This is a genomic window from Anaerolinea thermophila (assembly GCF_020723905.1).
In the GTDB taxonomy this organism is placed as follows: Bacteria; Chloroflexota; Anaerolineae; order Anaerolineales; family Anaerolineaceae; genus Anaerolinea; species Anaerolinea thermophila_A.
Map to the genome: position 1 here is coordinate 1 of NZ_DYHZ01000006.1, position 57671 is coordinate 57671.

Sequence of the window (57671 nt, forward strand, 5' to 3'; positions counted from 1 at the left end):
CCATCGTCCCTACGTTCAGATGCGGCTTCGTCCGTTCAAATTTCTGCTTCGCCATGTTTCTCCATCTCCTTCAAAAATTCCATTGCAACATGTACATACGGCTGAAAGAGCCCCCAATGGGATTCGAACCCATGACCTTGCCCTTACCAAGGGCACGCTCTACCACCTGAGCTATGAGGGCTTGCCGATATGCACCCTTTCGGGTAAGTTTTTTTCGGCTTTTCAGCCGAAGTGGGCAGTGAAGGATTCGAACCTCCGAAGGGGTGTCCCCAACTGATTTACAGTCAGTCGCCTTTGGCCACTTGGCTAACTGCCCAGATTACCTGAACCCGTTGCGGGCTCGAAAGCGAGACGATCACTGGACCGTCTCACTTGCCAACCTGCAACTGGAGCCGACGACGGGAATCGAACCCGTAACCTACCACTTACAAGGCGGTTGCTCTGCCGATTGAGCTACGTCGGCGCTGGATTGTTAATGATCCGTAAAGCGAGCAGATTATACCAGAGGAACCGCGGAAAGACAAGATGTTTACTGGAGTGTTGTTTTTTCTTCCTGCGTACTCTGCCTGCGGGAGTGGAGTTTATCAAAACTCCGAAGAACCGTCAAGGAAAATGCCTGAAGTTCTCCACCGGCATTTTTTACCGGAATTCCAACCCTCGCCCTTTTCTAGGTTATAATAATTTCGAGATCCTGGAGGTTTCATGGAGATTTTCTGGTACGGACATTCTTGTTTTCGACTGGTTGAACGCGGAATGGCTTCTATTGTAACCGATCCGTTTGATCACCGTGTTGTTGGCTATGAACCACTGAAATTACGCGCTGATGTAGTAACCATCAGCCACGATTCACCCTCACATAATTACGTGGATGGGGTTAAAGGCACTTCTCACGTGATTACCGGGCCCGGCGAATATGAAATTGGCGGTGTTTTTATTACGGGGGTACAAACCAACCACCGAAACGGAAAAGAGGATACTCCCCGCAATACCCTTTATGTATTTGACTATAATGGAATTAATGTGGCTCACTTAGGCGACCTGAACCATGTGCCTTCGCAGACGGAGGTTGAAAGTCTGGGTACAGTACATATTGCCCTGGTTCCCGTAGGAGATGGATCCAGTCTAAACGCCTCCAGGGCCGCCGAAGTCATCAGTCTGCTGGAACCCAATATTGTCATTCCTATGCATTATCACACGCCAGCGTGCAACCTGAAACTGGATTCCTTGAATAAGTTTCTCAAGGAAATGGGGCTTTCGGAAATTGAGACCTTACCCTCTCTCAAGATTTCCGGTACAGCCGGCTTACCGGAAGAAACGCGTGTGATCGTTCTGGATTATCAACACTGATCCATCTGAAGGAGTGTTCCCATGGCATACAAACTGATCATGACCTGGGATATTATCCCCGAACGAGAACAGGAATATTTTGAGTTTGTCGTTCGCGAATTTATTCCCGGTGTCCAGAGGTTAGGATTCGAATTGACGGATGCCTGGGCAACCATTTACGGAGCACGCCCTCAGATTCTGGTTGGAGCAATGTTGCCCACACTGGCTAAAGTCAATAAAGTGTTGCAATCTGAAGAATGGAAACGCTTGAACTCACAATTGCTGGATTTTGTTCAAAACTATGAACAAAAGGTTGTAGAGGCTCATGGTGGTTTCCAGTTTTAGACATGTTTACGCAAGTTTCCCAGCGTTTGCTGGAATGGTATAAAGATCACGCCAGAAATCTTCCCTGGAGGAAAGAGAACCCCGATCCTTATGCTGTACTGGTCTCTGAGATCATGCTTCAGCAAACAAGAGTGGAGACGGTCATCCCATACTATGAACGCTGGATGAACCGTTTTCCCAACCTGGAAACGCTTGCTCAAGCCCCGCTTGAGGAAGTTCTCCGCTACTGGGAAGGGCTGGGGTATTATTCTCGAGCGAGAAACTTACACCGCACCGCTCAGATACTGGTGCAATCCTATCAAGGAATTTTCCCCCAAGAGTTATCTGATTTACAAAAACTTCCAGGAATTGGTATTTACACTGCCGCGGCAATTGCTTCGATTGCTTTTGGGCAAAAGATTGCAGCGGTAGATGGAAACATCCGTCGTGTGCTTTCTCGCTTATTTCAAATTACAGAACCTGTTTCTCTCCCTGAAACTCGAGATAAAATCCAAAACCTTGCCCAACAATGCCTTCCTCCCGATAAGACAGGAGATTACAACCAGGCACTTATGGATTTAGGGGCAACGGTGTGTCTACCCCGTTTTCCTAAATGTGATCTCTGTCCACTGGTTCAGTTGTGTCTGGCATACCAAAATAGAAAACAAAATGAAATCCCCGTAAAAACAGGCAAAAAATCCATTCCCTCTGTGGTGGTCACTGCCGCGATCATTGAAGATAGAGATCGGGTGCTGATTGCCCAACGTCCTGAAAACGGCTTACTGGGAGGGCTCTGGGAGTTTCCCGGAGGAAAAGTCGAAAACGGGGAAACTTTATCCGAATGCCTGAAGCGGGAAATTTTCGAAGAGCTGGGAGTCCTGATCGAAGTTGGACAACTGTTCGGCGTTTACCATCACGCCTATACGCATTTCAAAGTTGTTCTTCATGCCTTTGAAGCACAGATACAAGATTCTCAGCCCCCTCGACCCATTCAGGCTGAGGAGATTCGATGGGTATCCATACCTTCTCTCCAGGAATACCCGATGGGAAAAATTGACCGCTTAATCGCTCGTGAACTTGTGGAGCGAAAATATGGAAACAGAAAGTTTGTGGGTTGAAGAACGATTGCGCATGGTGAAAGAACAAATCGAACAGCGGGGAATTCGCGATCAGCGGGTTCTCCAAGCCATGCGTGAAGTGCCACGTCACCTTTTCGTGCCTGAAGAAGAGCAACCTTACGCCTATGAAGACTGCCCTTTACCCATTGGCTTTGGGCAAACAATCTCACAACCTTATATGGTTGCCATCATGACTGCTCTTCTGGAACTGAAAGGGGATGAAAAAGTTCTGGAAGTGGGCACAGGATCTGGTTATCAGGCTGCCATTCTCAGTCGAATCGTTCGGGAAGTCCACACCATTGAACGCCACCCGGTTTTGGCGCAACGAGCAGAGGAACGCCTCCGCACACTGGGTTATTCCAATGTAAAAGTATATACAGGAGACGGTTCTCTGGGATTACCCGATAAAGCCCCCTTCCAGGGAATTGTTGTCACTGCGGCTGCACCTAAGGTACCTGCCCCTCTTCTGCAACAACTTGCGTTGAATGCATACCTGGTCATTCCTGTAGGGGGACCTGCCGGACAGGAGTTAATGCGCTTGCAAAAGACCTCTCAAGGGGTTGAGCAGGAAGAACTTTTCCCGGTTGCGTTTGTGCCATTGCGCGGCAAGGAAGGCTGGAAAGACAGTCAGTGGTTTCCACGATAGGAACAAAACGAAGGGGCTGCCATTTTCCAGCAACCCCTTTGATTTTTCACAAAGACCGTGAGACTGTCACATAAATCATGGGACGACGTCGCGTTTCACTGTACAAATACTCTCGAACGGTTTCTTCTACAACCCGACGCACATTACCATTGGCACGAGATGCGGACTGAATGATCTTCCGTCGCATTTCTCCCATCAATTCGTTTGCATCTCTGGGTAAAAGGAAGCCCTTCGTTACGATTTCAGGATCATATACAACCGCATTGAACTCTTTGGACATAGTCAAATGAACAAGGACCACCCCATCGCGAGACAGAGCTTCCCGTTCACGCATCAATTCAGGGTCCACATCTCCAACACCAGCACTGTCTACAAAGACATGAGACACAGGAACCTGCTCTTCACTGAGGCGCATCTCGCCGTTTTCAAATTCCAGAACCATTCCATTTTGAATAACCTGAATATTTTCCTCAGGCACACCCACTTCTCGAGCCAGTCTGGCATGTTGCACCAGTTGGCGTAATTCACCATGAATCGGCACAAAATATTTGGGACGGGTTAATTGCAACAGCAATTTCATTTCTTCCTGGCTGGCATGTCCGGAAACATGGACCGGAGCAATGGCTTCATAAATTACGGAAGCACCACGCGCAATCAGGCGATTAACGACGCGATAGACATTTTCCTCATTTCCAGGAATGGGATGGGAGGATAAAACCACAGTATCGCCTTTTTGAATATCAAACAGACGATTGGTACCAAGCGAAAGCCTTCCTAAAATGGAAGTGGGTTCACCCTGTGAACCGGTACACATGATTGTCACCTGGTGAGGAGGTAATGCCAGGATCTGGTCTATCGATACGACAAGATCATCGGGGAAATTCAAATACCCCAATTTGCGCGCCATTTTCATGTTATCGAGCATGCTTGCGCCTACAAAGGCTATTTTTCGTCCATGACGCAGAGCGGCATTAGCCGCCTGTTGCATACGGGAAATTAACGATGCAAAGGAAGCAATAATGATTCGCCCTTTTGCTTCGCTAAAAACCTGGTCGAAGGCGGCGTCAATTGTTTTTTCAGAAGGCGTCCAACCTGGCCGTTCCGAATTCGTTGAATCCGCCAGTAAAGCAAGCACGCCCCTCTTGGAAAATTCCGCCAACTTTGCGTAGTCTGTAGATTTTCCATCCACCGGGGTATGGTCAAATTTATAGTCCCCGGAGTGCACAATTAATCCAGCAGGCGTCTGGATACCCAGCCCTACCCCATCTGGAATCGAATGGCAAACGTGGTAAAACTCAACCTGAAAAGGTCCAATCTGGACCACTTCGCCGGCTTGTACCGTGCGCAGGTCTGCTTTGCTCCCATGTCCATTTCTTCCCAGTTTGACTTCCAGAAGCCCGCGAGTGAGCGGAGTAGCATAAATGGGGGCATTTACCTGGTCGAGAAGATGATGAATGGCTCCAATATGGTCTTCATGACCATGAGTGATCACAATCCCCTTGACTTTTTCATGGTTTTGAGCGAGATAGGTCATGTCGGGAATGATGTAATCAATCCCCAACATATCATTCTCAGGGAACATAAGCCCTGCATCAACTACCAGTATCTCATCATCATACTCATAAACCATCAAATTGCGGCCTACTTCCCCCAGACCGCCCAGAGGAATTACACGAAGTATTCCATTGCTCATAAAAATATTTAACCTCAATGATCTTAATAAAATCGCCCCGGCTTATTTCAGCCAGGGCGTAAACGTCCTGAAATGTCCAAAACCTGCGTTTCAGAGCACCGGTTGCCCGGCTTACTAACAGGTATATTATACCACAAAATCAACCCCAAAAATATTAAGCCATGACCGTAGCACGACCATACAATCTTTCGCGAATGGCGAAAATCTTTCTGCGCAGACGATCATCGCGCTCGATCATGTCAGCAACTTTTTCGCAAGCGTACATAACAGTGGTATGATCCCGTCCACCCAGGGCTTCACCAATTTGCGGTAAAGAAGCGTTCGCTTCCTCTCTCATCAGGTACATAGCCACCTGTCGGGGCAGAGCCACATCACGGGAACGGCTTCTGCCAAGCAGTTCGTCCATCGAAATGCCAAATTCGCTGGCAACCACTTCCAGTACTTGAGAAGATTCCAGATGAGTGCGATTGGGCAGCATATCCGCGAGGGCAGTATGCACCAACTGGGGAGATAAAGGCATTCCCGATAAATCCGAAAATGCCAGTACCCGAGTCAAGGCACCTTCTAATTCTCGAATGTTGGACTGGACTAAGCGAGCAATACTTTCAAGGATCGGGTACGGCACTTCTTTGTTATTCCGTTCCGCCTTTGAACGCAAAATGGCAATCCTTGTTTCCAAATCGGGAGGTTGAATATCAACGGTTAATCCCCATTCGAAACGGGAACGAAGACGTTCTTCGAGGGTGACCAGGGCTTTAGGAGAACGATCGGAAGAAATCACAATCTGTTTATCCTGCCCATGAAGGGTATTGAAGGTATGGAAAAATTCTTCCTGAGTGGACTCTTTTCCCGCAATAAACTGGATGTCATCAATGAGGAGCACATCCATCTTTCGGTAACGCTCACGGAAAGCCTGAGTGGTATGAGAACGAATGGCGTTGATCAAATCGTTGGTAAACTCTTCCGACGACACATAGAGGACTTGCAAACCTCTTGCCTGGGCAGCATTTCCAATGGCATGTAACAGGTGAGTTTTCCCTAATCCAACACCACCATATAGAAAGAGCGGGTTATAGGCTTTGGCAGGACTTTCAGCAACCGCCATACAGGCAGCGTGTGCCATCCGGTTGCTGGTCCCAACAATAAAATTATCAAAGGTGTAGCGAGGGTTGATGGTATTGGGACCATTTCTTGGAGCCACCTGCTGGAAACTCTCAACAAAATTTTCTTCTTCGGGTAGATCCATCTCATCACGATGCCAAACCACGAACCTGACCACTGGAGTTGTGCCAGTCAACCCTTCCAGAATTTTTTGTACAGAACCAGTCAAGCGACTTTCCAGCCAGTCTCGAGCATATGCATTAGGCACGCCGATGATAAATTCTCCCCCTTCAGATGAAATCAACTGTGCATCTTTTACCCACGTATCAAAGGATGCTTTGTTCATTTCCATTTGCAATTGTCCGAGGGTTGCTTGCCATGCTTGCTGTGGGTTCATGCGACACACCTCCAAAGTTTTTTCGGTCAAAGACAATAGGGGCAGATAAACCCGCTGCATTTCTCAAACGCAGCGGGAAAGATCCCTGCATATTCGCCTGTATCCGTTTGGGACGAAACCACCAACCCCTTATCGTCAGTAAAAATTTTATCAAATGGACGGGATTGGAGCAAGTCGAAAAGCCTACGGGCGCTTAAAAAAATACCGAATTTTAAGTTTATGGTTCTTAAAAAAACCTCTTCAAATTTTTTAAGACTTTTTGCTGCCGCTCTTGCCACCTCCCCAATATATACAATTTTGGAAACGGTAACACCACCACATATGGGGTTTACTATCTCATTTTCACTTATGCAGACTAAATATCGGCGTAGAAATTTTTACGTCCTCTTACAAAAGCCCATTCAATCAGTCAGAATCAAAAGCCTCTTTTTGCAATGAAAACTATACGCTATCCAGCATCAGACGGGCTGCCTTGCGACCAATCTCAACCGCAAAATTGGTGCCGCGATCCCAGGGATAAACCTGACTCATACTGGCAAAGAACAGTCCTTTAATGGGAGTTTGTATTGCGGGAATATTTCTGGAATGGTTCAACTCAGGAACAGGTTGAGCATAGGATGTTTTCCATAGCCAGACTTTCTTAATCCAATCAGGTTTGAATTCAGGATTAAATTTGGGAAAAACCTCGATAAAGCGGTTCAGCAACTCATCCTGGCTCAGGCGAAAGTATTCATGATCGGTATCCAGATAATCTCCACAATACACAATATGATCTCCGCCAAAGTATTTAGGATCGAGGTAATTGGTATGTTCCACTAACGCCAGGAAGGGGTAGCCAGCCGATTTAGGAATATTGAACCAGTAATACCCCTGACGAGACAACTGATGTTTGAGGGAAAGAACCAGCACCACCGCCCCCATGCTCTTCAATTCCAGTAATCCCTTCAGGTACTGTTCTGGTAACTCGGGAGCCATACGGGCAAACTGGGACGGTGAAGATGTAACCAGACATTGATCGTATTCCTCTTCTCCGGACCTGGAAAAGATCTTAATGGCACGCCCCTCTCCTGTTGAAATGCTGGACACAGGAGAATTCAGGCGGATATCCACACCCTGACTGCGTAAATAATCAGCCAGACGATCAGCAAAATGTTGAAATCCACCCCTAAATGTGCCAAGTCGAGTCGTCCGCGCCTTTAATCGCGCCCACATCCAAGCCATATTTACTTCTGTATAATGTGGACCGAACTTTCCTTCAAGCAAAGGTTGAAATAGGGTTTGATATAATTCATTCCCATACCATTTTTTCATCCATTCATGGGCTTTTACTTTTTCTAAGGATTTCCATTGTGCCAGATAACGCAGATAAACCGTAACAAGCCCAAAACGAATCATTCCCCAGGGAAATTGAAAACCCGGAAATCGAAGGGCAGCCAGAGGGCTGTCGAGAGGATAAAATGCTCCCTGGTGATAAGCAACGGTCTTGGGACGATTAAAAATGACCTGATCCTGCCATCCTAATTCTTTAATTAATCCCAACATTGCTCGGTCACTTTGAAACCAGTGGTGGTAAAACTTTTCAACAGACCATTCCCAGTGAGGTTCTTTAAATCCGGAAGCCAGACCTCCAACAGTCTCAGCACCCTCATAGATAACGACTTGATGCCCTACTTTTACCAGATCAAAAGCAGCGGACATGCCTCCGAGCCCGGCTCCAATTATGGCAATTCTCATACCTCTCCTGTTTCAATAGATTTCTGATTGGATTGAATATCTTTTCCCCATCGCAATGGTTGCTTAAGGTAATAGTACAACCCTAATAATGTGATCGGGAACCATAAAGCGCCATGAAGTACAAGGGTATACCCTGCGGCTATTTCAGGGGTTACCCCGTAAGCGACGAGAACTGCAATTCCGGGTGTATCAAAAGTCCCAATGTAGCCGGGAGCACTGGGTAAGGTAGTTGCCAGATTGACAACACCGTTCATCAACATCAAAGCAAAAAAGGAAACCTCAAAAGGAAATGCATGCATGACAAACCAGTATTTAGCCGTTTCTAATAGCCAGATAATGACCGTAGTGAAAAAAATCATCAGGGCTTCAACAGGCGACCGTAAGGCTTCCAGACCAGAAAGAAATTTGACCGCAATCGCTAAAATTTTTTCTCTTAACTTTTCCGGAAACCAGCGACTGACGAAGGTCAAAATACTTTCGGTTTGTCGGGGGAACATGGCACACAACAAGAAAAATACTAAAGCGCTGAAAAAAACGGCCGAACCTCCAATCGCAATCGTCCGAATATCGAGATTTCCTCCCAAACCCGCATTATGGGTCAATCGGGTCAATTCGGCGATATTGACGAACACAAATGCAAGCATAACCACGCCATCATAGATTCTTTCAATCAGAATAGTTGCCAGAGAAGCAGAAATGGGGATTCCAGAACGTTGTTTGAGAATCACCGCACGGAGGACTTCACCAGCCCGGGCTGGATATATATTATTTCCCATGTACCCGATGGCTACAATGGGAAACATGGTCGTGGTTGAAATCTTTTTTAAGGGTCGAAGAAGATAATGCCAGCGCCATGCCCGAACCCAAACACCAAGAAAATAAACAGCAACTCCGGGAATTAACCACCAGTAATAAGCGCTTTTTATGGTAATCCAAAGTTCAGATAACTTTAAATTTGCGAGGGCTAAATACAAAAAAAAGGCGCTGATAACAACGCCAACCCAGAATTGCCATCGTTTCATCAGACGCTCACCAGGGAGATAATCATAGAAAGGATAATAATCAGAGATAAACCCAAGAAGATGATCTGATTTCTTCTCCGGGCGGCCTGTTCACGTTGTTTCTTTAACTTCTCGTAATTTGGTTTCATGTAAATCCTCCGTACGAAGATTTATTTTAAGCACTTATTGGTAAAGGGTCAAACGGCTTAAACAGATTTTCTTTCTTTCTAATAAATTTTATAGAAACTTTAATGTACGAATTAGAAATATTGTTCTATAATAATTACTGGTGACGCTAGATGATCAATGTTGCAGAGGTTTTTGTTGGGACAAGAGCACTTGGACCCGGATTAAGAACTGTTATCTGGGTTCAGGGTTGTCCTTTTCATTGTAAGGGTTGTTACTCCCCTGAATGGATTCCCAATATACCTGCTAAATTATACACACCTCAGGACCTTGCTACGCTCGTGCTTTCAAGACCTGATATTGAAGGAATAACATTATCTGGTGGTGAACCATTTATCCAGAGTGAAGAACTGGTGGAATTCTTAACCCTTATAAAAAAGCAATCAAACAAAAATGTTATTTGTTTTTCTGGTTTTCGGTTTTCATTTCTTTTACAGCATCCTTCTCCTTCAGTACAAGGCATGCTGCGGCTTATTGATGTATTGATTGATGGACCTTATGTACAGGAGAAAGAAACCAGTAAAGGATTGAGAGGGTCAACCAACCAACATATATACCACTTTACTTCAACTCTTCTCTTTCATGATTTTATCAATCAAGAAAGAGTTAATGAAATCCACATCTCAGGGAGTGAGTTACTCGCTATCGGTATTCCGAGTCCAGAAATCAAAGCTCTTTTCGGGTTCAACAACAAATGTGGTTCACAGCCAAAGGAGCATCTCTATGAGCGGGCATAAAAGAACAACCGTGACCATCAGTCAAGAAGAATACAGGAAACTTTATGAAGCAGAAATGCTCCTGAAAGGTTTAGATCTACAGTCATCTGGCAAATCCGGACGTCCATCGGTGGAAGCAATCACTTTTCTAAACACCCAGATGGATTACTCTATTCAACGACAGGAACAATTTCTCCGTCTAGGAGAAGCCTTGAGAAATGAAGTTTCAAGTTTAGAAAACAGTACGGCTGAAAACATACGAGACCTTGAATATCATCTTCTTCAGGAAATCCAGCAAAATAACGAAAACGTCTTTGAAACCATGGGAAAATTTGAAGAAGATTTGAAGCGCCTGGAAAATCACTTTGTTAAGGCAAACGAAGACACCCTGAAAATTCTCTGGCAATTTCAACATCAATCCAACGAATTTCTTTACAGGGAAGAAGAGAAAGGCGAATACGTACGTGGATGGCTGGATGATTGCATCCAGGTATTCAACTTTATTCTTGAAAATTATCCAGAAAGTGTTCCGTATATCGAAAATCTTCAAAATGTTCAAACACAGTTGGATTTCGCCATTCAAAATTTCCATCTGGGCTTTTATGATTCAGCACTCAATCTTTCCCAAACCATTTACTTTAATTTATCATCCCTAAGATTAAAACTGGAAAACGAAGGGGTTGAAAAAAGACGTATTCTTGCCGAGATTATCGATGAATTATCCAAATTGCAAAATAACTTAAGGAGAAATCGAAAAATTAAACCCGTTGATTTACAGGGGAATCTGATCGACTCCTATATTTCTGTTGATGAATGGTCTGGCAATACACTATCTCAACTTGAAAGTTATGTTTCGCAATTAATCCAGGAATTTAACAAATATGGAATCCAACAAAGCCTTGAAATTTTGAGAGATTTCAAAGAAAACCAACTTCAATCCCTAAAAAATCAGTTGATCGAAGTTATTCATCAGGCACGTCTTAATGCTTTAAATGCCCACTTAAATTATTTAATCGCTCATGATGTACTGCTTGCGCTGGTTGAGCAGGGATATAAACCAATCGAAGGGGAATACGAATCTGAAGAGATTAAAGACACATATATTGCAAAAGCCGTCGATCCATTGGGGAATCTCGTGGAAATTCAGGTTCAAACAACATCTCCAGAAAAAATTGAACATGATTTACACATCATATCAACCCATAAACAGAATCATTCATTACATGAATTAAGGCAACGAGCAAAAGAAATTCAGAAAAGTCTGAACAAAATCGGCTGGGTAGTTCAGGACCCTATAGAACTACCTAATTCCATTACCAGAACCGTTAAAAGACCATCACAGGTTCGTCTTCCATTAATTAGAGGTGATCACGCATGAAAAGGTTACTGTCTAAAATTAAGGACAAACTTGAACAACGGTTCTTAATTTTGTATGGGTTTGGATTATCCGATTCTTTTCTCACAGAGAATTTCCAGGAATTACAACTGGATCTGGCTTTATTGCACACTCTTAAAGGGTTGGGATATAAAAGAATTTTATACCTGAGCCCGCAAAATCCTCTTCACTTCCTGGATGAAGAATCCAAAATTTTATCCCGTCATATAATCTGGGAAAAACGTCAGGATGTACTGGAGAACAGACATTTATCAGAAATTCAACAGGGTCCTTTTGGAAATATCCATTTTTTCCAGCAAATTGTTAACGAACCTTCAGGCAAAACTGACCCAATTGGTGATATCCATGCGCTCCGATTGGTAGATTATCTGGTACAGGAAATCAATCCGTACAAAACCGCAATTATCATTGATCAGGCTGATATTTTTCTCTCGTATTTTGAAGATCAAAGATCTATGGCAAGTATTATTGGGAAATGGTTGCGTTTGCCCTCCTATAATTCGAGCCAGATTTTTTTTGTAATCTCTTCTCCAGATTTTTCCGATTTAATCAGCCGTATCCAGCAACTTCCTCTTCCTGAACTGACCCTCCTGGCCCATTTTGAAACCCAGGATCCATCTCACCCCTTTATTCTGGTTGAGGGTCCGGAACAAGATGAATGTCATCTTCTTTTACAATATTTCAAAGATCAGAATTCTGTTGATATTCCAGACGAAGAGTTTCGTACACTCAGTGATTGGATGACCGTTGAAAACCAGCCATTAAAGATATGGATGGCTCGTTTATCTCAAATATCATCCTTTTCAATTGAAACAGGCAAACAAAAAGGATGGTTTCAAGCCTTTCACCACGATTCCAGAACAATTGAAGAAAAACTCAACGAATTAATCGGTTTAACCGAAATCAAAACAAGGATTACTGAATTATCAGGTTGGATCCAGGAGAAAAAGAAAACCGGCTCTCCAATAAACCATAACTTTCACATGGTTTTCATTGGTCATCCCGGCACTGGAAAGACCACCATGGCGCGAATCATTGGGGAAATTTTTAAGGATTTAGGCATTTTACAAAAAGGTCACCTGGTTGAAGCAAAAGCAAGTGATCTCATCGCAGAATATGTGGGCGGTACCGCAATCAAAACAAACTCTGTGATTGACAAAGCACAGGGTGGCGTGTTGTTCATTGATGAGGCCTATTCCCTTAGTGCAAAAGATCGAGGTGGATTTGGTCAGGAAGCCATAGAGACCTTATTAATTCGAATGGAAAATGAAAGAAATCGCTTTATTGTGATCCTTGCGGGATATCCTCAAGAAATGAATGATTTTATAGAATCAAATCCAGGGTTGAGCCGAAGGTTTCCAGTTGAAAATCGGTTTTATTTCCCGGATTTTTCTGAAGAAGAACTTTTCATTATTTTACGGAATATGCTAAATGAAAAACAACTAAACCTGACCAGTGAGATGGAAAACCTTCTCAAAGAAGTTATTCATCAAATGGTCATGCAAAAAAACGAACGTTTTGGAAACGCTGGAGAAATGCGCAATTTGTCTGAATCCATCGAAAGAAAGTGCCTTGCAAGATATCACTTTCAGAATTTATCGAGTGAATACTGGATTGCAAAGGAAGATATCAGCGATGAGTACATACGTTATTTAAATGTGTCCAACGAAAATAAACAGTCCGAATTTTTTGAGGCGCTGGAAAAATTAAAAGGTCTTTGGCAAGTTAAAAATTATGTAAGGCAGTTATTTTATAGAGTCCAATTTGAAAAATTGCAAGCCTTATCAAAAGGATCAATAAAACCAGAAGTAAGAATACCTCATCTGGTATTTGTCGGAAATCCCGGAACCGGAAAAACCACCGTTGCCAGATTGATCTCCAGGTTTTTTCATCAAATTGGATTTTTACATAAAGGACACCTGATCGAAGTCACAGCCGCTGATCTAATTGCTGGATATGTTGGACAAACGCCTGAGAAGACCAGTAAGGTTATAAAGTCCTCCCTTGGTGGTGTTTTGTTTATTGATGAAGCATACAGTCTTATTCGGGGATCCAATCGAGATCATTATGGATTGGAAGTGATCGATCTGCTGGTAAAAAACATAGACAGGTATGAAGGTCAACTTTGTATCATCCTGGCTGGTTATCCAGAAGAAATGAGTGATTTTCTCAGAAGCAATCCGGGATTGAAATCTCGTTTTGATGATCCGATTTTCTTTGAAGACCTATCAAATGATCATTTTATTGAAATCCTCAGAGAACTGGCAGAACATGACGGGTTAATCCTACCAGAAGAAGTCATCCGGTACGCCATTCAAGAGATTGAAGCCCGAAAAAAGATACAAGGGAAATCCTTTGGTAATGCGCGCGAAGTAATAAAAGTTTATGAAAAGATGAAAGACCATCTAGCACTACGGGTAATTCCAGAGATTCAGGGTAAAAATAATAACCTGGCTCAAATCCCCGGTTGGAATATATTCCAGGTTGAGGATATTTTAGAATCATCAGAATTTATCCACTTCTCTGAAAATCAAAAATTGTATAGAAATTCGTGAGCCATTAAGAATTGAGAATTAATAAAGAGTGGTCAACACCTTTCTCATATCTGATATTCTGAACTGATACCAATCTCTCTTCTGGATTTCTCTTTTAAAATCAGCAGATTCTCTCAACTCTTCAAAGGATTGAATTGCATCCGACATGAAAATTAAACTATTATTTTTTTCTTCCGGTATTCTCGAATAAATCAATCCAATCATCCACCTCCCAACAGCCCACTGATGATTAAAAGGAGTAAAAGAAGCGCAGGCTTTCTTCAGAAAATCAATGGCTCTTCTGAAATCTCCCATTTGATAAATGGCAACGCCTATTTTTACCCAGATTTCGCCGGTCTCCCCGGGATCCAGATTAGCCCGCCCGAGAGAAGAAAGCCAACGAGAAATTTCATAGGCTTCGGGATACTTTCTTTGTTGAATTTTCTCTTTTAACCTCCCAATGATATGATTGGCTTCGTCACTGATTTTTGAAGGCTCAAATAAATTCAGCCAGTATTCGGCTTCTTCAACTGTGGCTGCCATATCCAGATTGATTTTTTCCAATCTCTCTGAATACCAGAGGTTACCTTTTACATCCCCTATTTGGATTCGGTGAAACTGACAATCCTGAAAAGTTTTCCGTGCCAGAAACCAGTGAGAATAGGCATGAGAATTTTCCTGCAACTCCCACTCAATCATACCCAGCAACCAGTATGTCACCCCCTGTTGATGGGTGCCCGGTCTGAACAATTCAGTTGCTCTTAAGATTTCAGCATAAGCACTCCGCAGGTCTTGTTTTTCAAAAAAGTACCTGGATATGCCCAGATAAATTTCAGCCGCTTGCAACGGTCTTGGAGTGTTTTGAGCCGTTTTTCTTAATTCTCTCAAAAAATCTTCTCGTTCATTGTAGGATAATTTGGGTTCATTCAACTGGAAAAAATTTAATAAATCTGCATTGGATAAATTTGAATGGCTAAACTGATTAAGCCATCCATAAACTTCGTCAAAACCCAAGATCATGGATTATCCTCCTAAAGTTCATCAAAAAAGAGTAGATTTTGACCATCTTGCTGTTTTTCTGACCGATTCCGTGAGTTTATCCAGTTTTCTATCATTTCAGCAGTACGCAAAATCAGCAATTTGCGAATACTTTCTGAAGGCTCTTCTCCCCAGTTAACGTCTTTCAAGGCTTCTGTGAGAGCGATAATCATCTCAGCATGCGCTTCAGCTCTTCCCATCTCCAAGAACACCTGGCGTTTGGCTTCACCATATGCCCTTTGCACCTGAGCATTCCCCAGCCAGTCAGCCGCCCAATAATCAGTTCTCTGCTCATCTACGACAGGGTCAATTTCAAAATGCCCGATATCTACCCAAATTAACTCTGCACCGTTATTCCTCAACGCCGTCCTGGTTGGTCCATATAAGAGAGAATATCGTATCTCTCTCCGAGGGTCAATTCCCGACTCCCTTGGAGCGGTCAGATAATCAATATCATGTTCACTGATAAAGTCTGTGATCCCCCCTACCACCGCACGGCCTACCACGGTCCTCCAGTTATCCGGACCAGCATCAGTTACCGGTAGATTGTAAGCCGAGTTCCACAAAGCCTTTTCGTCAAACGGGTAAGGTTCATCAACCGTTCGCCGTTTTGGACGTCCAAATTGCAACTCAGGAAACAACCGGTATCGGAACTGAATGTCTTTTATTGTCACACGAATTCCATCACGGGTCACTGCAGGAATATCAGAACGGGAATCCTGTTGTTCATCCAGATTGACAATCTGACCAATTGTCTCGAACGGGCGCAGGTAATAACTCTCTCGAATGGATATTCTGGAAGGTCGCCTCAATTCTTTAAACATAACGGCATTTCCCGGCTGGATAACGACATGCCCAGGTCCGCCGATAGCGTCGATTAAATTCACTTCGTTCTTTTCCAGTTTCTTTTCCCCGCCATCAATGATAATACGGGGAACAAACAAAGCAAATAAAGAGGAAATGACGTAACGGATCCCCTGACGCAATCTTGGAAGCGCGTAGATATCCCTCACATAAGAGCCCGCCGCTAATGTCACAAAAATGATCACAGAAACGGGGGCAAGGAAATACCGCGCAGTATGAGGGTTAAAGGCAATGCGGAAAAATTCGATCGGAGGAAACCGCCAGAAATTCTTAATTTCCTCAGATAAATCAGGCTCGAAAAGCCACCCCGCCAAAAACAGGAATATTGAAATGAGAGCAAACAGAAAAAGAATCCTGCTCAATCCCGCTATGCGGTGCTGTACTTGAAAATTACCCGTGGTACGAGGCTGATTCATTTTCTTCCCTCTAATCCCCCTTCTCCAATTCTGCCCTGTAAAAGACGAAGGATTTCCACGGTGTGGGGTGGAAGCAACTGACGAGTTTTAGGATCAGAAGCAGAACTCTCCAGAGCGCGAAGCAGACGCACAGCAACGACTTCGTCAGTTAAATCTTTAGAGTCAAAAATTTCTTTCAGGTGCGTCGCCAGATCAACCTGTGCCTTTGCACGCGCCCTTCCCATGACCCGCATCGCCTCTAACTCCAGGCTTGCCGCGCGAATGGCCGTGTCTCTCTGCCAGGGAGCCCGCCACGACTCCAGACGGTGATGATAAATGGCTTCATTGACCGGATTAATATCTCCAAAGTTACTGCTAATTACCTTGATTCCCCGATCTCGAAGGAGTTTGGGAGTCATCAGAGGAAACACTTCACTGACGATGATTTCTGAAACATGATATACCCTTCTTCTCTGAAAGGGTTCGCCATTTTTCAGGAAGACCATCCGGTATGAAAGCAAGCCGTTATTTCTGACTGTCTGGCGAAGCCGTGCCCGGTATATTGACACACCAGGTGATCTGCCATGTAACTGATATAGCTCATCAAATCGCACCTGAGAAAGGATTTCCCGAAACACGCTTGCAGCAAATCGCGCCGGCAATTCTGTCCATGTCAATAATCGGTCTTCAGAACGAGCCTGAGCAAATACTGCCGCAAAAACCCGATCACGGTCAAATTCAGGCTGGTTCGAAACAGGCGGCAAAGGGGTATAGGGCTTAAAATCTCGATCGCTTAAACCATGGCTAACATGATGAATTTCTCTTCGATCGTTGCGTTCCAGTTCATCTTCAATGGCGACCAACCGGAGGTAATCACGATTCACCTGTTCAAAGCGGACCACCCGTAAATGATCGGCATCCTGTTCTTTGCCTTCATAAGTGACTTCAACTACATCCGGCGGTTGCCCAATTGTAAAAATGCAATTCACATTGGCATACACTTCTATTCCGTCCCGCGTATATGCCGTAACCCCGCGAATCACTCGAAACTGCCGTCGAAGGTCCACAGTGCCGCGAATGCGCTCACGCTTCCGCATAAACACAATCCCGGGACCAAACACGCGTGGGGACTGGGGACGATCTGCCAGACCCAACAACATCTGAACCTGATGGAAAAAATCCTCAAAAGCCCTTCCAATCCCCGGCGGGGGAACCGTTTCTTCCAGCACCACCGCAGAATTAAAGTCCACAACAATCACCCCCGGACCGTTGCGAACATCCTCGCGAGTGCTGATGACTTTTCCGTCCTTCACAAACACCGCGGGACCATGTAAACGCAGGATATACAACATCAGGCGCCAGATGGTGCGCCAGATCTCTTTAGCATTTTGTACCGGCAGGATTGCCTGGGCAGAGATCATCCAGACATAAATAAACCCAATGAGGACAAAACCCGCCAGATTGTATAACACAATGAAAAATGCAATGCGACGTTCAGGATCATTCAGTTTACCAAAGTCCCCAAGTACCTCTAAAAAAAATTTCAACTCTTTTTCAAAACTGATGATAAAAAGGAAAATTAAAAAAACCACCAATCCAATGATGAGCAAAACCCTGTTCTTTCTGTTCGGTTCGCCAAGATACATGGGGATACCTTTTTCAATTCAGAGATAAAAATCCCACTTGGTTAAATCAGTATAGCCCTGATAAATTCCCTTTGTCAAGCAAGGCTGATACCAACTTCTCTGGGATATGGCTTTCAAGCACCTGTTCTTTGAAATGACAGTGAAAATAAAAAACTGGCACCCGTAAGCGAGTGCCAGTTCAATTCAGCGTTTTTTACCCCTGTTTCAAGCCTTTCCAGAATCCTTCAATTACCTCAACGGTGTCGGCAAGGCGTTCAAAATGGGGTAAACCTCTGGAAGGAACCAGACGAACCGCCTGCCAGAAAGGATTCTTCAGCAACACATCGGGTAAGCGTTCAAAAGACGTGTACGGGTCCTGATCATAAAGCACCAGAACCGGAACTTTGAGACGTTCATAGACCAGGGTACGCACCTGCGGAGTAAACAGTTTTCCCGTGATAAAGTAGAGAGGCGCATGCTCAGCACCGGGTTGATGAGCACTGGCGTAGGCATATTCAACAAACCCCGAAGGAATATGTCCAACAAAGGATTGTTTCAGGAATAATTCAATGCTGGTACGAGTAGCCAGTAAATCAAACAATGGACGTGCCCACAAAGGAAGAGTTAACAGCGCATGAGCAATATGCCCAACAGGGAACCCGCTGAGGGCTAAGTCCTTCCGCAGGAAACTTTTCCCTAACCCGGTTGGGGAAATCAACGTCAGAGAAGTAAACCATTCGGGGTGCGAAAGCGCCGCCCGACTGGCAAATTCTCCACTGAGAGATAAAGCAATGACATCCGCCGGCTGTTTTACCTGAGAAGAAAGAAATTCCACCAGAGTTTCTTCATATAACAGGGGGCTGTAGATTCGATCAGAACGTTCGGAAAAGCCAAAACCGGGAAGATCTATCGCATAAACAGGGCGCTGTCCACGGAAATACAGAAACAACGGGGAAACTTCGTAAGAACTTGCGGCGGCATTCACACTGTGAATAAGCACGACAGGACGTCCCGATCCTGATAAATCAACATAGTAATTTACCCTGCCAGCAGACTTGGAGAAGAAAGACTCTCGATTTGCGGGGATGGCTTCAGGCAAAGGGACACGGTGATTAATGCCAAAATGGCTGTACAGGATCCATCCACCCGCAGCCACTGCTGCCCATTTAGCGAAAGATAACCCTGATTTCATATCCCCTGACTTTTGATTTCGGACCGCCATTCTTCACCTCTCAGCAAACTTTTCTGAATTATAACGTGAAACGGGTGAGATTTTCTGATGAAATCCCTCGACATTCCTGCCGAACCAATTCGATACCGGCTGGATCAACAAGGTGGGGCAACTTCCCATGCTCTGGATGTTATTCCTCTATTCTGCAGGTTTCAAATGGAATTCCCCACTGCTTCAGGGTGTCATATGCCGGCAATCTTCTATAGGCACGCTCGATTGCCCAGGTTAGAATATCGGTATCACGGGCAGCAGCAGTACAGAGCCGTTCCGGATTGGGAAAAACGAAAACCCGCGCTAAATCCAGACGATCCGCGTCCCAGCAAGTCTGAACCGTAATATCTTCATGAATCAATCCATCCGAATGGTAACGAATGGCACGAACCAGTAAATCCATCCCTTCATCGTCGAGAGAAAAGAACTTCCCTCTTAAATTCTGAATCCACCTTGCACTTTCCGAACCATGAAGATGATCTGTGCTCTCATTCGTCCTGCAAACATCATGAAATAGCGCAAATAGCGCCACAACATCAGGGCGTGCACCCGTCCGACGCGTTAACCGCATCCCGTTTTCATAAACCCTTGCCCAGTGACAGGGACCATGAATGGAGTAAACCCCAAGACGGAACTCTTGTAATGCTATCTTAACGAGTTCTGGAGAGATGACCGGCTCAAAACCAGACACGAAATTACCCAACTGGTCTTCCATGAAAATGAGTATACAGGAAAAAAAGAACTGATGTTACACTATAGCCACTCAGGGTTATAAAATTTCCTCAACGCTGGAGAGGATGTGTGAGCAAACTGCCCGGTTTTCCAATTCTCAAATTGATTATCCTGATCTCATTGACTTTCTGGATATCTTACAGAGTTTACGCTTCTCCACTTCCCCAGCAGGAAACACCCTATTCTCCGCCCAACCAAACAGGAGAAGCACCTACCGAATCCTATCCATATCCTGCCACCTCTCCAACCCCGACTGGAGGGTCCAACGTCACTTCCACTTCCATTACCCCTACACCTGCTTCAACATCCTCCACACCACTTCTCCCATCCATTACCCCCACTGTCAGGACCGCAACCCCTCAACAAACGTTCATCCATCGATTTGCGACTGAAATGGCAGAACTGGCGCAAGCGCGTATTATTCCAGAGGTAACGGATGTGCTTCCAACGCGCAGTCCGCCAATTACCCCTTCTTTGAAGAATAACCTTCCAGAAACCTCCCCAAAGGAAAACATCAATTTTGCCCGTTTTGGTCTGGGGATCCTGATCTCTCTGGTTTTCACCCTCGGAGCAATGCTGTTATTTCGTCTTCTTCAAAGCGGTGAATTCCGAATTAAGGAATGATGAAAATTTTCAGCATGGCTCTTGCTATGAGGTGATGAGGGCTTTATAATCAGCCCAAAGAGGATTTAAGGAAAAAAAGCACGTCCTGGAGAAAGATGGATTCATTTCGCACCGAATTATTGCCTGAAGAACAGCCGGCTGAACCAAAGAAAAATCTGGTTTTAAATTTTTTCTGGGAAGTAATTCAGACCGTTGTCATGGCAATGGTCCTGTACTTTCTGGTAGACATGATGATTGGCAGGGTACAGGTTGAAAATATCAGCATGGAACCCACCCTGCAACCCGGAGAGCGACTCATTGTCAATAAATTAGCCTATCGTCTCGGACCTATCAAACGGGGAGATGTTATTGTGTTTCACTATCCCCGCAATCCCAACAGCGATTACATCAAACGGGTCATTGGCTTGCCGGGGGAAACGGTTCGCATTGCGGATGGAACGGTTTATATCAACAATGAACCGATCAAAGAAGAGTACATCTCCGCACCGCCCACCTATTTTGGAGAATGGACGGTACCCGAGGGGCAGGTTTTTGTCCTGGGGGACAATCGCAATCAATCTTTTGACTCCCATTCCTGGGGTTTTGTCCCCCAGGAGTTGATTGTAGGAAAAGCCATCCTGATTTACTGGCCCCCAAATGCCATTCGGGTGTTAAATCAGACCCCCGTCGTCATTGCCGCTGGACAACCATAAGGAGTAACCCATGAAAGAAATTCTCACCCTGCTGGATGAATTTGAAAAAGCACTTCCCCCGCTGATTCTGCCTGAAGAATTGAAACAGGAGAGCCCTTTTTCCAGGTGGATTGACCATACCCTATTGAAACCAGAAGCCACCCCTGCTCAGATTGAGAAATTGTGCGAGGAAGCCAGACACTATCAATTCGCCTCGGTGTGTGTAAATCCAGTTTTTGTTTCTCAGGTTTCAAAAGCGCTTGCCGGATCACCGGTCAAAGTTTGCACAGTGATCGGTTTTCCTCTTGGTGCCACACCCACCCGGGTAAAAGTGTTTGAGACCCGCACCTGTCTGGAAATGGGAGCGCAGGAAATTGATATGGTCTTGCCCATCGGGCTTCTCCGCGCAGGAGATTTTGAGACCGTTCTGGAAGACATTTACAGTGTGGTGGAAGCCGCTCACGCTCAGGATGCTCTGGTGAAGGTAATTCTCGAAACCGCTCTTCTCAACCAGCGAGAAAAAATTGCAGGTTGTCTGCTCAGTCAGAAAGCCAGAGCCGACTTTGTGAAAACCAGCACCGGATTTGGTCCGGGAGGTGCAACTGTTGAAGATATTGAACTGATGCGCAGAGTGGTTGGTCCAGACATGGGGGTTAAAGCCTCCGGAGGCGTGCGCAATTTAGCCATTGCCCGAGCCATGTTGAATGCCGGCGCTAATCGTCTGGGAACCAGTTCTGGCGTTATAATTATGAAGGAACTGGAAGAGGAAACTGCGAAGAAATGAGACGCTCTATGGAACGTTACACGGTGCCATGCACGCAATGCCAGGCTGGACAAATGCATCAGCACTTCATCACCTACTTCACCTGGTTAGGGGATGAATTGATTACGGTGCCTGATTTCCCCGCCTGGATCTGTGACGTGTGTGGTCATCGCGAATATGATCCCGCAGCACTCAATCAGTTGAGTTTGATTCTCAGTCCCAATGCCGGGCGTCCTGTCTCCCGTTCACGGGGAATTCCTCACCACCGTTCGGATAAAAAGGGACAACGTGCAAGTCGCCCATAACTCTCTCAGAAGAGGCTTTTGAAAAACCCATCCTCCCGGATGGGTTTTCTTTTCAGAGGGAAAATTGCATTAAAATAGGTCTCAGTCTGGGAAAACCAGAAAATCCTTTCTCCACGAGGAAGCCATGCGTAGAAAATTTGTAGCCGGAAACTGGAAAATGAATAAAACGGCGGAAGAAGCCCGTCTTCTTCTGAATGAGTTAATTCCCGCTATTCAGCCCCTTTCTCAGGTTGAGCGGGCTGTGTGTCCCCCCTTCCCGTACCTGATGATGGTACGCCACATGGTGGAAGGAACCGGAATCGGGGTTGGGGCGCAAAACATGCACTGGGAAGCCGCAGGGGCATTTACCGGGGAAGTTTCTCCAAACATGGTTGCCGAATTTTGCCAGTATGTCATTCTGGGACACTCTGAACGCCGCACTTATTTTGGAGAAACCAACGAGACTGTGAACCGCAAAGTCAAATCCGCTCTTGCTTCAGGATTAACCCCCATTGTCTGTGTGGGGGAAACCCTGGCAGAAAACGAAGCCAGCAAAACCGCCGAAGTCGTGTGGACGCAAATTACCGAGGGCTTGAAAGACCTTTCTCCCGAAGATGGATTGAAACTGGTCATCGCCTATGAACCGGTCTGGGCAATTGGCACCGGACGCGCCGCCACCGCAGAAGTGGCTCAATCCGTTCACGCCAATGTGGTCCGTCCTGCCCTTGCCCATCTGTTCGGACAGGCGGTTGCCGACCAGATTCGCATTCAATACGGCGGCTCGGTGACAGCAAAGAACGCACCAGAATTGTTCGCCATGCCCGATATTGACGGGGCTCTGGTGGGCGGCGCCAGTTTGAAACCTGCAGAATTTGCAGCAATCGTCCAGGCTGCTGCAGAAGTTTCTGGATAGTTACCCAGAGTATTCATTCATGGGAGAGTTCTCTTTTTGGGGCGGTCTGGCATGGTTGTTTGCCTTGACCGTCCCCTTGCTTTACCTGCAACGTCAGTTGCACCGCGAGATTCAACTGACCTTCTTTCTGATCACCCGTCATCCCACTATCACGATGGGGATTTTTGCGCTGCTGTTTTTACCGGGTGTATTTCTCCATGAAATCAGCCACCTCATCATGGCGTGGATTTTAAGGGTGCCTACAGGGAGGCTCTCGCTTTTGCCACGTTTTTTACCCGATGGAAAAGTGCAACTGGGCTTTGTAGAAACAGATCCTTCGGATATTTTCCGGGACGCGCTGATTGGCGCGGCGCCCTTAATCACTGGTGGTATCCTGGTTGCCTATCTTGGAGCAACCCGTCTGGGCATGCTTCCCCTGTTTGAAGCCATTCGCACATACAACACCGATCTGTTCTGGGCATACCTGATAACTCTGCCCGAGTTACCGGATTTCTGGCTCTGGTTTTATTTGACCTTCACCATCAGCACCACCATGTTTCCATCCGAATCAGACCGGAGGGCATGGCTCCCTGTGCTGGGGATAGCCTGTGGTATGGGTGGACTCGCGTGGCTTTCTGGAGTCGGGGGATGGCTCTCGAGCACACTGGCACCCCTGTTCTCTCAAGCCATCCAGGCGGGGATCATTATTTCCGCCATCAGCCTGGCGCTTCACCTGTTACTGTGGTTCCCCTTTCGATTCCTGCGGGCGATTTTTCAGGGAAACATGAAAATTATTCAATAACGGCAAAATATAGCGCATTTCCAAAGGCAAGAATCAACCGGCGATTTGGGGTAACCACAAAGGCGGTAGGATCCTGCGCCGGGAATGCCACCTGAGGAGGATCGGCATTTCGATATTGCCTCTGGAAGTTCAACTTGCGCTGACTGAACTGATAGACAGCATCTTCCCGGGTATCCAGGATATAGATAAAGGGCTCAGGCAACTGGGTTGCCTGCAAGCGAACAAACTGAGCATCCTCAAAACGTTCCACTTCTCCGGCTCTGCCAGGACGGTCATCACCATATTCGGCAACATTATTACACTCCACCTGAAAGCCAGCGTGGGAGCAAATAGACATGTGTCCATCCTGATGAAGCAGATAAAGATGTTCCACATCCGCAACCAGGTCCACCACATCATTCAGGGGCGGGGTGTTTTCCCCAAAGTACAGTCTGGGCTCATCCACGGGGCTGAAACCAACAGTCTGGTCCGCCTGATAGACATAGACCATATTGGAGATAGGATCCAGCACATATAAAGTGCGATGATTGACTGTAATTTTTTCGATTTTTCCCCAGCCCATTCCCGGGGCTTGTAAAACCATCAGATCCATGGTGGTTGCCCCCGGGGTACAGAACACCAGATTGCCACCTGTATCCATTCCCATCACCGTGGCATTTGACCCTTTTAACTGGGGAGCAGGCGCAATATCGACCAGTGAGGTGATGATTCTGCCTCCTGCCATCCCGGGACCACAGACAAAACTCAAATCCAGTTCGTAATCGCTACCCGAACGCAATAACCGAAACACCCGCCCGCTGGTTTGGTCCAACACATAGACATCATTCAGATAAGCCACCATGCGAGTGATATGCACTTCAGGAGGTAAACCATCCCGAAGTGCCGGACGGAAAGTCAACCGCTTCACCCCGTCTAACTGATCAAGCCCACTTTGCACGCTCTGGCGGATCTTCTGTCCCTCTTCCGAATTTTTTAGAGAACCAGATTTACCCAGCCAGTTAAGGGCTTCCAGATAATCCTGACGTTTGAGCACAGGATCTGACTGACTTTCTGCCCGGGTGAGATACTGGCTGGCGGTAGCCAGGTAAGCGCGATTTTGTTCGTTTCGCCCCCGTTCCAGATAAACTGTTGTGCCGATGGCTGCCATGAGCAAAGGCACAAGCAGGGCAATTGCCAGCATCACCCCCGGTGAAAGGTTCACCTCTACCCCAACTGACCGGGGGAGAAGACGTTGAATTCCCTTTTTAAGGGAACCAATCACTTTTGACCAGCCCTGCCCCAAACGACGCAAAAATTGAGCAAGGCTCTTCAGAAATGGTTGCCATTCAGGTTCAGAGAATACAGGTTGCTGACGCGGCTTCTTCGGAGGAATCGCCTGAGCCTGTTCCGACGGGCTTTGTTCTGGAGGATTATCTTTTAATGGGGCAGGTTTATCGAGAAGTGCATCCGCTTTCTCAGCCGGAACGCGTTCCTCCCCGGGCTGAGAAGAGGCCTCCAGACGCCCCATCCAGCGTTTGCCGCTCAATGAAATGGCTTGAGGTACAACCTGGGGCTCAACTTTCGGCTGTTTTTCTTCAATCTTCTCAGCAACAGGCGGCTCTGGGTTGGCCGGCGCACGCTTCGCAACAGCAGGGACATGCCAGTGCAGGTCCCCTTTTCCAGATGAAATCCGGACCAGACCGCAGGAAAAATTTACCAGATTGCCCTGCAAACGCTGCCGAATCCCCTCCTCCCCTGACTGATTCAGTCCTGCCAGGGCTTCCGGCTGCCAGTACAATTCGGGAACAAGAACCAACAAATCCCTCTCGTTAATCTCTTCCCGAAAGAACCGCACGGTGGGGATTTTTGCCTGTCCAAGAGGGCGCCCGACACTGTCGTACCAGTGCTGAACCCCTTCCTTTTGAACAAGGAGCGCATGAGCCGTGCCACTCACCATAAAATACAAACTTTCTCCACGCACAACCCCCGCCAGCAGACTTCCGGTCAGTGGACTGGTCGTGGAAGGTTGTTTGAGGTTGCGGGAGAGAAGAAAATCGTTCAGGCGTTCTACCAGAGACTTTAACCCGGAGGTGACCGTCCCTTCGGAACGATAATAAGTTTCGCTCAACCGTGCCAGAAGTTCACGCTGCTGATGGCTGGGAAAAGGAATGGTCGAAAACAACACCAGGCGATCGTTTGCGCGTAAACGGGCAGGCTTGACCGGCATGGCCGCATAGAAACCGGGTAATTCCGTTTGCCAGACTCCGGCAGTTAATTGTAAGGGCAGAAAATGCAGGTCAAACAAGGCTCACACTCCGTGACGATGATTATACATAAGAATGTCTGGATTTTGTTACAAAAGCGTGACATTCAAATTACAGTTTTCAAGATTCTCTTGACAGTCTTCCCGCCTTCCTTTACCTTAAAAGTGCGTGAGATTCTATCTTTTTCGAGAAACGGTGCAAGGAATTTGCCATGTTGAACCCAGACAGTGAAAGAAAATCCTCCCCTTCCAGGCGCCGGGGGCAATCTTTTGTGGAACTGGCGCTGGTACTTCCCATCCTCCTGGTGATGTTGCTGGGGCTGGTTGAGGTGGCAGTGTTCGTCGGACGTTATCTGGATGTTCTGGACTTAACCCGCGAAGCCGCCCGTTTTGCCTCTGTAAAAGACCCCTTCTTTATTGACATGCCGGGACACTGGGATTGCTCGGGCAATCAATTTTTCTTTTACTTCCACACTGCCTGCATTTTCTCTCCCCCCAGTGATCAGGAAACAGAAGGGGGGGTGTGCTGGAACCGCCGCTTTGATCACGATAATGACCCCAGCACTCCCATTCACGACCCCTTCTGTAATGGACTTAACCCCTACATTACCCTCGACCTGACAACCGATGATGTGGTCATCAGTGTGTACACCGTGAACGAAGATAACACCGTCAGCCAATCTCATCCGGGACCCCATCCCGACCCGCGTTTTTCGGGAGATTCGGTTATCGACGAGAACGGCAACATCACTTACTTCTGGGCACTCTCCAACCACGACTGGGATACCGCCCACAACGACAACTGGAAAAAGGACTGTGAGGGAAATGTGGTTCGCGAGCGCCCGCATTACACTACCGCCAGCATCCAGCAAATGATCCATGCCAGCAGTGTACTGAACGAGCAGGGTACGCCGGTACCGGCACCGGGAACAAAAGGGTATGTGGCGGTTGAACTGTACTACTGCTATAAACAAGCCCTGAACGTGCCGTTATTCAACGTGATCGTCCCCAACCCGGCAATGATTCACGCCTATACCATCATGCCCATCCCCGCCGCACAGCCGACGGCAACGCCCATTTCTAACCCGTGAGGAGGTTTGCATGGCTCGTGAACGTGGACAGGTTTTAGTCATCTTCGCCGTTTCGCTGGTGGCATTACTGCTTTTTGTAGGACTGGCAGTGGATGCCGGCGTGCTGTACGTGACCTACGGACAATTAAAACGCGCCTCCGATGCCGCCGCAGTCGGTGCAGCAAACAACTTCAAACGCGGGCAAACTGAACTGGAAATGAAAGCCGCCGCCATGGAAATCTACCGTCTGCACAATGTAGACACTTCGGTGCTGGACTTAAACGTGCAGATTTGCGACGATGATGCCGACGGCTTTACCGATGGCACCTACAAATCCGGAAATGACGTCCTCTTTGATGCCAGCCTGCTGGACAGCGATGAACAAAAGGTTGCCAACTTCTTCGAAAAAATCTGCCCTCGCACCGACCCCACGGTAGGCGCCGGACAGCAAGCCGCCTCTCCCCGGAAACTGGTGTACGTTTCAGCCACTCAAAAGGCAAATTTTTACTTCCTCTCCCTGCTGGGGATTACTCATGCCAACCTGCGCACCTACTCGGTAGGCGAAGCGGCTTCGGTGGATCTGGTGATTGTGATTGATACGTCCGAATCCATGGTAGCCGAATGCCAGACTTTCGACGCCAACGGAATTTGCGCCTTCTTCAAGTCTCCCGGCTTTAACAACAATACTCTGGATGATTACGACCCCTACGCACCGGGAAACTGTAATACCATTCCAACGACCTATGCGGGAATCACCGTACAGAATTCCTGCTACCCGCTGGTACAGGCTCAGGTTTCTGCTATTTACCTGGTCCGAACCCTGTATGAAGGCTACGATAATGTAGGTCTGGTGACCTACGACTCGGTGGCAGTGGACCGCATGGGTGGGCTGGTCAACATGATCAACCGTACCGCTATTGAAAATGCCATTGCCAACGTCAAGGTGCACGACGACGCTCCCTACGGACGACTCTGGCCCACCTGGCGCGTGCCCGGACGGTTCAATCCCATCAACCCGGAAGACCGCGATGGAGATGGACAGGACCGCGACACCGCCGCCAGGGTTGGCTACACCTGTTTATTGGATGATGACCGCTGGGATGAATCCATTGACCCGTATGGATGGGGTGGAGTGCCCTGCGACGACGATAACCTGTTTGACGCTTTCAACTGGGTGGATGAAAACACTGACGGCGATAACAACCCCGACTCGAACCCGACATTTTCCAATGCGGATGACACTTACGCCAGGAACTGGCTGGCGACGCGCGATCCGGATGGCGCCGGACCCCTCACCGCCACGCTCTCAGTGACCTCAACCTGCAATGGCTGTGGCATCCGCACGGCTTCAAATCTTCTGCGTCAGTACGGACGTCCCGGCTCAGTGTGGGTAATGGTTTATCTGACCGACGGCGTTGCCAACATGAGCGATACCCCCCGCACAGACAGCAGTATCCCATCGGGTTATCCCAATGGTTTCTGCCAGGGATCGCTCAATCCAGGCAATCCGGGCTTCTGGCCCCCCATGTGCGTGGATCGCAATATCTCCCCGCGGTACTGCATTGACACCAACGCCAGCACCTGCCCGCCTGGATCGGTACATGTGAATATCCCCGATCCACGGTATTCTGGCGCAGACTACGCCCGCGATATGGCAGACGCGGCCGCCCTGACCATCGTTCAGAGCAGTAACCCTCTGGATACGCGCTATAACCCCAACGAGCCAATTGGCAACGACATTGCCATTTACACTATCGGGCTGGGGGCGGTGACCCCGGATAATCCACCTTCCTGGATGGATACCGGTGAAAAGATTTTGCGTTACATGGCAGCAGTGGGCGATGACGGAGACCGAGTCACTGATCCCTGTGCCAGTGTTGGTCCAAAACGGTCCTGCGGCAACTACTACTACGCCCCTACCGGTGATGCCTTGCGCGCTATCTTCGACGATATCGCCAGCCGCATTTACACGAGAATTTCTCACTAAAAGAAAGTGAGGTGGGTTATGAGAATTCGAAAAACCATCCAGGCATTTTTCACTTCCACGCGCCAGCGATTGCGCCCTTCTGCACCCGCGCAGGGCTTGCTGGAGTTTGCCCTGGCTCTGCCGGTCCTGCTCCTGCTGGTGTTCGGCGTCATTGAGTTTGGGCGCATCATGCAGGCATGGCTGGCACTGGAAAACGGTGCCCGCTTTGGCATTCGCTTTGCCATCACCGGCGATTACGATCCAGACTACTGTGATGACGCCATTGCCGCGCTGACTCAGCCCGGGGCAGTTTTTGCCAGTGTGGGACGCACACAACTGGAAGCCCTGGACCATGCAGATGGACGCATTGACTGCATGATCCCCGACAAAATTAACGGCAACCCAGTCCCTCGCTGGGATGAATACACCAGCGCGCTCCAGGACTGGGCGCGCCTGCCGTCCATTCGCGATGCGGCTCTGGCAGGAGCAACGGGAATTGCCTGGGAGGATGATCCAGCGGTTTCCGGCGATTACCTGGCTTACCTGACCTTCCCTCAAAGCACCTTCAGCCAGAACTACCGCGGTAACCCGGCAGCCCCCGGATACCTGAATGTGATGATCTGCTCGAGCCGCGATCAGGGTTTTTTCATGGAAGGACCGCCGCAAGACCCGCATTACTACAACAATGTAATCAGCAATGATCATCTTTATCCCATGGTATGTGTGGATAATCGCGGCGGAACCAAGCGGTATATTGATGACGCTGGCGGGCCCGGAGATCGGGTACGCGTCATCCTGACCTACCGTCACACCCTCATCACCCCCTTCCTGAGTTCGTGGTGGCCCACCCTGCGATTGACCTCCACCCGTGAAGGTCTGGTAGAGAAATTCCGCACCTCCCGCGTGACGGGCTTGACGGGCGGCATTGCCATGGCGCCAACCCGCACCCCCACCCCCACCAACCCGCCAACCTTCACCCCCACCCCCACCCCCATGCATTGCGACAACACCGGCACCATTCTGCTGGAACGCTTCAACAACGTTAATGGCAGTACCATTGCCGACCTGACCGGCAGCGCCAACTATCCGGCTCTCCCGGATGAACGCACCTATCCTACCTCCTTCCGGATAACGCCCAACACCGGCGACAACTACGGCACGCGCTTCCGCGGCTATATCTGTCCACCTTACTCCGGTGAGTACACTTTCTACATCGCCAGCGATGACACCAGCCGCTTACTGCTCAGCCCGGATATGGACGCCTCGCGCGCCGTGCAGATTGCCTACCTGAACACCTACACCTCGCAGGATAACTGGACGGTCAACGATACCCGCCGTTCGGCGCGTATCTGGCTGCAAGGCGGTACTTTCTACTACATCGAAGCCCTGCACAAGGAAGGGACAGGCAGCGATCATCTCTCGGTGGCGTGGTCTGGTCCGGGAATTGGCACCGACCCCACCCTGATTGACGGGCAATATCTGGCACCTGCCGAGCCGGACGTAGTTGCGCCTACCCTGTGTGACGGCACAAAAGGGGTCCTAAGGGAGGACTGGGTTGGCGTCAGTGGCACCAGCGTAAGCAACCTGACCTCTTTAGCAGACTACCCCGCATATCCGACCGACTACGGGTACCTGAGCACCTTCAACTACTCCCGAAACGCAGACAACTACGGCTCCCGTCTGCAGGCTTACCTGTGCGCGCCCTATACGGGAGAGTACACCTTCTGGCTGGCAAGCGACGACAACGGCGTGTTGAACATGAGTCCAGATGAAAACCCCGCCAATAAAGTCACCATTGCCAGAGTGCCGGGGTGGACAAACCAGCGTCAGTACGACAAGTATTCCGAGCAGCAATCCATCACCCTCAACCTGACCGCCGGACAGAAGTACTACATGGAAGCCATCTTCAAAGAGGGCGGCGGCGGCGACCATGTTTCCGTAGCCTGGCGGGGACCGTACATCCCGGTCCAGGAACTGATCCCGCAGAAATACCTCTTGCCGCTCACACCTCAACCCACGCGGACGCCAACAGCTACCCCGACGCCTTCCTGTGACGTGCTGACCTTCAACAGCCCCGATCAACTGTATCTGCATGACGAAAGCAGCCTCTACTATATGAACGCGTTCATGCAGAATAACAGTGCCATTTACCCGGTGATCATTGACCGTATTTCCGGATCGTGGATTGAAAACTGGCACACCATTCCCAGCGAAACCCGTCCGGCAAAGAAACTCACCCTTTATGAATGGAAAAGTGCATCCAGCACAACCACCATTTACACCATCCCATCCGGTGGGCTGGCGCTTGCCAGCGTTCCAACCAACTGGGATCACACCTTCACCACGCCGCACACCATTCCCATCAGCACCAGCGGCAACCTGCGCCTGCGGGTAGATACCAAATGGAAGAAAGCCTCCTTCGTCAAACCGCAACAGCCAACCAACGAGTTCAATTACTACCACGGCGACGACTTCCGCTGGACAGTGTACTACCGGGTGGGTAATCTCTCCTGTCAAGCCACTTTGACGGGAGTGGCAGGTCCAACCGTCACTGCGCAGACCGTGACCGGCACCGGCAGACGGTTCTCTGTGCGGGCAAATGTGTCGGTTGCCAGCGGACGTTCGGTCAATCGCGTGTACTTCACCGTGTTCAACTCAGCCGGGCAGATGGTGCATTATTTCAACACCAACGCCACACCATACTGTCTGTTTGGCAGGAGCGGAAGCAACTGTATTCTGATGGATCCATACGTGGATAAGTGGAATGGCGGTACAACCAACACCACCAGCGACGATATCCTCATCACCAACGATACCTACACCGTCCATATCATCGCTGAAGACAGCGGAGTGACCATCAATGGAACCAAAGTGGGCGTTTACTCCACCCGCATCATCTATACCCTCAATCTGCAGGGCGCAACACCCACGGTGACCTTCACGCCCACCCGCACGAACACACCGCGTCCAACCAACACACCCACCAATACGGCGACCCGCACCAACACACCCACGGTAACCAACACCAGTCCGCCCACATTCACACCCACCCGCACCAACACGCCCAGACCGACAGACACACCTACACCGGGCCCAACCAACACGCCCACCCGCACCAGAACGCCTACCCCATCGCCGACCAAGTGTCTGACCCCACCTGATCTGGGTGGCTGCGGATAGCACCAGAAGCACCATGGCTCACCTGTGCGCCTGGAACGGCGCACAGGTGTTTTTAAAAGAGTGGCATAATAAAGAAGGATGAAACTTTCAGCACGGTTCTGGACTCTCCTGGGGTTCACCATCAGCAGTCTGGTTTTCCTGAGTCTGAGCGGATTGCTCTACCTCCGACCGCCTGATTTATCCCTGCAAAGTCTGGTATGGGCACTAATCGGGCTTGGTTTTTCGCTGGTAATGATGGGCATTCTGGGTTTTGAACTGCTCAGGCGCAGAACGGTTTTGCAGACCTCCTCTTCCCTTTCCGCCTGGCGGGTTTTGCTGCTCGTTTATGTCCTGACGCCCCTGGTTCTGGTGTTTCCGGTCTGGCTGGTGGCGCTTGGTCTGGGAGTTACCCGCTTTCCTGCCGCATTCCTGGATATCCGGAAGTTGTTCTCCCTCCCCACCCCATGGGTGTGGCTTATTCAAGGCAGTCTACTTTTTCTCTTCATGCTTCCCGCCCTTGTTCCCTTTCGGGCACAGGGAATCGATATCCGAAAGCCTTTCCCTTCTGCCCGGATCGCCATCCTTCTGGGATGGATGATGGCGCTGATGACGCTGTTTTGTTATCACCTTGCCATCCGTGTGATCGGCTTTGAGCCAGCGTTGCTCCCCACCCCGGAAGGAATTCAGGCATGGGCGGCAGGCATTCTCGGGGTGATCATCCTGCCCATCTCCGAGCAACTCTTCTTTCGGAAATATCTGTATGGGGCTCTTGTGGAACGGTTTTCCCCTTCACGGGCTCTGTGGATGACGGCGGTGATTTTTGCACTGGTGCAGGGACGCCCGGCGTTGTTCCTGCCGGCTTTCCTTTTTTCTGCATTGCTCCAGTGGCTGATAAATGCCACGGGTGATCTTCGCATGGCAATTCTTGCACATGCCTTTACCAACCTTCTTGCACTGGCAATAAACTGGGCTCTTCTCTTATGAACACCGGGTGGAAAGCGCTACGCGGGTTTATCCTGATCTATCTTCTGCTTTATATCCTGTGGATTTTCTTCCCGGCAGGCGAGCCACAAGAACGGGCGCTGGGGGGGGGATTAGCGCTGTGGTTCACGGGAACTGTAGCAGCGTTGATCGCGCTGGAAACACGGACTCAGATCCCCGAAGGCAATCACCGCAGTCTGTGGACATGGATCAGCGCAGGACTGATATTGTGGTGGGCAGGCGATCTCCTGCGATTGTTCCTTGTTCCAGGCAGAAGCATCCTTTCCCCCCTGCGAGAATCGATATTTACCCTTGGAGCAGGGATGATTTTAATCGGGATATTACAGGCTCCCCGTAAGCCCGTCCAGTCCGCAAGCAAACTACGCCTGTGGCTGGATGTCACCATTAACGCCAGCGCTGTGGTGATTCTTGTCTGGTTGATCCTGCTGAAGCCCGTCATGGAAACCCTGCAAATCACCGGAACATATGGGGTTGCCATCCTTTACCCCATTGCCGACTTAATCCTGCTGATCGTCTTGATACTCATTTTCCAAACCGGTGAAACAGAACACATCCCGCAATCGCTGGGATGGATTGCGGTCGGTTTGCTGGCGTACACGATGAGCGACCTGGCTTATGTGTACCTTGCCAACAGTGGGGCTTATCTTCCGGGAAATCCAATTGACCTGGGCTGGACCCTTGGAGATGGGTGCTTCATCCTTGCCGCATGGATGCAAATCCGCGCGAAACCGGGGGAGATGCCATCCTTTTCTCGAATGAGCCGTTTTCTGATTCAACGGACAAGAAATTACCTCCCGCTGGTCAACGTCATTGCCCTGGGATGGTACACCCTGCTGCTCTGGCAATTCAGCGGCAAATCGGAGCCGCTCGGGTTGTGGGGAACTGTTTTACTGGGACTGGTACTGATCGCCCGACAGGGAATCCTGGCAGGGGAAGTGGAATTCCAGCAATACGCCAATCTGGTCAATCATATTGCCGAGCCAACGTTTATCTGCAATGCCGCTGGACGGTTACGTCTGGCAAATCCCGCTTTCTTACAACTGGCAGGATTTGATTCCCCCGAGAAGATTCCGGGACTTCCACTTCAGCAGGTCTTTCGTCCTTCCGCCGAGGTGACTTTGTGGGTGAAAAATGGACTTCAATCCGGGTGGACAGGGGAAGTGGAAGTGCAACGAATGGACGGTGCCCGCCTTCCCGTCATGCTGGCACTGCGTCCTTTGATTCCCGGAAAAACACTTGCTGGAACGGCACACGACCTGAGCCAGATCAAACAACAACAGATGGCTTTGCAAAAAGCCTATGAAGAAATCGCTCATGCCCATGCCGAACTTGCCAGAATGAATGCCGAACTGGAGCAACGGGTAGCCGAAAAAACTGCCAGTTTGAGTGAAGCCTATCAACAACTGGAGCGCCAAAACCTTGCCCTGCAAAACCTTGACCGGTTGAAGTCGGATTTTGTGTCGCTGGTCTCTCACGAACTGCGCGCACCCCTGACGAACATCAGCGGGGGTATTGAATTGTTGCTTCTGCGCTCAAAACGCCTCCCTCAGGATGCTCGCCAAACCCTGCGTCTGGTTCAATCTGAAATCATCCGGCTAACCCGCTTTGTGGAGTCAATCCTCGACTTGAGCGCACTGAATGCCGGAAAAATGCCGCTTTACCTGGGTCCTGTATCCCTGCATGCCGTTAAGGAAGTGGTAAAACGGCAATTTGCCCATTCCCCCGGATTTGAACGTATTCGCTGGGAGATACCGAATGATTTACCTGACTTTTTAGCCGATGAACAAGCCCTGACCAGTGTTCTCTTCCATCTGCTGGATAACGCAGTGAAATATGCTCCCAGTGGGGATATTGTTGTCAAAGCCTGGGTGGAGGGCAAACAGGGCTTTTTGGAAGTGCGCGACCACGGACAGGGCATTCCAGAAGAGGATATTCCCCTTCTGTTCACCCAGTTCTTCCGCTCCAGAATGAGCGACTCACAAACCACTTACGGTCACGGGCTCGGGTTGTACATGGTTCGCCGCCTTCTCGAAGCAATGAATGGTACAATTAAGGTCAGAAATATGCCCGAGGGGGGAGCCTGTTTTACCTGCTGTCTGCCCGTAGTGCAGATTGAAGCGGGGGAGGACCATGAAGCCGAAAGTATTAATCGTGGATGATGACCCTACACTGCTTCGCTTTCTGCAGGACTATTTAAAATCGGAGTCCTTTGAGGTGCTTGCGGCAAGCAACGGCAACGAAGCCTTGAGGTTAGCCTATCAGGAACATCCCGATATTGTCGTGCTGGATGTGATGATGCCCGGAATGGACGGCTGGGAAGTCTGTTCGCGGCTGCATGAACTCTCCGATATTCCCATTATTCTCCTGACGGCAAAAACTGCGGAAGAAGACAAACTGCGGGGCTTTCAACTGGGTGTGGATGATTACTTGACGAAACCCTTCAGTTTTGCCGAACTCTCGGCACGCATTCGAGCCATCCTTGCGCGCGCTCAACGCAACCTGCCTGCCCAGCGAAAGAATCAGATCACCTTTGGAGAATTCATCATGGACCTGGATAAACGCGAATTATGGCGCGGCAAGGAGCAGTTGATTCCCCTTACTCCCACAGAGTTTCGCTTGCTGGAGCATCTGGCGAGAAATAAAGGCAGAGCCGTTTCCGAACAGGAACTGAGCGAACAGGTGTGGGGCATTTATCTTTCATCAGATCGCTCTGCGGTACGCCGATACATCTGGCTGTTACGACAAAAAATTGAGAGCGACCCCGCCCATCCCCGCTGGATTCGCACCGTGCGCGGTTACGGATATCGCCTGGGAACCGGCACGGATATCCTTACACCTTCCGAATCTTAATTTATAACGTAGAGTGCATCATGAACCTTGAATTTGAGTTTCATTCCAGTTTCACCATGCCCCTGAATCGGGAGTGGTCCGCGTTACTCCCTCACAGTATCTGTCATGTTCCGTTTTTAGACCCTGATTACCTTGCCCTCTGGTGGGATACCCGTGGAGGCGGCGAATGGCAGGACGAGTGCCAGTTAGTCCTGATTACTGCACGAGATGCGGGTCGTCTGGTTGGTATTGCGCCCCTTTTTTACACCCCCAGTTTCAAAGGCAGTCCGCGTTTAATGTTGCTGGGCAGTGTTGAAGTATCGGACTATCTGGATTTTGTGGTTCTTCCCGAGTACCTGTCGGTATTCTGTGAGCAACTATTGCCCTTCCTGCGTCAATTACCGCTTCCTGAATGGCATGTGCTCGATTTATACAATCTCTTTGAAACCTCTCCCACCATCGAAACCCTGAAACAGTCTGCCGGGAAGATGGGTAAAAGCCTTGAAATCGAGAGAGCCTACCGTTGCCCACAGATCTCTCTCCCGGGAGACTGGGAGCAGTACCTTGCCTCGGTGGACAAAAAACAGCGTCACGAAATTCGCCGAAAAATGCGGCGGCTGGAAAACGCCGGTTTTGAGACACGCTGGTACCGGGTGGAAAACGGGGATCATCTGGACGAAGAATTCGATTCCTTTGTCAAACTGATGGAGTTTGACGAGGAGAAAAAGCGCTTTCTCACCCCCCGAATGCGCCAGTTTATGAGGGGCGTTGTCCATTGGGCGTACCAGAAAGGGATTTTACATCTGGCTTTTCTGGAAATTGACGGCATCAAGGCGGCGGCATACCTGGCTTTTGATATGCTGAACCGCCTGTGGATTTATAATTCAGGCATCAATCCTGACTTTGGAGATTTCTCTCCGGGCTGGGTGCTGGTCGCTTACCAGATCCGGTGGGCAAATGAACAACATCGAGAAGCCTTTGACTTCATGCGCGGTGATGAGGAATACAAATACCGCTTTGGGGCTGTGGACCGTCATCTGGACCGGGTCACCATCGACTTCTCCAACTGACCAAAAACCCCCGCTGGATTTGAACCCGGCGGGGGTTTTCTTTCCCTGACCCTATTTCTGCACTTTTTCTTTTTCCAGTTCCTGGAGCAGGGCTTCGTCCTGTTTCAAATTTCGGGTGCGCACGGCAAGACTGATCAGATAGATGACCATGATGCCGAAAATGACACCATAACCTAAAAGCATGTACGAAAGGGTATCGGCTGGACCTTCCATGAAAACCTCCTTCTTATTCTACCGCATCCATTTCAACCGTAATTGTTCCACCCGCTGAGCCAGTTCACCCAAGCGAATGCGATGCCAGAGCAGGCTGATAAACAGAATCGAGAACGCCACCAGACTGACCGCAAAGGTTTGTGCCATGGGTGGGGTCATGGCAAAAGAGCCTGTTACGGTTGGATCGGCTCCGCCAATGACCACAGGATGAATGGTGCGGTAAATCCGGATGGAGAAAAACGTCAGCGGGACGCTGATAAAACCGACAATGGCATACACCGCTCCAAAGCGGGCGCGTTTCTCCGGATCATCAATTCCCTGACGGAGCAACAGGTAGGCAGCATACACCAGTTCCATGATTGTGGCAGTGGTTAACCGGGGATCCCAGGTCCACCAGGTATTCCAGATGGGACGCGCCCAGATCGAACCGGTGATTATGTTAATGAGCATAAACGTCAAGCCAATCTCAATGGCACCAACGCCCACCAGATCCCACCGGGTTTTACGGGTGACCAGATACGCCACTCCTGCCACAACCGCAACCAGAAAACCCAACATACCCACCCATCCGGTGGCGACATGGAAGTAAAACACCTTTTGGACCTCTCCCATAACCCGTTCAACGGGAGCATAGAGGAAAACCATCCCGGTTGCCACAATCATGGCAATAAGTGCCAGGGTATCCAAAAACGTTAACAAGCGGGGTTGTGTCTTCATGTTATTCCTCCACAATAGAATCAAACACCATAAAGGCAATCGCCGTAAAAACGATATCATAGGTAATGAGTAAATTTAACCAGGGTTGAATCTCTTCAAACGGTAAGGTTTGCAGAAAACCCGCCGAAGCCTTTACTGCCGCCACCAGCACCGGAATGACTACCGGGAAAAGCAAAATGGGTAAAAGCATGTCGCGGGTGCGAGTCTGGACCGCCATGGTAGCCAGTAAAGTGCCGATGGCTGTGTAACCTTCTGCACCCAGGAAAATCACCAGCAATAACCCTGGACGGGCAAAGAGATTGATATTGTAAAACACACTGTAAACTGGCAGAACAATGGCGGCAACCACCAGCATGAAGATTAAATTTGCCGCAGTTTTGCCAAAATAAATCGCCGCTCGATCCACGGGAGCAAGCAGTAAACCGTCCAGACATCCACGATCTTTTTCGATGGCAAGAGAACGGTTCAGCCCTAAAGTGCCGGCAAAGATAAAAGTGACCCAGAGAACCCCGGAAGTAATGCTGGCACGGGTGTTGGGTTCAAGATCCAGGGCAAAATTGAAAATAAAAATAACCAGCAATGCAAAGACCAGCATGGCTGAAAGCAACTCACGACTGCGCACTTCCGCCGCCAGATCTTTCCAGAGGACTGCCAGCATGGCACGGAGAAATCCTTTCATTCTACCCCCTTGCCCTCATGATGACCCAGAGCATTTCGATAGAATGTCAACAATCCGTCTTTAGGTATGCTCTCTTTGGGAACAGAAGCGCAGATCACACCGCGCGAGAGGACATCAAAGCGTGAACTCAAGTCCTCCACGCGCGCCAGATCGTGAGAGGTCATGACAATCGTTCGCCCACGCCTGGCTTCTTCCTTCAAAATTTCATCCAGCATCTCACAGGCATCCTGGTCCAGTCCGGTGTGAGGTTCATCCAGCAACAGGACATCCGGGTCATGGAGAATGGCTCTACCAATCGCCAGGCGCTGTTGCATTCCACGGGAGAAGGTTCTGACCAGATCCCTGGCACGTTTTTCCAGCCCAACCTGCCGGAGCACCTCACGGATACGGGATTCCAGCGGGTTCACCCCGTACATCTTCCCAAAAAAGCGGAGGTTCTCCTCAGCAGTTAAATCGCCGTACAGCAAAGGTAAATGGGAAACCACCCCAAGCCTTTGACGAACGGCCGCCGCTTCTCTGGGCAAAGCATAACCTGCGACAAGTACCATCCCCATACTTGGGCTGGATAAGGACGCCAGAATGCGCAGAAAGGTTGTCTTTCCGGCGCCATTGGGACCCAGCAGTGCCACAAACTCTCCGGGTTGTACGGAGAAATTCAAACCCCGAAGAACGACTTTGGGACCAAATCGTTTTACCAAACCTTGCACTTCAATCAATGCATGGTTTTCCATGAAGGGCTACTCTTTCTTTGTACCTCGAATCGCCTCCAGACGTTTTTTCAATTCCATACGGCGTTTTTGATACGCCTTCTCAGGCAATTTGCCTGCCTGATACAAATCGTCCAGGGCAATGATGGCATCTACAAGACTTTCCTCTGTTTCCATCGTGTCAGTGTCGGTTTGATCTTGCTGTCCAAGCCGTCGTTGTCGCAAGAACCAGTAACCTGTGCCGATCAGCGCCATGCCAAATACCCCTGCACCAATGACAAGGGAAATCCATCCGGAGGAATTTGCAGGGCTTCCGCCGGGTTTTCCAGAAAGTTGAATGTCAATCGTAGAACCGGCTTTCAGATTCCCCGCAGTGAACATTTCAAAGGTCATGTCCTGTACATTGCGCTGTCCCATGGGCACCAGTTGTTTACTCTGCAATTTCACCCCCGACTGGGGTAACAATACCACCGCCGCGGTGACATCAAAAGGCATGGTCAGAGTCACACTGGTTTTGCGTTCATAGGGCAATTCATACGAGAATAACACCTGATGCGTGCCCTGTCCCGGAGCAATGGGGGTTAAATCACCAAAGCCATTTTCCAGTGCCACATACCTTGAACCGAGTTCCCCTTCGTCAAATTGCAAACCTGTGGCTCCCTGGGGCAATGGGAATTGCAACGCAGGTTGATCAGGGGAAGCCGGCACGACGACTTTATCCCCCGTATTGGAAAGAATGTAGAGTTCGGCGACCTGAACTTTTCCAGGAATGGAGAAATCGAAGAAAATGTGCAGGCGCTCAACTTTTACTGAAGCGGGGTCCGAAGTGGTTTCAAATACGGTAATTGGCAGATTGATTTCATTTCCCTGAACTTGCGTGCCATGAAATACCTCAGAATTGAAGGTGGTGCCTCCATATGTCGCCTGAGCGATGTAAATCTGTTCGGCGTTGTAAGGAATTTCCTCAAAACGATAGGTGCCATCTGAGCCGCTGGTGGTGGACTTCTCCAGCGCGACCTGCATTCCTTTATAGACGTACAAAGTGACCGGCACTCCGGCTAACACGTCACCTTTGGCATTCGTAACCGTCCCATTGACAATAACAGCCGACAGAGGAAGGTCAGAAACCGAATCGGAAGAAATATCCGGCTGGCTGGCAGGTTCGGGTTGGGAGATTTCGGTTTGCGGCAGAGCCGTAAAAGACAGAGCCCTTAAGTACATGGCAACCTGAGTCATTTCTTCATCGGTCATACCTGCTACAGGAGACATGCCCCCTTTGCCATTCTTCATCACATCTACCAGATCATCCAGGGAGCGATTCGCCAGCAAATCCTGACGGGTAAGGTCGGTGACTGTCCCCATTCCTTTGCCATCTTCTCCGTGACATTCAGCGCAACGGGAAACAAAAGCCGTCTTCCCCTGTTCGACCGCATCCGGGGAAATGCTCATGGAAAGAACGTACGCCACAACATTCCAGCGTTGCCGGTCCGTGAGCGATTCAGAAAACCCGGGCATAAACCGATCCAACCGCCCGGAGGTTACAATGCTATACCAGTCCGCCGGACGAGCCGTTTTGGCTACCTCCAGGCTTCCAACGGGCGGAGGAGGATTGGGTAAATTCATGGCTTGGGGACCATCACCCATCCCCTTTTCCCCGTGACATGGCAGGCATTTTTCCAGGTAGATGGCTTCCCCCTGGTCAGGGTCTGCAGGAACAAGCGGAAACAGCGAAGACTGACTGGCAACCACCGGCTCTGAAGATTGCGGCGCCTGGGGAGTGTAATCCGGCGGGGGGGTGACATCTGCCGCAAGGGACAAGCCGCTACAACCGGTAAGGAATGAAAACAGTACCCATCCAAGAATTAAGAATTGAGAAAATCGACGCATATCACCTCTCTTCAACCGGTACCGATAAAGCATTTCCACATCGGGGGCAGAAACGATCAGATTTCTGAACCGGGTTCCCGCACTTCGAACAAAAGCCGGAGGCTCTTTCCTGACGCTGTTTGCGCCGGAGAAGAATGATTTCTTCAATCTCGTCGGCTGGCTGTGACTGCCCCACTGGTTGAGACGCTGAGATCTCTGAATGAGAGTCATCCAGATGCCTGCTTACACCCATTTCCTGCTCCATCTTTTCCAGCGCACGCAGAACTTCCGCAGCATGTTTGAGCAGTTCTGCACGCATGACCGGATAATCCTCTTGAGGAATTTTTCCAAGCGTATGATCAAAATCCAATTCCTGCAAAGCCTGGGCAAGTCTTTCCTTCTCAGCCAGCAACGCAGAATACCGGTGATCAACCGGGTCTTTCACCAGGGGGGTATGGCTTTCCTTCCTGGATGTAATGAACGGTTGGGCTAAGAAAGCCCCAACAATTACCGCTACGGCAAGAACGATAAGCAACGAACCAGCATCCATCAGTTCACGTTCTCCTGTTATCTGGATAAAAGCGGATCAATGACGCGAATAATTTCCTGAGTAGAGCCAAATGGACCGATTTTGACATACGCCAGTTTGCCGCTCTGGTCAATGATATAAGTTTCAGGAACCCCTCGAATGCGGAACATCTGAGAAACAGAAGTTCTCAAGTCTGGTCCATTAGGATAGGTAATACCAAACTTCTTTAGATATTCCTTAGAGTTGTACTCCGTATCCACATAGGCTAAGCCCAGAAAAACCACTTTCCCGGTATCTTTGTAGTATTGATAGGCTTCTTCCAATTCCCGGGCTTCCTGTTCACAGGGTTTACACCATGATGCCCAGAAATTCAGCACAATGACCTTCCCGACAAAATCTGTACTGCGCAGGCTTTCCCCGTCAAAGGTTGTCATTTGAAATTCGGGGACTTTCTGTCCCACCGTGATGGGACCGCTCATGGAACGTTTCAATCCCCATCCAATCAATGCAAGGAAAGCCAGTAAAATGAGCAAAGAAAGAACAATTGCCCAGACAGGTAGTCTTCGAGGCTCTGTCACAGCAGTCTCGTTCATTTCCATCTACTCCCTTTCTTGTTTCAATGCTTCTTCGATTCGCTTTAACTCTTCTTCGTCAATCTCCGCGGAAGAGGATGACACAATTGAAGCAGAAACAGGTTTTCGCATGGAACGCAAAACCCGTACAGTTACAATTACCGCAATCAAAAACACCACAACCGGCAAGATGTAAACTACCCAGTTCAACCCTCGACGAGGTGGCTCTGCAAGCACGCGGTCGCCATAATGCAGAACAAAATACTCCTTAATTTGTTCCTCTGTTAATCCTTCGATCAACTTCTGGCGAATCAACTCACGCCATTCATTGCAAGCCTGCGTTGGACAGACATCCAGCGGGACATTTTCGCATACCGGGCAGTACAGTTGTTTGGCAATGCGGTTCACCTCGTCATCAGAGGGGGTAGGAACTGGCGTCTGGGCATACCCCACCTGAGCGAAAACTGCCAGAATAACCAGCCCCAAAAAGATCCAAAGGTGCGCTCTTCTCATGCTTATCTCACCTCGCATCATCTATGTTTTTCCCCAGAGTTTTGCTACACTGATTACAATCATGAAACTCCACCAATTTGCCTGTCGGTTGCCTGTTTTGATTCTTCTAACTGCCATCCTTTTACTCACCGGTACCGCCGTACCGGGTCATGGATACCTTCCTTTGCAAGATTTATCTCTTTGTACAGGGTCGCCGCTCGTCTCAGAACTGCTTACACACACTAGCCAAGAACAGTGGGCAACCTGGATACGTCAATTTTCGGGGGGAGAAACGATTGAACTCGAGGGAAAATTCTATCGCATTACCACACGGTTCTCATCCGCGCTTTTTTCTAATGCCCCGAATGCCAGAGCATACGATTACATCCTCCAGTGGCTTTCTTTCTGGTACCCGGAAGAATGGATCAAAGAACATGCCTTCCAATTCAGCGGGGAAACATGGAATAACATCATCCTCACCATTCCAGGTTCGAAAACTCCAGAGGAAATTCTGCTCGCCACTGCCCACCTGGACAGCCTGTCCCCCGATCCGTTGCACCTGGCTCCCGGTGCAGAGGATAATGCCAGCGGCGTGGCAACCCTGATGGAAATGGCGCGCCTGTTCCGGCATTACCGTTTTGCCCGCACCATCCGTCTTATCTGGTTCACCGGTGAAGAACAGGGCTTGATTGGCAGTAAAGCCTATGTGAGGGATTACGGGACTTCCGGTATCGTAGGGGTATTGAATTTTGACATGTTCGGGTACGATAGGGATGAAGACCGATGTTTTGAAATCCATACCGGTACTCAGCCTCAGTCCAGAACGTTGGGAGCATGTATGGAAATGGTTATTTCTGCCCTGAACCTCAATCTGAAGACAGACCTGATTGATGGTTACAACATGACCTTTTCGGATCATACCTCATTCTGGGAAGCCGGTGTACCTGCTCTGGAAGTGCTCGAAAACCATTTTTACAATGCTCCCTCTCTGGGATGTGCCGGAACACGCGATCAAAACCCCAATTACCACACCATTAGGGACACAATAGATACCCTCAATCTCCCGGTTGGCTTTGACATTGCTCAGGCAGGTATCGCCACCACAGCCAGTCTGGCGAGGGTTGAAAACAGGTGCTTTACAACCACTCCTGAAGTGCAACTTCAGCCACTTCACGGCATTTCTCGACTGGTATGGACAGAAATGAAGAATGCCAGCCAGTATCGTGTGCTTCGTGCAAATTCAGGATGCCGTCAGACAGGTCATCTGATTTCCGAAACGCCTTTGTTGAGTTGGGAAGATTCCGAAAGCCTTCTCCCCTTTTCAGGCTACATGGTGGAAGCCGTTTCTTCATTCGGCTGTGTCTCTTTCCCCTCCGCCTGTGTGTGGAATTCCTTTCCGTTCAGACAGAGTCACCCAAACCCTACAAAGAGATAAATTGTTAAGGTGCAAATCCATGCTTGAGTAACTGAAAAAGCAACTCCCTCAGAATACCCGTTCAGGAACGGAAATCGTAGATGGGACCGCCACACGTCTTGGTTCGGGGTCACGATCTGGCCAGGCGGCGATTAACGTACCCAGAATCAATACCAATGCCCCAAACCACATCCAGTTCACTAACGGATTATGGAATACTTTGAAAGTCGCTCCCTGGGAGGATATGGGCTGCCAGTCTACCAGAAGGACATACAGGTCATCCTCCATGGTACTGCGTGTGCCCGGGATGGTCATCGGTTGATTGGCATCCCAATAATAATCTCGCCGGGGATGCAATTCTCCCAGATAACGGTTTCCGCGGTATACATCCATGGTTGCACGGGCTACATTTCTTCCATCGGGCAAATTGAATTCGTCCAACTGTCGGAAAGTCACGGTGTATCCCGCCAGTTGAATGGACTCGCCTGATCGCAAGGTGGCCTGGGTTTCAGTCTGGAACATCTCAATGCCTACCACACCCAACGCCATGAGCACAATACCAAGGTGAATGGTATAGCCTCCATAACGGCGGCGGTTCTTCTGCGCTAACCGCCACAGAGACACCCAGAGGGTTTCGCCAGTGCGTTTCGCGCGGGCAATGACAGCACGGCCATACTCATATAAAGTGACGCTGGAAGTGAACGCTACCAGCCAGAACGCCAGTATTGCCCAACCATTCCGCACCCCTAACCAGATAACCAGAGGAAATGCCAGTACGGATACCAGTGCTGGCTTCCACAAGGCTTTTCCAAGAGTCTTAACAGTAGAATGCCCCCACGCAGATAAGGGCGCAATGCCCATCAAAAGAAGCAGCCCGGCAAACAGGGGGCCGGTAGCCCGTTCATAGAAGGGTGGACCAACCGTAACCTTTTGTCCTGTGAGGAGTTCAGATACCAGTGGAAAAATCACCCCCGAGAAGCATACGATCAGGATGCCCATGAAGAGCAAATTGTTCAGCAGAAACAACGATTCTCGGGAAAGTAGTGAATACAAAACTCCTTCATCGGATAGATCTGCCCATCGGTACAGCAAAAGGGACAGGGAAACAATGAACGTTATGCCAATGAAAACAAAGAACATGGGTCCAATGGCGCTCTGGGCAAAGGCATGTACCGAAGAAAGGACACCGGAGCGCGTCAGGAAGGTCCCAAAAATTACCAGCGCGTAGGTGACAATAATTAAAATCATATTCCAGCGCTTGAACATTCCGCGCTTTTCCTGAATCATCACCGAGTGAAGAAAGGCGGTCCCTGTAAGCCAGGGCATAAAAGCCGCAATTTCAACGGGATCCCAGCCCCAGTAGCCTCCCCAACCGAGGACGTCGTAAGCCCAACGGGCGCCCAGAACCAGCCCCATCGTGAGAAACAACCATGCCACCAGGGTCCAGCGGCGGGTAATGCGGATCCAGCGATCGTCCGTCCGACCGGTTACCAGTGCAGCAATGGCAAAAGCAAAGGGCACAACAAACGACACAAACCCAAGATACAACATGGGGGGATGTATGATCATGCCAGGATGACGCAAAAGCGGGTTCAGCCCGCGCCCATCCTGAGGGATTAAGGGAATTGAACCGGCAGGCTGGAAAAGCGCCTCTACTTCGCCGGTAGGCGTCCCCCAGAAACGATTGAAGGGATTTTCAAAGAAAATAGAGAGACTTAAGAAGAAGGTAAGCGTTACCAGCCCCGTCAGGATCACCCATGGCAGAAACTCTCGATCTCGATCCCACTTCCGCAAGGTTACAGCGGTGGTAAAAGCGGCAAGCAACCATGACCAGAAGATCAGGGAACCCGCTTGCCCACCCCATAATGCCGTGATTTTCAAATAGAGCGGCATTGAGCGACTGGTTACTCCATACACAAAACTGTATTCATACCGATTGGTCAATAATAAAATTAATAAAGAGGCAACCACGACAGTGATCAAAGGAAAGGTGAGCAACATCGCCAGTCGGGCGCTTTCAACCCAGGCAAAAGCCTGTTTGCGCAGTCCCACGATGCTGGCAATAATGCCGTACACAGAAACCAGGAATACAAACACCAGAAAACCAAGACCAATATGGGCAACCATTTTTCTTTTCTCCTGATAGACACAAATTTTGGCGAGATATTTCTCACCAAAATCTGCATATAACGAAAAATTTAGAGAATCATCACAATAAGGTTAATTTCCGTTGTCTGAATTTTCAACCTGTTCCGGCAAGGCTTCCTCATAGCGGGTAGGACATTTCAGCAAAAGTTCTTCTGCATAAAAAACGCCATCCTCTCCAAGGCGCCCGGTCATAATCGCCTGCGCTTCGTTGCGGAGCAAATCGGGCTTTACCCCGTTATAAACGACCTTCAGCCGGGGGCGATTGGGATCCATCACCGCGGCGTGCAGTACTGCCGCCATACCACCCTGAGCATCTATTTCCTTTTGCGAACCAGGCGTATGAGCCACAATAAACTCTAATCGGAGAGTTTGAGGGTCGTACTGAATAGAATCACCGATTACCGCGCCGGAGACCCTTAATTCACGTCCTAAAACGGCACTCCCGCGTTGCTGGATTTCTTCTACCGTCATGAAGTACTGCGCATTGGCAGTTGCGGAAGAAATGATAAGGTAGACTACAGCCGCAATAATCAACAAACCGCCAATCAAAAATTTGACCTTGTTGGCGGAAGTCCGTTGAACGCTCACAGTCTGTTCCACTTGAGGTTGATGTGCCAGATCCATGAAGTTCCTCCTGATGAAAACCTTTTCCCAATTCTCTCTAATTCTGTCACAAAAGGATTAATAAAACGTGAGAAAATGAACCCTGTCGCCCTTTCTGTGAAAAAAATCACAGAAGTGTGGCAAAGTATACCATAAATTGGATAGCATTTGTCACTTTACGGGGGGTGAGATTTTTCCTTGCTTTTTAGGACGCAGTGGTTTCAGAGAACCTACCTGCAACTCTACCGGCACATACCGCTGACTTAAGAGTTGAATCAACACCCTGACCCGCTCTTTACCGGGCAAGCGCACATCGAAAATGGCTTCATATCCGGCAAAGGGACCGTCCTGAATTAAGACCGCTTCCCCGTGTTTCAAGGACTCAAATATTTCTCCACCCGCACGGTTCACTTCATCCACGCGCTTGCGGATGGCTTCAATCAGGTTATCCGGAACTGAGGCGGGTTCGTTTGAAAAGGAGACCACGCCCCGCGCAAAAGGTATCCAGTGAATCGTGGACAATCCCACCTGCTCCAGGTCCAGATGCACAAAAAGGTACCCCGGAAAGTAGGGACGCACCTTCCTTGCTCTGGGGTTCACTGGATTGACCCGGATTTGAGGATAAAACACCTCAATCCCCCGGCTGAGGAACTGCTCACATAACGCCTGTTCTTTATTTGGTTTACTTTGAATGGCATACCATTTTTTGGGCATGTTTTTCTGGCATCATCTAAACATTAAAGTCAATTCTATCGAACGATCAATTTGCCCCTGCCACATCCATTCGTTCTTCCCCTCAATTTTCTGCCAGCCGGTTTCCATCGGAACAACCTGAACAGAATCAGAAAAACGCACCACAATTTTCACGGGCAAATAGACAATTCCGGGTTGCTTTTGAAGTCTCAAAGTATAGTGCTTTCCTTTTTCCTCCGATTTTATCACTGAGGGGGGGATTTGCCATGATACAACAAAATCGGCGTGAGAAGCCGCTGGCACCAGAAGCATCCCGGAAAATTCCGCCCACCCACCATCTCCAGGGCGACTTGTGACCACCCCGGTATAAGGCTCACCGGTAAGCAACTGCTCTTCTGAAATCACAGGAACCTGTGAGGACAACATCCGGCTACCGGCTGGAGACAGGATACGCCAGTAATTCCAGTAACATCGTTGCCTTAATGACTCGTACGTGTCACCATATTCAGCCTGATGTGTGCAAGAGATCCCAGGGAGAGCGTGGTTTTCATATCGCACCTGGAGCGTGGCAACCGGGTTTTCAAGGCTGGTAAGATCCACAGTATATAATAACGAACGCTCTACCAGGGCATCGGCTTTGTTAAAGCCCATATTGGTGTCCACCAGCATCAAAAAATCACCTCTTGCCAGATGCACACCAGCATCTAATCCCGCTGATTGAAGTACCTGCTGTGCATTCCTATCCTCCAGATAAATCATGAAATGTCCGGACGGAATGTCATTTAAAATCACCCACCCAACTTTTGAAAGCGTCTGGAGATCTTCGGACTGGATCAGTTTTTGCTGAATGGCTCTCGCTAATAAACCCATGAATTCCTTGCGCTTTCCCCACCACACTTCATCGGTTTTCCCGTTGTCTGGCGCCCAGGCCTCTACCATCCATTGCATGACATTCCGGGAATCGACTTTTTCCGGCCCTAAAGGTAACTGGACAGGGCCAATAACCTCCAACAAATGCACAATGAAAACCTGATCAAAAGCAATCACCCCGTCCATCCTCTCGCCGGTCGAGAGGGTATACAGTTCAAGCGCCTTTCGAGCAGAGGTGGGAAAATCAGGCGACCAGTTAGCATCACGAGGCATCCAGTAGCCGGCTTTCATGAAATACGCCATTGGTTCCGGAGGTGGCGGATAGGTTACATCCGGATTGTCAATCGCATAGGAATCCTGAATGTCAAAATGGAGAATGTTGCCGTTTTCGAGTTCCAGTTTTCCGATACCAGAAATAAATCCGCCTGTGGCTCGTAATTCTTCGTTGTTCTGCGCAAGCACCAGAAACCGACGGGGGGAATCACTTCCCAGCAATACCGGCAGAGATGGAAACACCTCCATCCCTTTTTCTGCTAAAGCGAACAGAGACTCGTTCTCGATCCAAAGTTTTCTAAATTTTTCAGGAAACCATTCAGGATGTATTTCCCGGCGAATCAAAGCGGCTTCGGTAAACCATTTTTGAGACCGCGACAGAGAAACCCCGCTTTCATTAAGAGAACCTGCAAGGTTTGCAAGCCACACCAGCACCGACTCGCTACTTTCCAGTGATTGCAGGTGGGGCTTTATTTCGGCAGCAAATTCATCCGCGCCACGAGAGAGCGCTACCCCGTACAACATTAAAGGTTCAATCTGAGATAAAGTGTTTCCCCAGCCGGGAAACCATCGCAAACTATCTATCACGGGAAGCACCGGCAACATTGCCCAGTAAATGCCCTCCGTGTGAATTCTCGCCTGATGAACCAGGTGCGGCATCTCTTGAAGAAGAGATTCGCGAGAAGAACGCAGTTGCCGTGCCTGGCCAAGGACACCATACAATCCAAGAGTATGCCAAACCAGAATGGCAATCCAGAGAAGGATAGCAGAAGCAATCCCTATCGAGAGCCAGATACGTAAACGGTATTGCTTCGTTTCTCGTGAATTTTGTATCGATTTCGAAACGCTCAACGACGAAGGTTTGTTGCTATAATGAATTATCATGGCTCACCACACAGGATCCAAAATGGGGACAAAGGCAAGGCGTACTCTTTTCTTGAGCAGTATATTAGCCACCCTGGGCTTGTTTTTTCTTTATCATTCTACTTCGGCTGGCTCTATGATGCAAACTGTGCCCACTGCAGCGCCTTCCGCTACTCCTTCTCCTGCCAGTAAAGATTCTACTCCTGTTCAAACATCTCTTCCCACACAGAGAACCGTTCCTCCTACCCTGGCTGTCCCCAGTCCTTCCCCTCAGACCAATACCCCGATTCAACCCGACGCAGGAGAAACCCCATCCTCATCTGATTCCGCGCCGGCACCCACCGCTGTTGCTCTTGAGAACACCCCTCTCTCACAACAAACTTTGACACCTTTTGTAAATGCTGAAACGGACTCGCCGGGAACCTCGAGCACTTCTGGTATGCTTTCTGCAACCCAGTGGTTGAAATCTTTATATCTGCTCATTTGCGGCATCCTTGTGATAGGAGGCGGCGCTGTGATTGCTGTGATTTATAACCGCCAGAGAAAATCTCAGACCTCTCACAAATAATCCATTTGAAATGGGGGACAAACCATGAAAAAGATTGCTTCAATTTCTTTCCTCATCCTGGGTTTAATCCTGATTCTCCTGGAAACAACCCATGCGGTGCCTTCCCAGGCACAAACCAGCACATCGTTGTATTTGCCTTTGATTCGCCGGGCAGCAACCACATCCTGCCGATTTGGCATTGCCGCGATTCCAGGAAATGGGGGCTACGATGTCTCGCTTAACGCGTTTAAAGTCGGCGGTTTTGTAGATTGGACGAGCGCTCCAAGCCGTACTCTTCCAGGGGATGTCACTTTCCTCAGAGGCATCAATTTAAGAGATCCCTTTGACGATACGGAAGCCGCCCAACGTGCCGCAAGCCTCTCACGAGCCTATCCCGGCAGTTACTGGCAGATTGGCAATGAACCAGACACCACTTACGAAGGACATGGCATCTATCAGGATAACGTGACTGCCAACCAGTACGGTCATCGCTACTACGTCATTGCCAGTGCCATTCGTCAGGCAGACCCCAGCGCAAAACTGGGATTTGGCAGTGTCGTTCAACCCACCCCAGTGCGGTTTCGCTATCTGGAAATGGCTCTGGCAAGGCTCATTTCAGATAGTGGCAGTGCTTCCGCCGCGCATGGATTGATTGACTTTATCAGCATCCATGGATTCATCCTCAATGAAGATGAGGACCATAACGATGACGGAATTATTGATAACAAATGGGGAACAGGAGTACCCAAAGATTACAGCGACCCCTACCTGTACTGCCTGACCACGAATCCAGATGGCACCTGCAAAACCAAAATCCTTCCAGAAGCCCTTACTCCGGCTCAGACCTATGACATTAACCGCTTTAAGACCCGTGTTCAAAACATGCGCCAGTGGATGTACAATAATGGTCTACGAAATAAACCTTTGTGGATTACAGAATACGGGAGCCTTTTACCCCCCATCACCAGACCAGAGGATAATCTGACCACATTACCTGACTCTGTCACAGCGCAATACATGGTGAATACCTTCGACTTCCTGCGAACCGCGACCAGCACAACAACCGGACTTCCCGCTGATGGCAATCGGTTGGTACAACGCTGGTTCTGGTACAGTCTGAATGAACACCGTTACTGGTTCGGCGGATCGTTATATGACCCGGATACCAGTCCCCCACAACTCACTTTGATCGGACAAACGTTCATCAATTACATGGCACCGTTGTTGCCAGAAGAAGGATGTTTGCCCTGATCGGAAAGGGATGATTCTATGTCTTCAGGAAATAAGTTTGTTGTTCTGGTCTTATCTGCCATAGTGCTGACTCTTGCCTTAATTGGCGGCACATGGACACCTACTCAGGGCGCCGCGCAAGGTCAAAGCACACTCCCAACGATCACGCCCACGCGAGAGCCACCGGATACCCCTACCCCTACCCGGGTAGCCCCACCGCCTGCCTTTCCCATCCCTCTGATCTTCATCGTTTCGGTTGTGCCTGGCGAAAGCGTGACCATACGCACTGCCAACTTCCCTCCAAACACTGATTTTGACGTGCTAATGAATTATTACGGCACATTAGGGATTGGCGGCGAGAAGGTGGCAACGGTCAATTCGGGTGCTGGTGGTGTCCTGACATGGACCTTCAACATTCCTGCCTTTCTAAAGGACGCCGCCCGAATTGCGATCCGCCTGCAAAGCAAGACCGGTTATTATTCTTATAACTGGTTCTGGAACAAGCCTACCAGTGGAACGGGACAGGTTCCCCCCAAGCCTTTTGTCATTCCGACTTTCAAAATTGTTGCTGTGGAACGGGATAAAACCGTCACCATCGAAACGGCCAATTTCCCGGCAAACGATACCTTCGACGTGCTGATGAACTACTACGGGACTTTAGGAATTGGCGGAATCAAAGTAGATCAGGTCAGTTCAGGTTCAGGAGGAACGCTGAGTTTTACGTTCAATATACCTGAAGCCTTGCGGGGACAAACCAAAATCGCTATTCGGCTTCAATCTCCGACATCAGGATATTACGCCTATAACTGGTTTTGGAACAATTCCACCTCTGAAGTTTCTGCTTCCCCCAGCCCGGCGCCTTCAGACAGCCCGGTTCCTTCCCTCCCACCCGGCGTCATTCCTACCTTTATAATTCAAAGCGTGGTTCGAGACACCTCGGTAACCATAGTTACCAGCAACTTTCCCCAAAATGATACTTTTGACGTACTGATGAATACCTATGGGACACTGGGAATCAACGGGGTCAAGGTTGACACCATCTCCAGCGGTTCAGGTGGAACATTGACGCTTACCTTCACCATTCCTGAAAGCATGCGAGGAAAAAGCAGGATCGCCATTCGCCTGCAATCAAGCCAGTCCGGTTATTATGCCTACAACTGGTTCTGGAATAACACCTATCCATAACCCCTTGTAGAATGCTTCTTAACAAAAACAGCGGGACTTCCGCTGTTTTTGTATTTTTAATAAGCCCCTTTTCCCAATATGACTGCAGGGATGGTTCGAGCCAGGAGCACAAAATCCTTCCACAAGGAGTAATGTTCAATGTAGTCTAACTCCAGTTGTAAACGCATAGAAATATCCAGGTTTGCCCTCCCCGAAACCTGCATGGGACCAGTCATCCCCGGTTTTACAATCAAGCGTTGACGTTCCCGATCCGAATACCGAAGGACTACAGATAATTCCTCAGGACGGGGACCGACTAAACTCATTTCTCCCTTCAATACGTTCCAGAATTGGGGAAGTTCATCAATGCTCCATCGTCGTAAGAAACGCCCCACGCGGGTTACTCGCGGATCGTCCAATAACTTAAATGCCATTCCCCCGTTTGGAGAAAGCGGCTCCAGAGCCTCCCGGTATTGTTCTGCATTCATCACCATGGTTCGCAATTTCACCATGCGGAAAGGTTTGCCATTTTCTCCCGCTCTCCACTGAACGAAAAACACAGGACCAGGGCTATCCAGTTTAATTGCAAGTGCGCTGAGGAAAAGTATAGGAATCGAAACCCCTAAACCAAGAATTGCTCCCAGCACATCTATTATCCGCTTGAGCAGGCGATCCACCGCGCTCAATCCTTTTTTCTGAATACCCTGCGGCTTTTTTAATATCCCCCAGATAATTCCCGCCAATTGAGCAAACGCACGAACAGGAATCAAAACCAGACTATATGGAAACAATTGAATATCTTTCTTCGCCAGGAACACCCAAAACGGTACCGCCGTGCACCAGAACAATCCCAATGCCATAAGGCTTCCCCATTTCACAACCGGAGCAAAGTAAATCAACGGAGTGCCTAATAAAAACAACCCCAGGAAAATAATTTGCCAGCGTTGCGATGGAAGGGTATGCGAGTCATGAAAAGCCTTCTCGGGAAGCCAGTTGATCATCACCGCTTTCCAGTACCCAATCCAGAATTTTCGGATGAAATATTCCCTGATGGATTTATCATGTCTATGCGAAACTTTAGCGAAGGGCTCAAACACAAGAAGGTACCCCTTCCTCGCCAAGCGGAAGGAAAATTCCTGATCCTCAACCGAAGGAACCGGAAAAATGGAATCAAACCCTCCATTTTCTAAAAACACGTTCCGACGATAAGCAGCAGAGTACGTGTCAATGAAATCGATTGACTCCATTCGCTTCATTCTCTCGTATTTGTACTCATATTCAACCTGAACAAATCTTGAGACCGGCTTATTACTGCCGGTAGAGTAAACGCCCTTTACTCCAACAACCTGAGGGTCTTCAAAACGGCTCAACATGATTTTCAACCAGTTCGAATCGGGGACACAATCCGAATCTGTAAACACCAGAATATCTCCCCGGGCTTCCCGGGCTCCCCGATTCCTTGCCACAGCAGGACCGGTATTCGGTTGAGAGATCACTTTCACGTCTTTAAAAGATCGAGCCATTTCAGCAGTGCGATCAGAAGAGCCATCATCCACAACGATAACTTCATAATCGCCCGGAAACGTCATCCCGTTCTGATGAAGCACAGCCTCAAGGCAAGCATTGATGGTCTCTTCGGCATCTCTGGCTGGAATAATCACGCTGGCTTTCATATTTTCCCCCATTGTTCAAAAAGGATTGCCAGTCCAGAAAAGAGCAATGGAAACACGGTGACAATCCCGTGGAGCACAATAGCAAACGAAAGACTCTGTGAAACCGGAATCTCAAAAAGCGACATTCCCAAAACTACTGCCCCATGGAACGGTCCCAAATTACCCGGAATCAGAGCAGGAATCAGCGCGACGTAAATGAAAACCAGAACCACAATTGCCATGGTAATGTTGAGGGGATAACTCATTGCATGCATGAGGAGAAGGTTGGTTAGAATCATGTTTCCCCAAATAATGAGACTGAGCCCTATGGGTAACAGTCCCCTGGCTAACCGTTTTTTGGTGAACGGCGGAAATTCTACCTGGGCAATGTCATTTCCCAGTACCTGCCGGAATTTTTCCGGCACAAATGGGAAAGTCTTCATTTTAAAGTGACGGATTCCCCAAATCCCAATCCCTAAAATTGCCAGCAGAATTGCGAATACTCCCCAGGAGAGAATCGGCGGAAATGCCATCCAATCAGAAATCAGCGGAGCAAAGGCAAAAGATAGAAGTGAAAGGATGAGAAAATCCAGCCATTTTTCCAGCAGGATGCTCAAGGCGCCTGGCACAATCAGGCTCTTATCCTTCCATCCCAACCAGGAAAACCGGGCAACCTCGCCCCCTCGAAATGGAAGGAGAATATTCACGGCCTGTCCAACCAGAAACGGAGTCATTAATGTTTGAAATGGAATTGCTTTTTGTGTGCTTTCAATAAGGGTAATTAAAACACCCCAGCGTATCATTTTTAATCCCAGCGTCATAACAAAACTGAGAATTGCCAGAATCAGCCACTTCCATTTGATTTCGCCTAAAACGTGAACAACCGATTGCCAGTCTACATTCTGAAGGATGTAAACTATCAAAATACCTGCAATACCTCCCCTCACCAGGAGGTTGATCAACCCTTTTATGGAGAATTTACGTTCAGTTGTTTTGACATGCATATGTCACATATATGGCTGGCTGAGTTTCCACGCTTGTGCGGCAGATGGAGCGATTCGCGTTCAGTTCCAGTAAGAGTTCCCCCCAGGCACTTCCTTCAACTCCAGCAGGAGGATACTGTAAATCTGGATAGGCTTTCTGTAAAGACTGGCGATACCAGGAAAAGGGAGTAAGGGGCAATACGATGAGCCTTATGTCCGGGCGATAAGACAATCCAAAATGATAATACCAGAGAGGGAAGGTATCCTGATCCTTTAACGTAACCACAAAGGCATTCAAAGGGAATGACTGCAATGCCTTCTCAGCAAAAAGGGCAGCATCCTCTTTTCCACGCACGTCAACCTGACGGGCAACCTGAGGTAAATTCCATGCACTCCACAGGAAAAAGATGCCCAACAGCACCCACCCGACTGGAAATGCCTTCCATTTCCACTTTAAGATCTCCATGACTCCAACCGCCAGCCAGATACTCAACACCATCCATGCAGGAATTAAGTAAACCTGCGAATCTTCTACGGCATACCCTAAAGAGAAAAGTACAAAGGCAAGGAAAGTCCATAACAAAATCTTCCCCACACGCCACGGTACGGAAATCACCAAGCCGAAGATCGCCAGGATAACGCCCCACACCCGAAAATCCTTCACCCAGAGGCTGGAAAAAGCGGACAAACGGCTGACGAATTGTCCTGCATTTACATCGAAAATCATGCCCCGATACAGTTTTCCACTCACCAACCACCAGAACCCTTCCCAGTCACTCGCTCCACCCCAATTGACCGGTGGCAATGCCTGTGCTCGAATGGGTAGTACTCCATAAATAAAAAGCCCCAGGCAAAATAAGACTGCCTGGACGCTTGTTTCCTTCAATGACGTCTTTTTCCAGAACGAGAAAAAAGCCCACATCACAACCGGAAACAACAAACCAATGGACACATGGTTGCCTACACCCAGACCAGCCATCACACTGAGCAAACTCAACATCCATAAAGGCACCGATATCTCGCCCAGTAAAGCACTTGCCCACCATATCCAGATCATGACCATCAAGGCATGAAGGCCGTGAACTTCTACAATCAACGCCTGAGACCAAACCAGTGAGGTGGATAGCCAGAGAAAAGCCGCAACAACCCCAACTAAAGAAGCCAGAGATTTTCCCTTCAAAATGACCTTCTCCACCCAAAGGGCAAGGAGACCGGCTGCAAGTGCCATACAAAAAGCAGAGAAAAAAGCCCCTTTCCAATAGGGATTATGGAAGGGAAGTTTTTGAAAAAGTCCCCCTAATACCAGATAGAGGGGATAACCTGTTGGATGAGGGACACCGTTAGTCAAAATGGCTGTTAAAAAATCTCCTGCATCACCTCCTTGATTTTGCCAGGTGTAGCGATCCGGTAAAAAAGGGAAATACAACAAGATGCCCAGCAAAAAACTGACGAAAAAGGGAGAGGAAAATCGCTTCATTGAATGCAATTTTATCTTGAGATAAAACAACGGGGTGACAATCAATCACCCCGTTTTAAGGATTTAAAGCAGATTACTTCGACTTCGGAGGTTTCCAACCCAGTGTAAAGTACCCCCAATCCAGAGTGGAACAGAAGACCTTTCCATACTTCCCTTCTTTTGGCTCAAAGGTCAAATCTTCACAAGGTTGCCATTCTTTCTTTTCGGGGTTGTACCAGAATACACCAAACCGTTCGGGCATGTTATCATGGATCCAGCGCTCATACCAGGTTAATTCAAAGTAAACCTGTTTTTGCCGGCAAGATTGCGTATCGTCCACAATCCCTTTTACATATTGTCGAACCTCCAGTCCTTCTCGCCAGTAATTCAATTGAGAACGGCCGGGCAAATATCGCACTGGAACTTTGCAAATCACTTCTACCGCATCTTCACAGGCAGTTCCCGGTGGATTAATGACCCCACCCCAGATCTCCTTGCTGCTTTTTTCGGGAAATCGTAAGAGCGATAATGTAACTTCCATCTCTTTGCTTAAGGGAGCCTTGACACAATAAAGCGG

49 protein-coding genes and 3 tRNA genes (1 of these 52 running past the window's edge) are annotated in these 57671 nt (G+C 48.8%); 23 read left to right on the top strand and 29 right to left on the bottom strand.

Annotated elements, in window-relative coordinates:
* Window positions 1-108: 108 nt before the first annotated feature.
* The 3 genes from LHF31_RS09900 to LHF31_RS09910 all read right to left on the bottom strand — a co-directional run bounded on the left by LHF31_RS09900 (window position 109) and on the right by LHF31_RS09910 (window position 463).
* Window positions 109-181, bottom strand: a tRNA-Thr gene (locus LHF31_RS09900).
* A 51-nt stretch (window positions 182-232) separates the two neighbouring features.
* A tRNA-Tyr gene (locus tag LHF31_RS09905) sits at window positions 233-316 on the bottom strand.
* A 71-nt stretch (window positions 317-387) separates the two neighbouring features.
* Window positions 388-463, bottom strand: a tRNA-Thr gene (locus tag LHF31_RS09910).
* A 239-nt stretch (window positions 464-702) separates the two neighbouring features.
* Between LHF31_RS09910 and LHF31_RS09915 the strand changes: the two genes are divergently transcribed.
* The 4 genes from LHF31_RS09915 to LHF31_RS09930 are packed head-to-tail and all read left to right on the top strand — an operon-like array spanning window position 703 to window position 3414.
* Complete coding sequence (locus LHF31_RS09915; RefSeq protein ID WP_298003069.1) at window positions 703-1347, top strand: MBL fold metallo-hydrolase; 645 nt, start codon at window positions 703-705, stop codon at window positions 1345-1347.
* Between the two features lie 21 nt (window positions 1348-1368).
* The gene (locus LHF31_RS09920; RefSeq protein ID WP_013560306.1) at window positions 1369-1671 is read left to right on the top strand and encodes a hypothetical protein; all 303 of its coding nucleotides are present in this window, start codon (window positions 1369-1371) and stop codon (window positions 1669-1671) included.
* Between the two features lie 2 nt (window positions 1672-1673).
* Window positions 1674-2768 carry an A/G-specific adenine glycosylase gene (mutY, locus tag LHF31_RS09925; RefSeq protein WP_298003061.1) on the top strand — a complete coding sequence of 365 codons (1095 nt, stop codon included), beginning with the start codon at window positions 1674-1676 and terminating at the stop codon, window positions 2766-2768.
* A complete protein-coding gene (locus LHF31_RS09930; RefSeq protein WP_298003058.1) occupies window positions 2743-3414 on the top strand; it encodes a protein-L-isoaspartate(D-aspartate) O-methyltransferase in 672 nt (223 codons plus the stop codon). Before mutY ends, LHF31_RS09930 begins: the two co-directional genes overlap by 26 nt.
* Window positions 3415-3460: 46 nt before the next feature.
* Here LHF31_RS09930 and LHF31_RS09935 read toward each other — a convergent pair whose 3' ends face one another.
* The 4 genes from LHF31_RS09935 to LHF31_RS09950 all read right to left on the bottom strand — a co-directional run bounded on the left by LHF31_RS09935 (window position 3461) and on the right by LHF31_RS09950 (window position 9361).
* The gene (locus LHF31_RS09935; RefSeq protein WP_298003054.1) at window positions 3461-5107 is read right to left on the bottom strand and encodes a ribonuclease J; all 1647 of its coding nucleotides are present in this window, start codon (window positions 5105-5107) and stop codon (window positions 3461-3463) included.
* Between the two features lie 154 nt (window positions 5108-5261).
* Window positions 5262-6605, bottom strand: a complete 1344-nt coding sequence (dnaA, locus tag LHF31_RS09940; RefSeq protein ID WP_298003051.1) for a chromosomal replication initiator protein DnaA — start codon at window positions 6603-6605, stop codon at window positions 5262-5264.
* Window positions 6606-7046: 441 nt separating this feature from the next.
* Window positions 7047-8339 (bottom strand): NAD(P)/FAD-dependent oxidoreductase, encoded by a 1293-nt coding sequence (locus LHF31_RS09945; RefSeq protein WP_298003048.1) that lies wholly within the window; start codon window positions 8337-8339, stop codon window positions 7047-7049.
* Window positions 8336-9361: a lysylphosphatidylglycerol synthase transmembrane domain-containing protein gene (locus tag LHF31_RS09950; RefSeq protein ID WP_298003046.1), complete on the bottom strand. Its 1026-nt coding sequence runs from the start codon at window positions 9359-9361 to the stop codon at window positions 8336-8338. Before LHF31_RS09950 ends, LHF31_RS09945 begins: the two co-directional genes overlap by 4 nt.
* 278 nt (window positions 9362-9639) lie before the next feature.
* Between LHF31_RS09950 and LHF31_RS09955 the strand changes: the two genes are divergently transcribed.
* The 3 genes from LHF31_RS09955 to LHF31_RS09965 are packed head-to-tail and all read left to right on the top strand — an operon-like array spanning window position 9640 to window position 14193.
* Window positions 9640-10263, top strand: coding sequence for a 4Fe-4S single cluster domain-containing protein (locus LHF31_RS09955; RefSeq protein ID WP_298003043.1), 624 nt, complete (start codon window positions 9640-9642; stop codon window positions 10261-10263).
* Window positions 10250-11620, top strand: coding sequence for a hypothetical protein (locus LHF31_RS09960; RefSeq protein WP_298003040.1), 1371 nt, complete (start codon window positions 10250-10252; stop codon window positions 11618-11620). Before LHF31_RS09955 ends, LHF31_RS09960 begins: the two co-directional genes overlap by 14 nt.
* A complete protein-coding gene (locus tag LHF31_RS09965; RefSeq protein WP_298003037.1) occupies window positions 11617-14193 on the top strand; it encodes an AAA family ATPase in 2577 nt (858 codons plus the stop codon). The genes LHF31_RS09960 and LHF31_RS09965 overlap by 4 nt, the downstream gene beginning before the upstream one ends.
* A gap of 18 nt (window positions 14194-14211) precedes the next feature.
* Here the strand turns inward: LHF31_RS09965 and LHF31_RS09970 are convergent, their stop codons facing one another.
* The 5 genes from LHF31_RS09970 to LHF31_RS09990 all read right to left on the bottom strand — a co-directional run bounded on the left by LHF31_RS09970 (window position 14212) and on the right by LHF31_RS09990 (window position 20031).
* Window positions 14212-15192 (bottom strand): hypothetical protein, encoded by a 981-nt coding sequence (locus LHF31_RS09970; protein WP_298003034.1) that lies wholly within the window; start codon window positions 15190-15192, stop codon window positions 14212-14214.
* A gap of 11 nt (window positions 15193-15203) precedes the next feature.
* Complete coding sequence (locus LHF31_RS09975; RefSeq protein ID WP_298003032.1) at window positions 15204-16490, bottom strand: hypothetical protein; 1287 nt, start codon at window positions 16488-16490, stop codon at window positions 15204-15206.
* Window positions 16487-18016 carry a hypothetical protein gene (locus LHF31_RS09980; protein WP_298003028.1) on the bottom strand — a complete coding sequence of 510 codons (1530 nt, stop codon included), beginning with the start codon at window positions 18014-18016 and terminating at the stop codon, window positions 16487-16489. Before LHF31_RS09980 ends, LHF31_RS09975 begins: the two co-directional genes overlap by 4 nt.
* Window positions 18017-18308: 292 nt before the next feature.
* Window positions 18309-19316, bottom strand: a complete 1008-nt coding sequence (locus tag LHF31_RS09985) for an alpha/beta fold hydrolase (protein WP_298003025.1) — start codon at window positions 19314-19316, stop codon at window positions 18309-18311.
* A 139-nt stretch (window positions 19317-19455) separates the two neighbouring features.
* Window positions 19456-20031 (bottom strand): HD domain-containing protein, encoded by a 576-nt coding sequence (locus tag LHF31_RS09990; RefSeq protein ID WP_298003022.1) that lies wholly within the window; start codon window positions 20029-20031, stop codon window positions 19456-19458.
* Between the two features lie 86 nt (window positions 20032-20117).
* Here LHF31_RS09990 and LHF31_RS09995 point away from each other — a divergent pair, with 86 nt between their 5' ends.
* The 6 genes from LHF31_RS09995 to LHF31_RS10020 all read left to right on the top strand — a co-directional run bounded on the left by LHF31_RS09995 (window position 20118) and on the right by LHF31_RS10020 (window position 24084).
* On the top strand, window positions 20118-20672 hold the full coding sequence (locus tag LHF31_RS09995) for a hypothetical protein (protein ID WP_298003019.1): 555 nt from the start codon (window positions 20118-20120) through the stop codon (window positions 20670-20672).
* A gap of 95 nt (window positions 20673-20767) precedes the next feature.
* Window positions 20768-21364 (top strand): signal peptidase I, encoded by a 597-nt coding sequence (gene lepB, locus LHF31_RS10000; protein WP_303774175.1) that lies wholly within the window; start codon window positions 20768-20770, stop codon window positions 21362-21364.
* Window positions 21365-21374: 10 nt separating this feature from the next.
* Window positions 21375-22127: a deoxyribose-phosphate aldolase gene (deoC, locus tag LHF31_RS10005; RefSeq protein WP_303774176.1), complete on the top strand. Its 753-nt coding sequence runs from the start codon at window positions 21375-21377 to the stop codon at window positions 22125-22127.
* Window positions 22128-22135: 8 nt separating this feature from the next.
* Window positions 22136-22411 carry a YgiT-type zinc finger protein gene (locus LHF31_RS10010; protein WP_298006126.1) on the top strand — a complete coding sequence of 92 codons (276 nt, stop codon included), beginning with the start codon at window positions 22136-22138 and terminating at the stop codon, window positions 22409-22411.
* 124 nt (window positions 22412-22535) lie between these two features.
* Window positions 22536-23303 (top strand): triose-phosphate isomerase, encoded by a 768-nt coding sequence (gene tpiA / locus LHF31_RS10015; protein ID WP_298006128.1) that lies wholly within the window; start codon window positions 22536-22538, stop codon window positions 23301-23303.
* 19 nt (window positions 23304-23322) lie between these two features.
* Window positions 23323-24084, top strand: a complete 762-nt coding sequence (locus tag LHF31_RS10020; RefSeq protein WP_298006131.1) for a hypothetical protein — start codon at window positions 23323-23325, stop codon at window positions 24082-24084.
* Here the strand turns inward: LHF31_RS10020 and LHF31_RS10025 are convergent.
* Entirely contained in the window at window positions 24074-26368 is a 2295-nt protein-coding gene (locus LHF31_RS10025; RefSeq protein ID WP_298006133.1) for a hypothetical protein, read from the bottom strand. The genes LHF31_RS10020 and LHF31_RS10025 overlap by 11 nt on opposite strands.
* A 170-nt stretch (window positions 26369-26538) precedes the next feature.
* Here LHF31_RS10025 and LHF31_RS10030 point away from each other — a divergent pair, with 170 nt between their 5' ends.
* From LHF31_RS10030 to LHF31_RS10060, 7 genes are all read left to right on the top strand, one after another.
* Window positions 26539-27417, top strand: coding sequence for a TadE family protein (locus LHF31_RS10030; RefSeq protein WP_298006136.1), 879 nt, complete (start codon window positions 26539-26541; stop codon window positions 27415-27417).
* Between the two features lie 10 nt (window positions 27418-27427).
* Complete coding sequence (locus LHF31_RS10035) at window positions 27428-29383, top strand: Tad domain-containing protein (protein ID WP_298006138.1); 1956 nt, start codon at window positions 27428-27430, stop codon at window positions 29381-29383.
* 18 nt (window positions 29384-29401) lie between these two features.
* The gene (locus tag LHF31_RS10040; RefSeq protein WP_303774177.1) at window positions 29402-32542 is read left to right on the top strand and encodes a PA14 domain-containing protein; all 3141 of its coding nucleotides are present in this window, start codon (window positions 29402-29404) and stop codon (window positions 32540-32542) included.
* Window positions 32543-32620: 78 nt separating this feature from the next.
* Complete coding sequence (locus LHF31_RS10045) at window positions 32621-33505, top strand: CPBP family intramembrane glutamic endopeptidase (protein WP_303774178.1); 885 nt, start codon at window positions 32621-32623, stop codon at window positions 33503-33505.
* On the top strand, window positions 33502-35682 hold the full coding sequence (locus tag LHF31_RS10050; protein WP_303774179.1) for an ATP-binding protein: 2181 nt from the start codon (window positions 33502-33504) through the stop codon (window positions 35680-35682). The genes LHF31_RS10045 and LHF31_RS10050 overlap by 4 nt, the downstream gene beginning before the upstream one ends.
* Window positions 35654-36373 (top strand): response regulator transcription factor, encoded by a 720-nt coding sequence (locus LHF31_RS10055; protein WP_303774180.1) that lies wholly within the window; start codon window positions 35654-35656, stop codon window positions 36371-36373. Before LHF31_RS10050 ends, LHF31_RS10055 begins: the two co-directional genes overlap by 29 nt.
* Before the next feature lie 20 nt (window positions 36374-36393).
* Window positions 36394-37422 (top strand): GNAT family N-acetyltransferase, encoded by a 1029-nt coding sequence (locus tag LHF31_RS10060; protein ID WP_303774181.1) that lies wholly within the window; start codon window positions 36394-36396, stop codon window positions 37420-37422.
* Window positions 37423-37473: 51 nt separating this feature from the next.
* Here LHF31_RS10060 and LHF31_RS10065 read toward each other — a convergent pair whose 3' ends face one another.
* The 8 genes from LHF31_RS10065 to LHF31_RS10100 are packed head-to-tail and all read right to left on the bottom strand — an operon-like array spanning window position 37474 to window position 43218.
* A complete protein-coding gene (locus LHF31_RS10065; RefSeq protein ID WP_303774182.1) occupies window positions 37474-37635 on the bottom strand; it encodes a hypothetical protein in 162 nt (53 codons plus the stop codon).
* An 18-nt stretch (window positions 37636-37653) separates the two neighbouring features.
* Window positions 37654-38352 carry a cytochrome c biogenesis protein gene (locus LHF31_RS10070; protein ID WP_303774183.1) on the bottom strand — a complete coding sequence of 233 codons (699 nt, stop codon included), beginning with the start codon at window positions 38350-38352 and terminating at the stop codon, window positions 37654-37656.
* Between the two features lies 1 nt (window position 38353).
* Window positions 38354-39031: a heme exporter protein CcmB gene (locus LHF31_RS10075; RefSeq protein WP_303774184.1), complete on the bottom strand. Its 678-nt coding sequence runs from the start codon at window positions 39029-39031 to the stop codon at window positions 38354-38356.
* Complete coding sequence (ccmA, locus tag LHF31_RS10080; protein ID WP_303774185.1) at window positions 39028-39762, bottom strand: heme ABC exporter ATP-binding protein CcmA; 735 nt, start codon at window positions 39760-39762, stop codon at window positions 39028-39030. The genes LHF31_RS10075 and ccmA overlap by 4 nt, the downstream gene beginning before the upstream one ends.
* A 6-nt stretch (window positions 39763-39768) precedes the next feature.
* Entirely contained in the window at window positions 39769-41625 is a 1857-nt protein-coding gene (locus tag LHF31_RS10085) for a c-type cytochrome (protein WP_303774186.1), read from the bottom strand.
* Window position 41626: 1 nt separating this feature from the next.
* On the bottom strand, window positions 41627-42154 hold the full coding sequence (locus LHF31_RS10090) for a zinc ribbon domain-containing protein (RefSeq protein WP_303774187.1): 528 nt from the start codon (window positions 42152-42154) through the stop codon (window positions 41627-41629).
* 17 nt (window positions 42155-42171) lie between these two features.
* The gene (locus LHF31_RS10095) at window positions 42172-42726 is read right to left on the bottom strand and encodes a TlpA disulfide reductase family protein (protein ID WP_303774188.1); all 555 of its coding nucleotides are present in this window, start codon (window positions 42724-42726) and stop codon (window positions 42172-42174) included.
* Window positions 42727-42732: 6 nt separating this feature from the next.
* Complete coding sequence (locus LHF31_RS10100; protein WP_303774189.1) at window positions 42733-43218, bottom strand: cytochrome c-type biogenesis protein; 486 nt, start codon at window positions 43216-43218, stop codon at window positions 42733-42735.
* A gap of 61 nt (window positions 43219-43279) precedes the next feature.
* Here LHF31_RS10100 and LHF31_RS10105 point away from each other — a divergent pair, with 61 nt between their 5' ends.
* On the top strand, window positions 43280-44632 hold the full coding sequence (locus tag LHF31_RS10105) for a M28 family metallopeptidase (RefSeq protein WP_303774190.1): 1353 nt from the start codon (window positions 43280-43282) through the stop codon (window positions 44630-44632).
* 48 nt (window positions 44633-44680) lie between these two features.
* Here the strand turns inward: LHF31_RS10105 and LHF31_RS10110 are convergent, their stop codons facing one another.
* The 4 genes from LHF31_RS10110 to LHF31_RS10125 all read right to left on the bottom strand — a co-directional run bounded on the left by LHF31_RS10110 (window position 44681) and on the right by LHF31_RS10125 (window position 50083).
* Window positions 44681-46738: a heme lyase CcmF/NrfE family subunit gene (locus LHF31_RS10110; RefSeq protein WP_303774191.1), complete on the bottom strand. Its 2058-nt coding sequence runs from the start codon at window positions 46736-46738 to the stop codon at window positions 44681-44683.
* Between the two features lie 93 nt (window positions 46739-46831).
* Window positions 46832-47383 carry a cytochrome c maturation protein CcmE gene (locus LHF31_RS10115; protein WP_298006180.1) on the bottom strand — a complete coding sequence of 184 codons (552 nt, stop codon included), beginning with the start codon at window positions 47381-47383 and terminating at the stop codon, window positions 46832-46834.
* Between the two features lie 150 nt (window positions 47384-47533).
* Window positions 47534-48076: a transcription termination/antitermination protein NusG gene (locus tag LHF31_RS10120; RefSeq protein ID WP_298006182.1), complete on the bottom strand. Its 543-nt coding sequence runs from the start codon at window positions 48074-48076 to the stop codon at window positions 47534-47536.
* A gap of 12 nt (window positions 48077-48088) precedes the next feature.
* Window positions 48089-50083 carry a DUF4012 domain-containing protein gene (locus LHF31_RS10125; RefSeq protein ID WP_303774192.1) on the bottom strand — a complete coding sequence of 665 codons (1995 nt, stop codon included), beginning with the start codon at window positions 50081-50083 and terminating at the stop codon, window positions 48089-48091.
* 571 nt (window positions 50084-50654) lie between these two features.
* Between LHF31_RS10125 and LHF31_RS10130 the strand changes: the two genes are divergently transcribed.
* Both LHF31_RS10130 and LHF31_RS10135 read left to right on the top strand, forming a co-directional pair.
* Entirely contained in the window at window positions 50655-51860 is a 1206-nt protein-coding gene (locus tag LHF31_RS10130; protein WP_303774193.1) for a hypothetical protein, read from the top strand.
* 18 nt (window positions 51861-51878) lie between these two features.
* Entirely contained in the window at window positions 51879-53024 is a 1146-nt protein-coding gene (locus tag LHF31_RS10135; RefSeq protein WP_298006080.1) for a hypothetical protein, read from the top strand.
* 56 nt (window positions 53025-53080) lie between these two features.
* Here LHF31_RS10135 and LHF31_RS10140 read toward each other — a convergent pair whose 3' ends face one another.
* The 4 genes from LHF31_RS10140 to LHF31_RS10155 form a co-directional block, all read right to left on the bottom strand.
* Entirely contained in the window at window positions 53081-54676 is a 1596-nt protein-coding gene (locus LHF31_RS10140) for a sugar transferase (RefSeq protein ID WP_303774194.1), read from the bottom strand.
* Window positions 54673-55659, bottom strand: coding sequence for a lysylphosphatidylglycerol synthase transmembrane domain-containing protein (locus LHF31_RS10145; protein ID WP_298005337.1), 987 nt, complete (start codon window positions 55657-55659; stop codon window positions 54673-54675). The genes LHF31_RS10140 and LHF31_RS10145 overlap by 4 nt, the downstream gene beginning before the upstream one ends.
* Entirely contained in the window at window positions 55640-57115 is a 1476-nt protein-coding gene (locus LHF31_RS10150; RefSeq protein ID WP_298005340.1) for a DUF2723 domain-containing protein, read from the bottom strand. Before LHF31_RS10150 ends, LHF31_RS10145 begins: the two co-directional genes overlap by 20 nt.
* 73 nt (window positions 57116-57188) lie before the next feature.
* Window positions 57189-57671: the 3' portion of a hypothetical protein gene (locus tag LHF31_RS10155; protein WP_298005343.1), read on the bottom strand. It continues 174 nt past the right edge of the window; the window shows 483 of its 657 coding nt (coding positions 175-657); its start codon lies off the right edge, out of view — the gene reads right to left on this strand; its stop codon occupies window positions 57189-57191.

Excerpts from the sequence above, each read along its gene's own strand:
- LHF31_RS09915 (WP_298003069.1), top strand. The coding sequence starts at position 703 with ATGGAGATTTTCTGGTACGGACATTCTTGTTTTCGACTGGTTGAACGC.
- LHF31_RS09920 (WP_013560306.1), top strand. The coding sequence starts at position 1,369 with ATGGCATACAAACTGATCATGACCTGGGATATTATCCCCGAACGAGAA.
- mutY (WP_298003061.1), top strand. The coding sequence starts at position 1,674 with ATGTTTACGCAAGTTTCCCAGCGTTTGCTGGAATGGTATAAAGATCAC.
- LHF31_RS09930 (WP_298003058.1), top strand. The coding sequence starts at position 2,743 with ATGGAAACAGAAAGTTTGTGGGTTGAAGAACGATTGCGCATGGTGAAA.
- LHF31_RS09935 (WP_298003054.1), bottom strand. The coding sequence starts at position 5,107 with ATGAGCAATGGAATACTTCGTGTAATTCCTCTGGGCGGTCTGGGGGAA.
- dnaA (WP_298003051.1), bottom strand. The coding sequence starts at position 6,605 with ATGAACCCACAGCAAGCATGGCAAGCAACCCTCGGACAATTGCAAATG.
- LHF31_RS09945 (WP_298003048.1), bottom strand. The coding sequence starts at position 8,339 with ATGAGAATTGCCATAATTGGAGCCGGGCTCGGAGGCATGTCCGCTGCT.
- LHF31_RS09950 (WP_298003046.1), bottom strand. The coding sequence starts at position 9,361 with ATGAAACGATGGCAATTCTGGGTTGGCGTTGTTATCAGCGCCTTTTTT.
- LHF31_RS09955 (WP_298003043.1), top strand. The coding sequence starts at position 9,640 with ATGATCAATGTTGCAGAGGTTTTTGTTGGGACAAGAGCACTTGGACCC.
- LHF31_RS09960 (WP_298003040.1), top strand. The coding sequence starts at position 10,250 with ATGAGCGGGCATAAAAGAACAACCGTGACCATCAGTCAAGAAGAATAC.
- LHF31_RS09965 (WP_298003037.1), top strand. The coding sequence starts at position 11,617 with ATGAAAAGGTTACTGTCTAAAATTAAGGACAAACTTGAACAACGGTTC.
- LHF31_RS09970 (WP_298003034.1), bottom strand. The coding sequence starts at position 15,192 with ATGATCTTGGGTTTTGACGAAGTTTATGGATGGCTTAATCAGTTTAGC.
- LHF31_RS09975 (WP_298003032.1), bottom strand. The coding sequence starts at position 16,490 with ATGAATCAGCCTCGTACCACGGGTAATTTTCAAGTACAGCACCGCATA.
- LHF31_RS09985 (WP_298003025.1), bottom strand. The coding sequence starts at position 19,316 with ATGGCGGTCCGAAATCAAAAGTCAGGGGATATGAAATCAGGGTTATCT.
- LHF31_RS09990 (WP_298003022.1), bottom strand. The coding sequence starts at position 20,031 with ATGGAAGACCAGTTGGGTAATTTCGTGTCTGGTTTTGAGCCGGTCATC.
- lepB (WP_303774175.1), top strand. The coding sequence starts at position 20,768 with ATGGATTCATTTCGCACCGAATTATTGCCTGAAGAACAGCCGGCTGAA.
- deoC (WP_303774176.1), top strand. The coding sequence starts at position 21,375 with ATGAAAGAAATTCTCACCCTGCTGGATGAATTTGAAAAAGCACTTCCC.
- LHF31_RS10010 (WP_298006126.1), top strand. The coding sequence starts at position 22,136 with ATGGAACGTTACACGGTGCCATGCACGCAATGCCAGGCTGGACAAATG.
- tpiA (WP_298006128.1), top strand. The coding sequence starts at position 22,536 with ATGCGTAGAAAATTTGTAGCCGGAAACTGGAAAATGAATAAAACGGCG.
- LHF31_RS10020 (WP_298006131.1), top strand. The coding sequence starts at position 23,323 with ATGGGAGAGTTCTCTTTTTGGGGCGGTCTGGCATGGTTGTTTGCCTTG.
- LHF31_RS10030 (WP_298006136.1), top strand. The coding sequence starts at position 26,539 with ATGTTGAACCCAGACAGTGAAAGAAAATCCTCCCCTTCCAGGCGCCGG.
- LHF31_RS10035 (WP_298006138.1), top strand. The coding sequence starts at position 27,428 with ATGGCTCGTGAACGTGGACAGGTTTTAGTCATCTTCGCCGTTTCGCTG.
- LHF31_RS10040 (WP_303774177.1), top strand. The coding sequence starts at position 29,402 with ATGAGAATTCGAAAAACCATCCAGGCATTTTTCACTTCCACGCGCCAG.
- LHF31_RS10045 (WP_303774178.1), top strand. The coding sequence starts at position 32,621 with ATGAAACTTTCAGCACGGTTCTGGACTCTCCTGGGGTTCACCATCAGC.
- LHF31_RS10050 (WP_303774179.1), top strand. The coding sequence starts at position 33,502 with ATGAACACCGGGTGGAAAGCGCTACGCGGGTTTATCCTGATCTATCTT.
- LHF31_RS10055 (WP_303774180.1), top strand. The coding sequence starts at position 35,654 with ATGAAGCCGAAAGTATTAATCGTGGATGATGACCCTACACTGCTTCGC.
- LHF31_RS10060 (WP_303774181.1), top strand. The coding sequence starts at position 36,394 with ATGAACCTTGAATTTGAGTTTCATTCCAGTTTCACCATGCCCCTGAAT.
- LHF31_RS10065 (WP_303774182.1), bottom strand. The coding sequence starts at position 37,635 with ATGGAAGGTCCAGCCGATACCCTTTCGTACATGCTTTTAGGTTATGGT.
- LHF31_RS10070 (WP_303774183.1), bottom strand. The coding sequence starts at position 38,352 with ATGAAGACACAACCCCGCTTGTTAACGTTTTTGGATACCCTGGCACTT.
- LHF31_RS10075 (WP_303774184.1), bottom strand. The coding sequence starts at position 39,031 with ATGAAAGGATTTCTCCGTGCCATGCTGGCAGTCCTCTGGAAAGATCTG.
- ccmA (WP_303774185.1), bottom strand. The coding sequence starts at position 39,762 with ATGGAAAACCATGCATTGATTGAAGTGCAAGGTTTGGTAAAACGATTT.
- LHF31_RS10085 (WP_303774186.1), bottom strand. The coding sequence starts at position 41,625 with ATGCGTCGATTTTCTCAATTCTTAATTCTTGGATGGGTACTGTTTTCA.
- LHF31_RS10090 (WP_303774187.1), bottom strand. The coding sequence starts at position 42,154 with ATGGATGCTGGTTCGTTGCTTATCGTTCTTGCCGTAGCGGTAATTGTT.
- LHF31_RS10095 (WP_303774188.1), bottom strand. The coding sequence starts at position 42,726 with ATGAACGAGACTGCTGTGACAGAGCCTCGAAGACTACCTGTCTGGGCA.
- LHF31_RS10100 (WP_303774189.1), bottom strand. The coding sequence starts at position 43,218 with ATGAGAAGAGCGCACCTTTGGATCTTTTTGGGGCTGGTTATTCTGGCA.
- LHF31_RS10105 (WP_303774190.1), top strand. The coding sequence starts at position 43,280 with ATGAAACTCCACCAATTTGCCTGTCGGTTGCCTGTTTTGATTCTTCTA.
- LHF31_RS10110 (WP_303774191.1), bottom strand. The coding sequence starts at position 46,738 with ATGGTTGCCCATATTGGTCTTGGTTTTCTGGTGTTTGTATTCCTGGTT.
- LHF31_RS10115 (WP_298006180.1), bottom strand. The coding sequence starts at position 47,383 with ATGGATCTGGCACATCAACCTCAAGTGGAACAGACTGTGAGCGTTCAA.
- LHF31_RS10120 (WP_298006182.1), bottom strand. The coding sequence starts at position 48,076 with ATGCCCAAAAAATGGTATGCCATTCAAAGTAAACCAAATAAAGAACAG.
- LHF31_RS10125 (WP_303774192.1), bottom strand. The coding sequence starts at position 50,083 with ATGATAATTCATTATAGCAACAAACCTTCGTCGTTGAGCGTTTCGAAA.
- LHF31_RS10130 (WP_303774193.1), top strand. The coding sequence starts at position 50,655 with ATGAAAAAGATTGCTTCAATTTCTTTCCTCATCCTGGGTTTAATCCTG.
- LHF31_RS10135 (WP_298006080.1), top strand. The coding sequence starts at position 51,879 with ATGTCTTCAGGAAATAAGTTTGTTGTTCTGGTCTTATCTGCCATAGTG.
- LHF31_RS10140 (WP_303774194.1), bottom strand. The coding sequence starts at position 54,676 with ATGAAAGCCAGCGTGATTATTCCAGCCAGAGATGCCGAAGAGACCATC.
- LHF31_RS10145 (WP_298005337.1), bottom strand. The coding sequence starts at position 55,659 with ATGCATGTCAAAACAACTGAACGTAAATTCTCCATAAAAGGGTTGATC.
- LHF31_RS10150 (WP_298005340.1), bottom strand. The coding sequence starts at position 57,115 with ATGAAGCGATTTTCCTCTCCCTTTTTCGTCAGTTTTTTGCTGGGCATC.